The organism is Psychrobacter sp. ASPA161_9 (assembly GCF_051970275.1).
In the GTDB taxonomy this organism is placed as follows: domain Bacteria; phylum Pseudomonadota; class Gammaproteobacteria; order Pseudomonadales; family Moraxellaceae; genus Psychrobacter.
Window position 1 is genome coordinate 57672 of sequence record NZ_JBEFNI010000009.1, and the last position, 57007, is coordinate 114678.

At 42.0% G+C, this 57007-nt stretch carries 63 protein-coding genes, 2 tRNA genes and 1 pseudogene (2 of these 66 only partly in view); 49 read left to right on the top strand and 17 right to left on the bottom strand.

Features of this window, described 5'->3' with window-relative positions; genetic code table 11:
* On the top strand, positions 1–966 hold the 3' portion of the coding sequence (locus tag ACTQ9S_RS10945) for a DNA methyltransferase (RefSeq protein WP_440454955.1). 1824 nt of this gene lie to the left of the window's left edge; the window shows 966 of its 2790 coding nt (coding positions 1825–2790); its start codon lies beyond the left edge, outside the window; it ends in the stop codon at positions 964–966.
* A 247-nt stretch (positions 967–1213) separates the two neighbouring features.
* Here ACTQ9S_RS10945 and ACTQ9S_RS10950 read toward each other — a convergent pair whose 3' ends face one another.
* The 6 genes from ACTQ9S_RS10950 to ACTQ9S_RS10975 form a co-directional block, all read right to left on the bottom strand.
* On the bottom strand, positions 1214–3325 hold the full coding sequence (locus ACTQ9S_RS10950; protein WP_440454956.1) for a DUF3987 domain-containing protein: 2112 nt from the start codon (positions 3323–3325) through the stop codon (positions 1214–1216).
* Positions 3326–3700: 375 nt separating this feature from the next.
* On the bottom strand, positions 3701–3985 hold the full coding sequence (locus ACTQ9S_RS10955) for a helix-turn-helix domain-containing protein (RefSeq protein WP_440454957.1): 285 nt from the start codon (positions 3983–3985) through the stop codon (positions 3701–3703).
* Position 3986: 1 nt separating this feature from the next.
* Complete coding sequence (locus tag ACTQ9S_RS10960; protein WP_440454958.1) at positions 3987–4283, bottom strand: helix-turn-helix transcriptional regulator; 297 nt, start codon at positions 4281–4283, stop codon at positions 3987–3989.
* Positions 4284–4413: 130 nt separating this feature from the next.
* Positions 4414–5265, bottom strand: a complete 852-nt coding sequence (locus tag ACTQ9S_RS10965) for a hypothetical protein (protein WP_440454959.1) — start codon at positions 5263–5265, stop codon at positions 4414–4416.
* 186 nt (positions 5266–5451) lie between these two features.
* Positions 5452–6915, bottom strand: coding sequence for a tyrosine-type recombinase/integrase (locus ACTQ9S_RS10970; RefSeq protein ID WP_440454960.1), 1464 nt, complete (start codon positions 6913–6915; stop codon positions 5452–5454).
* A 159-nt stretch (positions 6916–7074) separates the two neighbouring features.
* Positions 7075–7151 (bottom strand) — tRNA-Arg (locus ACTQ9S_RS10975).
* 359 nt (positions 7152–7510) lie between these two features.
* On the opposite strand from ACTQ9S_RS10975, the gene ACTQ9S_RS10980 reads away from it, so the two are divergent.
* The 4 genes from ACTQ9S_RS10980 to queF all read left to right on the top strand — a co-directional run bounded on the left by ACTQ9S_RS10980 (position 7511) and on the right by queF (position 11156).
* A complete protein-coding gene (locus ACTQ9S_RS10980; RefSeq protein ID WP_440454961.1) occupies positions 7511–8197 on the top strand; it encodes a c-type cytochrome in 687 nt (228 codons plus the stop codon).
* Between the two features lie 232 nt (positions 8198–8429).
* Positions 8430–9392: an ABC transporter ATP-binding protein gene (locus tag ACTQ9S_RS10985; protein WP_068034549.1), complete on the top strand. Its 963-nt coding sequence runs from the start codon at positions 8430–8432 to the stop codon at positions 9390–9392.
* Between the two features lie 32 nt (positions 9393–9424).
* Positions 9425–10198, top strand: coding sequence for an ABC transporter permease (locus ACTQ9S_RS10990; protein WP_068038942.1), 774 nt, complete (start codon positions 9425–9427; stop codon positions 10196–10198).
* Between the two features lie 85 nt (positions 10199–10283).
* The gene (queF, locus tag ACTQ9S_RS10995; protein WP_440454962.1) at positions 10284–11156 is read left to right on the top strand and encodes an NADPH-dependent 7-cyano-7-deazaguanine reductase QueF; all 873 of its coding nucleotides are present in this window, start codon (positions 10284–10286) and stop codon (positions 11154–11156) included.
* 243 nt (positions 11157–11399) lie between these two features.
* Here the strand turns inward: queF and ACTQ9S_RS11000 are convergent, their stop codons facing one another.
* The gene (locus ACTQ9S_RS11000; protein WP_440454963.1) at positions 11400–13118 is read right to left on the bottom strand and encodes a proline--tRNA ligase; all 1719 of its coding nucleotides are present in this window, start codon (positions 13116–13118) and stop codon (positions 11400–11402) included.
* Between the two features lie 542 nt (positions 13119–13660).
* Between ACTQ9S_RS11000 and ACTQ9S_RS11005 the strand changes: the two genes are divergently transcribed.
* Positions 13661–14428 (top strand): DUF4230 domain-containing protein, encoded by a 768-nt coding sequence (locus ACTQ9S_RS11005; RefSeq protein WP_068326053.1) that lies wholly within the window; start codon positions 13661–13663, stop codon positions 14426–14428.
* A 165-nt stretch (positions 14429–14593) separates the two neighbouring features.
* Here the strand turns inward: ACTQ9S_RS11005 and ACTQ9S_RS11010 are convergent, their stop codons facing one another.
* Complete coding sequence (locus ACTQ9S_RS11010) at positions 14594–16252, bottom strand: cryptochrome/photolyase family protein (protein ID WP_440454964.1); 1659 nt, start codon at positions 16250–16252, stop codon at positions 14594–14596.
* A 194-nt stretch (positions 16253–16446) separates the two neighbouring features.
* Here ACTQ9S_RS11010 and ACTQ9S_RS11015 point away from each other — a divergent pair, with 194 nt between their 5' ends.
* From ACTQ9S_RS11015 to ACTQ9S_RS11055, 9 genes are all read left to right on the top strand, one after another.
* Positions 16447–17118 (top strand): phosphoribosylanthranilate isomerase, encoded by a 672-nt coding sequence (locus ACTQ9S_RS11015; protein WP_440454965.1) that lies wholly within the window; start codon positions 16447–16449, stop codon positions 17116–17118.
* Positions 17119–17282: 164 nt separating this feature from the next.
* Positions 17283–18557 (top strand): tryptophan synthase subunit beta, encoded by a 1275-nt coding sequence (gene trpB, locus ACTQ9S_RS11020; protein WP_440454966.1) that lies wholly within the window; start codon positions 17283–17285, stop codon positions 18555–18557.
* Positions 18558–18670: 113 nt separating this feature from the next.
* A complete protein-coding gene (trpA, locus tag ACTQ9S_RS11025) occupies positions 18671–19495 on the top strand; it encodes a tryptophan synthase subunit alpha (RefSeq protein WP_440454967.1) in 825 nt (274 codons plus the stop codon).
* Between the two features lie 391 nt (positions 19496–19886).
* The gene (gene accD, locus ACTQ9S_RS11030) at positions 19887–20825 is read left to right on the top strand and encodes an acetyl-CoA carboxylase, carboxyltransferase subunit beta (RefSeq protein ID WP_082785745.1); all 939 of its coding nucleotides are present in this window, start codon (positions 19887–19889) and stop codon (positions 20823–20825) included.
* Between the two features lie 257 nt (positions 20826–21082).
* Entirely contained in the window at positions 21083–22432 is a 1350-nt protein-coding gene (gene folC / locus ACTQ9S_RS11035; RefSeq protein ID WP_068034562.1) for a bifunctional tetrahydrofolate synthase/dihydrofolate synthase, read from the top strand.
* A gap of 202 nt (positions 22433–22634) precedes the next feature.
* A complete protein-coding gene (locus ACTQ9S_RS11040) occupies positions 22635–23819 on the top strand; it encodes a LysM peptidoglycan-binding domain-containing protein (protein WP_440454968.1) in 1185 nt (394 codons plus the stop codon).
* Positions 23820–24092: 273 nt separating this feature from the next.
* Entirely contained in the window at positions 24093–24632 is a 540-nt protein-coding gene (locus tag ACTQ9S_RS11045) for a DUF2726 domain-containing protein (RefSeq protein ID WP_350657376.1), read from the top strand.
* A 577-nt stretch (positions 24633–25209) separates the two neighbouring features.
* Positions 25210–26691, top strand: a complete 1482-nt coding sequence (locus ACTQ9S_RS11050; protein ID WP_440454969.1) for a hypothetical protein — start codon at positions 25210–25212, stop codon at positions 26689–26691.
* A 137-nt stretch (positions 26692–26828) separates the two neighbouring features.
* On the top strand, positions 26829–28136 hold the full coding sequence (locus ACTQ9S_RS11055) for a hypothetical protein (protein ID WP_440454970.1): 1308 nt from the start codon (positions 26829–26831) through the stop codon (positions 28134–28136).
* Between the two features lie 54 nt (positions 28137–28190).
* Here ACTQ9S_RS11055 and ACTQ9S_RS11060 read toward each other — a convergent pair whose 3' ends face one another.
* Positions 28191–29174, bottom strand: a complete 984-nt coding sequence (locus ACTQ9S_RS11060) for a DUF1853 family protein (RefSeq protein ID WP_440454971.1) — start codon at positions 29172–29174, stop codon at positions 28191–28193.
* A 153-nt stretch (positions 29175–29327) separates the two neighbouring features.
* Between ACTQ9S_RS11060 and ACTQ9S_RS11065 the strand changes: the two genes are divergently transcribed.
* Entirely contained in the window at positions 29328–29630 is a 303-nt protein-coding gene (locus ACTQ9S_RS11065; RefSeq protein ID WP_440454972.1) for a monooxygenase, read from the top strand.
* Positions 29631–30025: 395 nt separating this feature from the next.
* Here the strand turns inward: ACTQ9S_RS11065 and ACTQ9S_RS11070 are convergent, their stop codons facing one another.
* From ACTQ9S_RS11070 to gatC, 5 genes are all read right to left on the bottom strand, one after another.
* Positions 30026–31066 (bottom strand): hypothetical protein, encoded by a 1041-nt coding sequence (locus ACTQ9S_RS11070; protein ID WP_440454973.1) that lies wholly within the window; start codon positions 31064–31066, stop codon positions 30026–30028.
* Between the two features lie 243 nt (positions 31067–31309).
* A tRNA-Pro gene (locus tag ACTQ9S_RS11075) sits at positions 31310–31386 on the bottom strand.
* Between the two features lie 114 nt (positions 31387–31500).
* Positions 31501–33030 (bottom strand): Asp-tRNA(Asn)/Glu-tRNA(Gln) amidotransferase subunit GatB, encoded by a 1530-nt coding sequence (gene gatB / locus ACTQ9S_RS11080; RefSeq protein WP_440454974.1) that lies wholly within the window; start codon positions 33028–33030, stop codon positions 31501–31503.
* A complete protein-coding gene (gene gatA, locus ACTQ9S_RS11085; RefSeq protein WP_440454975.1) occupies positions 33030–34526 on the bottom strand; it encodes an Asp-tRNA(Asn)/Glu-tRNA(Gln) amidotransferase subunit GatA in 1497 nt (498 codons plus the stop codon). Before gatA ends, gatB begins: the two co-directional genes overlap by 1 nt.
* Before the next feature lie 70 nt (positions 34527–34596).
* Positions 34597–34911 (bottom strand): Asp-tRNA(Asn)/Glu-tRNA(Gln) amidotransferase subunit GatC, encoded by a 315-nt coding sequence (gene gatC / locus ACTQ9S_RS11090; protein WP_068034583.1) that lies wholly within the window; start codon positions 34909–34911, stop codon positions 34597–34599.
* Positions 34912–35589: 678 nt separating this feature from the next.
* Between gatC and ACTQ9S_RS11095 the strand changes: the two genes are divergently transcribed.
* The 33 genes from ACTQ9S_RS11095 to rplQ all read left to right on the top strand — a co-directional run bounded on the left by ACTQ9S_RS11095 (position 35590) and on the right by rplQ (position 55396).
* Positions 35590–36618 carry a rod shape-determining protein gene (locus ACTQ9S_RS11095; protein WP_068034585.1) on the top strand — a complete coding sequence of 343 codons (1029 nt, stop codon included), beginning with the start codon at positions 35590–35592 and terminating at the stop codon, positions 36616–36618.
* 184 nt (positions 36619–36802) lie between these two features.
* Positions 36803–37669 (top strand): rod shape-determining protein MreC, encoded by an 867-nt coding sequence (gene mreC / locus ACTQ9S_RS11100; RefSeq protein ID WP_440454976.1) that lies wholly within the window; start codon positions 36803–36805, stop codon positions 37667–37669.
* A gap of 22 nt (positions 37670–37691) precedes the next feature.
* The gene (mreD, locus tag ACTQ9S_RS11105) at positions 37692–38177 is read left to right on the top strand and encodes a rod shape-determining protein MreD (RefSeq protein ID WP_068034589.1); all 486 of its coding nucleotides are present in this window, start codon (positions 37692–37694) and stop codon (positions 38175–38177) included.
* A 104-nt stretch (positions 38178–38281) separates the two neighbouring features.
* A complete protein-coding gene (locus ACTQ9S_RS11110) occupies positions 38282–38977 on the top strand; it encodes a Maf family protein (RefSeq protein ID WP_440454977.1) in 696 nt (231 codons plus the stop codon).
* Positions 38978–39165: 188 nt separating this feature from the next.
* A complete protein-coding gene (locus tag ACTQ9S_RS11115) occupies positions 39166–40761 on the top strand; it encodes an Rne/Rng family ribonuclease (RefSeq protein ID WP_440454978.1) in 1596 nt (531 codons plus the stop codon).
* 490 nt (positions 40762–41251) lie between these two features.
* The gene (rpsJ, locus tag ACTQ9S_RS11120) at positions 41252–41563 is read left to right on the top strand and encodes a 30S ribosomal protein S10 (protein ID WP_010196670.1); all 312 of its coding nucleotides are present in this window, start codon (positions 41252–41254) and stop codon (positions 41561–41563) included.
* Positions 41564–41612: 49 nt separating this feature from the next.
* Positions 41613–42251 (top strand): 50S ribosomal protein L3, encoded by a 639-nt coding sequence (gene rplC / locus ACTQ9S_RS11125; protein WP_068034596.1) that lies wholly within the window; start codon positions 41613–41615, stop codon positions 42249–42251.
* A gap of 14 nt (positions 42252–42265) precedes the next feature.
* A complete protein-coding gene (rplD, locus tag ACTQ9S_RS11130; RefSeq protein ID WP_068034598.1) occupies positions 42266–42868 on the top strand; it encodes a 50S ribosomal protein L4 in 603 nt (200 codons plus the stop codon).
* Positions 42865–43215: a 50S ribosomal protein L23 gene (gene rplW / locus ACTQ9S_RS11135; protein WP_068034600.1), complete on the top strand. Its 351-nt coding sequence runs from the start codon at positions 42865–42867 to the stop codon at positions 43213–43215. Before rplD ends, rplW begins: the two co-directional genes overlap by 4 nt.
* A gap of 11 nt (positions 43216–43226) precedes the next feature.
* Positions 43227–44054 carry a 50S ribosomal protein L2 gene (gene rplB, locus ACTQ9S_RS11140; protein WP_350657443.1) on the top strand — a complete coding sequence of 276 codons (828 nt, stop codon included), beginning with the start codon at positions 43227–43229 and terminating at the stop codon, positions 44052–44054.
* A gap of 11 nt (positions 44055–44065) precedes the next feature.
* Entirely contained in the window at positions 44066–44341 is a 276-nt protein-coding gene (gene rpsS, locus ACTQ9S_RS11145) for a 30S ribosomal protein S19 (RefSeq protein WP_068034604.1), read from the top strand.
* A gap of 10 nt (positions 44342–44351) precedes the next feature.
* Positions 44352–44681 (top strand): 50S ribosomal protein L22, encoded by a 330-nt coding sequence (gene rplV, locus ACTQ9S_RS11150; protein ID WP_021813373.1) that lies wholly within the window; start codon positions 44352–44354, stop codon positions 44679–44681.
* A gap of 3 nt (positions 44682–44684) precedes the next feature.
* Positions 44685–45410 carry a 30S ribosomal protein S3 gene (gene rpsC / locus ACTQ9S_RS11155; protein WP_068034605.1) on the top strand — a complete coding sequence of 242 codons (726 nt, stop codon included), beginning with the start codon at positions 44685–44687 and terminating at the stop codon, positions 45408–45410.
* A 3-nt stretch (positions 45411–45413) separates the two neighbouring features.
* Positions 45414–45827 carry a 50S ribosomal protein L16 gene (rplP, locus tag ACTQ9S_RS11160; RefSeq protein WP_010196693.1) on the top strand — a complete coding sequence of 138 codons (414 nt, stop codon included), beginning with the start codon at positions 45414–45416 and terminating at the stop codon, positions 45825–45827.
* Complete coding sequence (gene rpmC / locus ACTQ9S_RS11165) at positions 45827–46024, top strand: 50S ribosomal protein L29 (protein WP_010196696.1); 198 nt, start codon at positions 45827–45829, stop codon at positions 46022–46024. Before rplP ends, rpmC begins: the two co-directional genes overlap by 1 nt.
* On the top strand, positions 46021–46296 hold the full coding sequence (rpsQ, locus tag ACTQ9S_RS11170) for a 30S ribosomal protein S17 (RefSeq protein WP_021813375.1): 276 nt from the start codon (positions 46021–46023) through the stop codon (positions 46294–46296). Before rpmC ends, rpsQ begins: the two co-directional genes overlap by 4 nt.
* 181 nt (positions 46297–46477) lie before the next feature.
* Positions 46478–46846 carry a 50S ribosomal protein L14 gene (gene rplN, locus ACTQ9S_RS11175; protein WP_010196702.1) on the top strand — a complete coding sequence of 123 codons (369 nt, stop codon included), beginning with the start codon at positions 46478–46480 and terminating at the stop codon, positions 46844–46846.
* A gap of 8 nt (positions 46847–46854) precedes the next feature.
* Positions 46855–47172 (top strand): 50S ribosomal protein L24, encoded by a 318-nt coding sequence (gene rplX / locus ACTQ9S_RS11180; RefSeq protein WP_011279796.1) that lies wholly within the window; start codon positions 46855–46857, stop codon positions 47170–47172.
* 21 nt (positions 47173–47193) lie between these two features.
* Entirely contained in the window at positions 47194–47730 is a 537-nt protein-coding gene (gene rplE / locus ACTQ9S_RS11185) for a 50S ribosomal protein L5 (protein ID WP_068034610.1), read from the top strand.
* A 12-nt stretch (positions 47731–47742) separates the two neighbouring features.
* Complete coding sequence (gene rpsN, locus ACTQ9S_RS11190; RefSeq protein WP_068034613.1) at positions 47743–48048, top strand: 30S ribosomal protein S14; 306 nt, start codon at positions 47743–47745, stop codon at positions 48046–48048.
* 11 nt (positions 48049–48059) lie between these two features.
* A complete protein-coding gene (gene rpsH, locus ACTQ9S_RS11195) occupies positions 48060–48458 on the top strand; it encodes a 30S ribosomal protein S8 (RefSeq protein ID WP_350657444.1) in 399 nt (132 codons plus the stop codon).
* 207 nt (positions 48459–48665) lie between these two features.
* On the top strand, positions 48666–49199 hold the full coding sequence (rplF, locus tag ACTQ9S_RS11200) for a 50S ribosomal protein L6 (RefSeq protein WP_068034617.1): 534 nt from the start codon (positions 48666–48668) through the stop codon (positions 49197–49199).
* A gap of 11 nt (positions 49200–49210) precedes the next feature.
* Positions 49211–49561 carry a 50S ribosomal protein L18 gene (rplR, locus tag ACTQ9S_RS11205; RefSeq protein WP_068034619.1) on the top strand — a complete coding sequence of 117 codons (351 nt, stop codon included), beginning with the start codon at positions 49211–49213 and terminating at the stop codon, positions 49559–49561.
* A gap of 2 nt (positions 49562–49563) precedes the next feature.
* Positions 49564–50079, top strand: a complete 516-nt coding sequence (rpsE, locus tag ACTQ9S_RS11210; RefSeq protein ID WP_010196711.1) for a 30S ribosomal protein S5 — start codon at positions 49564–49566, stop codon at positions 50077–50079.
* Between the two features lie 20 nt (positions 50080–50099).
* Positions 50100–50279: a 50S ribosomal protein L30 gene (gene rpmD, locus ACTQ9S_RS11215; RefSeq protein ID WP_010196714.1), complete on the top strand. Its 180-nt coding sequence runs from the start codon at positions 50100–50102 to the stop codon at positions 50277–50279.
* Complete coding sequence (gene rplO / locus ACTQ9S_RS11220; RefSeq protein WP_068034621.1) at positions 50279–50719, top strand: 50S ribosomal protein L15; 441 nt, start codon at positions 50279–50281, stop codon at positions 50717–50719. Before rpmD ends, rplO begins: the two co-directional genes overlap by 1 nt.
* Positions 50720–50738: 19 nt before the next feature.
* The gene (gene secY / locus ACTQ9S_RS11225; protein WP_440455003.1) at positions 50739–52070 is read left to right on the top strand and encodes a preprotein translocase subunit SecY; all 1332 of its coding nucleotides are present in this window, start codon (positions 50739–50741) and stop codon (positions 52068–52070) included.
* 30 nt (positions 52071–52100) lie between these two features.
* Positions 52101–52217 carry a 50S ribosomal protein L36 gene (gene rpmJ / locus ACTQ9S_RS11230; protein ID WP_010196721.1) on the top strand — a complete coding sequence of 39 codons (117 nt, stop codon included), beginning with the start codon at positions 52101–52103 and terminating at the stop codon, positions 52215–52217.
* A gap of 254 nt (positions 52218–52471) precedes the next feature.
* Positions 52472–52828, top strand: coding sequence for a 30S ribosomal protein S13 (gene rpsM, locus ACTQ9S_RS11235; protein ID WP_010196723.1), 357 nt, complete (start codon positions 52472–52474; stop codon positions 52826–52828).
* A 20-nt stretch (positions 52829–52848) separates the two neighbouring features.
* A complete protein-coding gene (rpsK, locus tag ACTQ9S_RS11240) occupies positions 52849–53238 on the top strand; it encodes a 30S ribosomal protein S11 (protein ID WP_058368279.1) in 390 nt (129 codons plus the stop codon).
* A gap of 48 nt (positions 53239–53286) precedes the next feature.
* Positions 53287–53928, top strand: a complete 642-nt coding sequence (gene rpsD / locus ACTQ9S_RS11245) for a 30S ribosomal protein S4 (RefSeq protein ID WP_010196731.1) — start codon at positions 53287–53289, stop codon at positions 53926–53928.
* Positions 53929–54009: 81 nt separating this feature from the next.
* Positions 54010–55017 carry a DNA-directed RNA polymerase subunit alpha gene (locus tag ACTQ9S_RS11250; RefSeq protein ID WP_058368281.1) on the top strand — a complete coding sequence of 336 codons (1008 nt, stop codon included), beginning with the start codon at positions 54010–54012 and terminating at the stop codon, positions 55015–55017.
* Between the two features lie 19 nt (positions 55018–55036).
* Complete coding sequence (gene rplQ / locus ACTQ9S_RS11255) at positions 55037–55396, top strand: 50S ribosomal protein L17 (protein ID WP_440454979.1); 360 nt, start codon at positions 55037–55039, stop codon at positions 55394–55396.
* Between the two features lie 80 nt (positions 55397–55476).
* On the opposite strand, the gene ACTQ9S_RS11260 is transcribed toward rplQ, so the two are convergent.
* The 3 genes and pseudogenes from ACTQ9S_RS11260 to ACTQ9S_RS11270 form a co-directional block, all read right to left on the bottom strand.
* Positions 55477–56097 carry an L-threonylcarbamoyladenylate synthase gene (locus tag ACTQ9S_RS11260; protein ID WP_068034625.1) on the bottom strand — a complete coding sequence of 207 codons (621 nt, stop codon included), beginning with the start codon at positions 56095–56097 and terminating at the stop codon, positions 55477–55479.
* 196 nt (positions 56098–56293) lie between these two features.
* Positions 56294–56641 (bottom strand): annotated as a pseudogene (locus tag ACTQ9S_RS11265) (elongation factor P hydroxylase); the annotation flags it as partial.
* Positions 56642–56819: 178 nt separating this feature from the next.
* A protein-coding gene (locus tag ACTQ9S_RS11270) for a hypothetical protein (protein WP_440454980.1) crosses the window boundary here: on the bottom strand, positions 56820–57007 show its end. It continues 1162 nt past the right edge of the window; only the last 188 of its 1350 coding nucleotides appear in the window; the start codon falls outside the window, past its right edge — the gene reads right to left on this strand; it ends in the stop codon at positions 56820–56822.

Genomic DNA, 57007 nt, shown 5'->3' on the forward strand with positions numbered 1-57007 from the left:
AATTATGCTGATATTTCAGGTGACCCTATACCGCAAAAAGCTAAAATAATTAATGGTTATTTAGTTGATGGAGCATTGGTGTTTTTTGATAGAACCAAAAAGCAGATATCTGATGAGTTGGAAATGTCTCGAGGTAATCAGCCCACTGATGGTGGAAATCTATTATTATCAAACGATGAGTATGAAGAGTTAATCATCAAAGAACCATTAGCAGAAAAATATACAAAACGTTATATGATGGGTAATGAGTTCTTAAATAATATAAAACGTTGGTGCTTATGGTTTGACGGGTGTGATGCAATCCAATTGAATAAAGATTTGGAAAAAATGTCGCTAGTTAGACAACGGATTGAACATGTTAAGAAAACAAGGCTTGCCAGCACTAAAGCCGCCACAGTTAAAAAAGCCGAAACACCTCATCTATTTGATGAAAGAAGACATACAAATGATCCCTATATCGGCTTACCAAGAGTATCTTCTGAAAATAGAAAATTTATACCTGTGGGTTTTTTAGATGAAGAGGTAGCGGGGGATAAACTATATATACTTTTGGGAGGTGGGCTTTACCATTTTGGTATTCTTTCAAGCAGTATGCACAATGCTTTTATGCGTTTGACGGCAGGAAGAATGAAAAGCGATTATAGTTATTCAAACACCATTGTTTATAATAACTTTCCTTATCCCTTCATGGCAAAAGATGACGATAGTAAAACCATTAAAGCTAAAGACAAAATTGAAGAGGCTGCGCAAAGCGTATTGGATGCTCGCCAGCATTATCAAGGTGATAGCGAAGATACGCCGACCTTGGCGCAACTCTATAACACCTACATGATCGACCCTTATCCTAAATTGACTGAGGCTCATATCGCGCTTGATAAGGCAGTGGACAAAGCATACGGCTATAAAGGTAAAGGTGATGATGCCAGTCGCGTAGAGTTTTTGCTTAAGAGAATTGCTGAGGGCTAGGGTATTTTGATCTGTTCTACAAAAGCTGCTTAAACTGCTTAAAGTAGTTGTAAGGTATGATGAGTAAAGGATTGGGTTAAGGTAGGCAGTTGCTTAACGCTGCTTAAATTGCTTAGAACAATCCAGTTTAGGACGGAATTAGGCAGTTTAAGCAAGATTAAGATTTGGCAGTCTTAAATAAAAGCCACTAGCTGTAAGGGCTAAGGGTCGTTTAAGCAGTTTAAGCAAGATTTCTTAAATGTTCATATCAATCATATAGCTTTGGATTGATTAATATCACTTTGCTACGGCCCTCCATTTCTTGCCTAATATGTTTAGCAGACTCTAATTTGTCTAACTCATTTTGCAATAGCTTGGTGTTCTTACGCATAGGATTAGGGGCATTATTAGCAATATAAGTTCTGCCTAGCTTATGCGGGTTTTTGCCTTTGGCCTTATCTACTAGCCAGATGCTCAACTTCTCACTGTAGTTCTGTTCACCTGTAGGCGCTGCATCGAGATAGCGTAAGCGTTCGGCTGTTGAGTATTCCACTAACATAAACGCCCGTGTTATATCATCAGCTGTAATGATCTTACGCTCCTCAAAAAAAGCCGTTAATGACGCTATGCGACTAGCATTTTCCGCCATACGTGATGCATAGGCTTTTAAGTACTCAAAGGTTTGCCCTTGAGCTTGGCGGTTCTCTATCGCCTGCATGTGTTTATAAAAGATCTGCTCTGCACCGTCTGTCCATTGCATTTTAATGCGATGTGGATTGCCTATACTGTCATTGGGTAGATTGGTTGGCAATGGGTCAAGTAAGGTTTGACAGCGTAACCAGTATTCTACTAAATGCGGATTATCATAAGGGCTTTCATTTCTGCGCTGTTCATCGTCCCACGTTCTTTGACCTCGTAAATCCTCAGGGCAAGCTATCAAAGCACGGGCTAAAAAACCTTGCCCGTTCATTAAAGGGTCAGTTAATGCTTGCTCTAATACTACTCGTTGACCTTGTAGTAGTAGCGTCATACGTACGCCATGGGCATCGGTTTGCGGCGTAGCATAGGCAGACTTTTGCGAGCGTAAACGAGACACTTCACCATCACTATATAGCTTAGTGATTGCAGATAAGGCACTACCAGCGGTGTCTCCTGTCATGGTATGACCATTGAAGAATTGACCTGCTTCGTCTGTTGTCCATGATGCGTTACTCATGTCACCACTGATAAACCTATCTAATATCGGCTCAATGGTGGCATCATCAAACAAGTTCTTAGGATTGTATGGCTTTGGATTTTCATCTAAGAAGCTGGCTAGCTCTTTACCCTTTAACCCTGCCTTTTCGCTTTCCCATGCTGCTATATCGTCTAAGTAGCTAGCGTACTGTTGGCGCTCATACTCTTTAATCTTGAAATGAGTTAAGCCCATTGCTTGCGTTTTTCCTGATCCGCTTTCGCCTTCTGTAATCAGTATCAAACTGGCTGGCATATGCCCATGTCCCATCGGTGCATCAATGAACCGTTGGCCCATGTGTGCCAGTGCCCCTAAAACGCATTGACCTGCCATCGCAAGCGGCACTTGTGCATAATATGCCACTGCTTCAATGACACGTCTTAATAAGCCTGTGAATGCGTTTATAGGGTAGGGTGTCGGTTTACTTGGATCATTAGATAATGACTCAGGCTCGTCCCATGCATCGGCTTGTAAGTTTACTATAGTGGTTTCACTGTCTGCTAAAATAGCATCATAGCTTAAGCCGCCAAACTCCAAGTGTTCTAATACTGTCCTGTCACTGGTAACGACTACCTTTACATTATGGCCTGCCAGCGGTTTGCTTATTTCGTTCGCTTTGTCCAATGTCGTGAATATAGTAACGGGTCTGTCTTGCGAGAAGTGTTTAACCGTGTCATTGAATAACCACTTGTTAGGGCTAATCGCAATCGTCACATCCTCGTTGATTAAGCATTTGGCTAGTGCTATGCCATCGTCAAGATTATCTACTGCGATAAGCTCGCTGTCATTATTCAATGGTCCAATAAGATAAGCAGACGGCTGGCTAGTATCGGTTATAAGTGGCTTAATGTGGTCATCAGCATATAAACATAATAGACTTACTGGCTCGTAGTCTTTGTTATGCAAAACCATTCCTATAGCGCCTACTGTGTCTAACTTGTCCCCTGCGTTTTCTCCTTTGGTTACCGTTATTTTATCATCAATAACTAGCAAGCTTTTAGGGTTCAATAATGGGTAGTTTTGGTTTAAAATAGTAAAGTCTGATAGTGCTTCGATAGCTGCTATTGGATAGTCACCTAAGATGCCAGATAAGCCCACCTTGCCGTGGGCTTTTTCTTGGCTATCTGTTTGTAGTGTGGTGGTCATCAAGTCCTCCTTGTTTGCGACTGGTTCGGCTTGCGGTGCGCTCGATACTTCTTGTAGTAGCTCTTACGCTTAGCGTACTTACGGCTTTGCTCTGGCTATCGGTAGATTCTCATTACCTATTCACCCTTATAACAAAGTTTATAGGTTCGCTTTGTTGGCAAGCCACTAATGGTATGAGTAAGCTAATAACTGCTACCCATGTCATAAAAATAACAAGTCTTAGTAGTAAGCTACGCTGGCCAGTCTGCTTGTGACTGTGCGCCTCGTGTGGGAGCTGTGGATTGATTTTGGTAGGTTTCTTACTCATGGTCTGTTACTCCCCCTGCAATGCGGACAATAGACTATCTAGCTGGTCGCTTGATACACTAATATTATTCACGGAGTCACCTCACTGTTGGATAGATCACCTTCAAGTAAGGTCTGTTCATCGACCCAATAGACTGAAAAACGCTTGTCATTGTGCGTGACAATCTCGCTTTGAATAACTAATCCTGCGCTTCGTAAGTTGTGTATGCGCTGTGCTAAGCAAGTGATTTGATACAGACGGTATGCGTCCCATGTGGTGATAGTTGAGCCTGTCATTAGGTGCGCTCTGACTATCGCTATTTGGGTCTTAGGTGTTGGCTCGTTAGTCACGGGTGCGTTTGCTGAGATCAACATATTAAACCCCCTCTTTAGCATTGACATTGACGTCCGTCAGTTGAGCATGACTGTCTACCCATCTATTAATATCAGACATGCGCCATAGACTAGCTCGCCCAATTTTTACAGGTGCTGGGAATTGGTTTTGATTGATAAGATGATAAATATGTTTAGCACTAAAGCCAGTGATACCGCGTGTGGCAGCTTTGGCTGTGACGGTACGCTGTTGGCCTGTATTTGTGGTGTAGCACTTAGCGGTACGTGCTGGTTGGTTGGCAAGGTCTGCCATTCTTAGGTATTGGTCAACTAAGGTCATAATTATTCACTCCATAGCAGGGTTGGTTATAGCCAGTAATTGGCTTCGCTATGAGGTGAATATTAAAAGCTGAGGTATGGTGATAAGGGTCACATGACGGTCACATGACCCTAAAATAATTGATATGACCCTATTTTTTGCTATCGCTTTTAGCTTGATTGGCTAATTGAATCCATTTTGATATAAAGTTTCTAGTTATGGGAGTGCCATGAATTTGTGAAGCAGTTTCTATCAATTCGTTCGCTTTACCTCTTGTGGCTGTAAGATCATATTTATGCTCTGTCAAAATCCCGTAAAGCATTCTAGCTACACTCATTTGTGAGTTATATGGCAACTCCTTATCCTCAGTTAATTTGTCTGCTTGTTCCCTTAGCTGCTCATTGAGCATGTTTATCTCTTCTTCTTGCTGTCTGATTTTAGTATCAGCGGTTGTCAATGCTTCAACAAGCTGCTCATAAGTTTTAGGTTCACCTTGCGCTGTTGTTGGCATTGTCTTGTCTAGATCTTTATTATGCTTTGATGATATATAGGTTTGTACCTGTTTGGTTGGAAACAATAAATTATCTATGGTTATTGAATTAATATCACCACTATCGTAACTATAATGACCATCATAATAGTCCTCGTCACGGTCATAACCATAATTCTCTAAAGAAACAAATGTGCCTTTATTATCTTTCCCTATTTCCTCATAAATATAGGCTGTACTTGTAGCAACCGTGTACGAAGGCTGAAGTAGGAGATTGGTCAAATCTGGCAAGGTAAGATATCCATTAAAAGATTTCGTAAGTTTTTTGAGATAGGTAGGAAGTTCACGGTCGTTACCAAGCCCCTCATTAATATATTCATCATAAGAGAAAACTGGTGTTATTTCTCCACGCTTACATAAGTCTGCAAGCTGCGGTAAGTCGAAGGGTAGAAGTATTTCAGGTAGGTTGGTTTGAAATAATTTTAGAGTTTGCTCTAAATTATAATAACTCACGTTCGCACCCTCACACCCCTAAATAAAATAGGAGCAAGGCGCTGACAGCTAAGGGTGCGGTTACTGTCGTTCGGGTAATTAGTCCTAGCCTTGCAAACGGTTATGACAGTGATTGACGCTATCAAACTCGGTCTGCCAGCCCAATGCTGACGATAATTAATAAAGCTGTGTTGTTAAATGTTGTTGTTAAAGCTGCTCGGCAAGTTTGGCCAGTACTTCCTTTGATACGCCTTGCGCCTGTAAGCTCTTTAGTAGTATATCCTTATCATGCAGCGCTATATCAGTCGCTTGCTCGTTGCGGCTATCTATTTCTTTAGCGAGTTCATCAGGGGTTAGTAAGTCAAAGCTGACCGCCTTGCCAGCCCGTAAGTCATCTAAATGGTTCGCCCAGCGGTGCATCATCATTTGGCGCTCGGCTAAATGCTCCGATAAGTCATAGCGCCTTCTAACGCTCGATTGCTCTAAGTGGGCAAGTTGTATCTCAATTAAACTTTCAGAAAATTGCATCTCATACAACCCTGTACTGGCAAGCTGCCTAAAGCCGTGACCTGTCATTTTAGGGTGGGGATCGCCTGTATAGCCCATACGCTGTAGCGCCTGATTGAACCATGCTTCACTGTAAGGCTTGTTTGACTCAAAATTATAGAACACATAGCCCGTATGTTCGGTTAAGGGTCGCATATGCTCGATGATAGCCATTGCTTGCGGTGACAGTGGGATAATATGATCTTGGCGCATCTTCATCTTAGCGGCTGGAATACGCCATACACTTTTATGATAATCAATCTCTGACCACTCAAAATATCTAAGCTCTTTGGTACGCACAAAGCATAGCGTCATCAGTTGCAAACCTGCTACGGTCTGTGCGTGGGCGTTTGGGTGGTTGCTAATGTATTGATCAATGTTGCGGAGTAGGTCAGGGAATTGGTGCTGCTCTACCGCTTTCATGCGCTCGGCTTTGTGTGGTCTGATCGCCTTATTGCGTCCAATGGCAAGGTTAATGATGTCATAGCCTAGCGTGTTGATAGAATACTCAAAGATTGAGCTAATCAGCCCCATGCACTTATGCGCGGTTTCGGAGGTATGTTTGCCTTGCTGCTCAAAGGTCGCTTGAATGGCAAGCCCTGTCTTAATAATGTCTTGCGCGGTTATAGCCCCAATAGGGTATGCACCCAAGTGCTTTAAGATATGATTGTCTAAGAACCCTTGCAGCTTTTGCACGTTCTTGGCTGTGGTCTTAGATTTTTCATCTATATAGCTTTTGGCAATGACTTTAAATAAATCTTTTTGCTCAAAGTTGTTTTTCTCTATGCTCTTATAGGCGGTAGGGTCGATACCATTAGCCAGTATCGCCTTTGCCTTGTCACGTTCGATACGTGCCTGCTTTAGCGATACTTGCGGCTTGAATGATGCGTCAATGGCTTGCTTAGATGATTTATAGATGCCAATTTGGTAGGTTTTTTGTTTAGGCTTAATATCTTTATCCGATTGATAGCGGTATGACATTTGCCAAAATAATGAGCCATTAGGATGTTGTATCAGATATAAGCTATTGCCATCAGTGTGACGAGCAACTTTATCAGGTGCTGGCTTCTTGGCGATAGACTTTACGCCATTATCAGTAAGTAGATAGTCTTTTCTTCTATTCATGGCATCACCAAAGATGTTAAATATATTTTAACAACAGATTTAACAACATTCTATAGGTGCTACTAGGTAATAACAAGTAATATTAAAAGACTTGATATGATGCTATTAAAGGAATATATAGGTTTTAGGTAATGCTGAGGAAGGGTAGAATACAATGATTGGTGCGCTCGGCGGGAATCGAACCCACGACCCTCGGCTTCGGAGACCGATACTCTATCCAACTGAGCTACGAGCGCATAAAATGAATTGACTGCTATATTGAGTAACACGATTTCTAGACAAGCGTCTTTAGCAGTGCAACGTGTCGAAAAATAAAGACCGCTTAGTCTAACAAATAAAAGGTGGAAAGCCAATGAATGAAGCCAGCTATTAAGATTTTTTGAGAAAAAATAAGATAGTCAGCAAACAGGCATGGCAATCTACCTGTCTTTTCCCTTATAATGTTAGGGAGAATTCATATTTATAATCACCGATTACAAGTACGCTTGCATACGGGATGGCTGTTTGCCATCGATAACTAGATGTTATCGAAGGAAGATAGACAGAATGTCCAAGTCGTGCCAACACTTGTATACGTAATAAGAGAACGTGACGAATGAGAAAAGTAGTTATGTTATCGGCAGCTGCCATTCTAGGAATCGCTAGTATCGCAGTGAGCCAAGCTGAAGATGTTGCAGACACTCCTGTAACCGTATCTGATGTAGCAGAAGCACAAGAGGTTGTAGAAAATGCTCCTCAAAAGCTAGGTGACGAAACACAGGCTGCCGCTGATACTACCGATGGCACGGCTCCTGTTGCTGAAGCTGGGGATGCAGACGCCGCCACTGTTGCAGATGGAGATGCTACAGCCGAAGAAACCGTACAAGCTGCTCCTGTCGCTAATGAAGAGCCAATCCCTGAAGATACGCCACAAGTACAAAAGCTAATTGCGTTGTATCCTAACCTGATTGCTCGTATTCAGCCTGTTGCTAAAGTATGCTTTGAAGACGACGAAGTTTGTGATGTGACTGCTCGTTCATCTGGTCCATCAGCAGATGGTGAGCCACGTGATGGTAAAACAGTATATAACGCAGTATGTCAAACGTGTCATGCATCAGGCTTGCTTGGCTCACCTATGTTAGGTGATGCAGGTGCTTGGGGACCACGTATAGCAAAAGGTTCAGATACTTTATATACGCATGCTATTAATGGATTTAATGCTATGCCTGCGAAAGGTGGCGCTGATATTCCTGATGAAGAAGTTCAGAATGCTGTGGATTACATGGTTGGTGAGGCAAGCTAATTTATACTAGCGTTGTTACGCTATAGGTGCTTAATCTGTAACCAATGGCTTTATCTACATCATATGTAATTGTAAAACGTCTATTTCACTTAATGATATAGACGTTTTTTTATGGTTGATGATTGATGCAATCAATTATGTACTTATAGTATGCTGCAGTTGAAATCTATCTAAAGTAACCTCACATTAAGGCATTACATCACTCATTTCACAAATCTATAAAGAGGTATTCATGTCTGAGGTACCAGCGCTTTCTATCCAAAATCTATCCAAGACCTATGACAATGGGTTTTCGGCACTAAAAGATGTCAGCTTAACGGTGCCACAAGGCGGATTCTTTGCTTTGCTTGGCCCAAACGGTGCTGGTAAGTCAACGATGATTGGCATTATTAGCTCACTGTTTAAGCCGACAACTGGTAGCGTCAATATTTTCGGTGTCGACCTTTTGGCCAATCCTTCGATTGCCAAGCAATATCTTGGGGTAGTACCGCAAGAGTTTAACTTCAACATGTTTGAAAAAGTACAGGATATCCTAATTACTCAAGCCGGTTATTTTGGTATTCCGCCTAAAGAATCAAAACCGCGTGCTGAGCGCTTGCTTAAAGCGCTAGGACTATGGGACAAACGCGATACTATGTCACGTGAGCTATCAGGTGGTATGAAGCGACGTTTGATGATTGCACGAGCGTTGATTCACAAACCTAAGCTATTGATCCTCGATGAGCCAACCGCTGGGGTAGATATTGAGTTGCGCCGCTCTATGTGGGAGTTTATGCAACAAATTAATATTGAAGAGAACACCACTATTATCCTCACCACGCATTATCTAGAAGAAGCTGAGCAACTGTGTAAGCGCATTGCTATTTTAGACCATGGTGAAATCCGTATTAATACGGATATGAAGGATTTGCTCGCTCAGCTATCGGTTGAGACTTTTGTATTTGATGTAACTACTCCGCTGACACATCAGATTGTATTGAACAATGTGACAGCAGTAGTGCAGCCCGATGATCTTACGATTGAAGTGACGTTGACTGAAGGTGAGTCGTTGAATGGTGTTTTCACTCAGCTGTCTAACCAAGGTATCACTATTGCCAGTATGCGTAACAAGTCCAATCGATTGGAAGAGTTGTTTATGCGCTTAGTTGACAAAAATATCCAGAGTGCAGACAGTATGAAGGAGGCAGGATTATGAATCAGAAGATAGTGGTAGATCCTAATGAGACCATGTCATGGGCTAAAAAATGGATTTCTTTTCGTACTATATTACTAAAAGAAGTTCGCCGAATTCTACGTATTTGGCCACAGACGCTATTACCTCCAGTCATTACCATGAGCCTGTATTTTGTTATCTTCGGTAAAATGATCGGGTCGCGTGTTGGGGAGATGGGCGGCGTTCCGTATATGCAATTTATCGTCCCCGGCCTGATTATGATGGCGATTATTACCAATAGTTATTCAAACGTCGTATCGAGCTTTTTTAGTGCGAAGTTTACTTCCAGTATTGAAGAGCTGTTAGTATCGCCAGTCTCCAAGCATGCTATCTTGATGGGTTATGTCAGTGGTGGTGTCTTCCGTGGACTGACTGTTGGTTTTATCGTCTCTATCGTAGCGCTATTCTTTACTGATCTTGGCATCGAGCATTTATTTGTGACTTTGTTTACCGTGCTTGGAACATCTATTTTGTTCTCACTGGGTGGCTTTATTAACGCTGTGTTTGCACGCTCATTTGATGATATTTCCATTATTCCAAGCTTTGTGCTTACTCCGCTTACCTATCTTGGCGGTGTGTTTTATTCGATGGAGAACTTGTCACCGTTTTGGCAAAACATTTCGCTCTTGAATCCAATTGTCTACATGGTCAACTCGTTCCGCTACGGTATTCTTGGCTATTCTGATGTAAATGTTTGGTATTCAATGGCAGCGATTTTTACATTTTGCGTAGTGTTTTATGCTATTTCTTATCGATTACTAAGTAATGGATCGCGTGTTCGTTTGTAGTGGATATTTTTGTCGCTTAATGCGAGTAATAGTTGTAGCTAGAAATAGCTGATGTTATAAGAATAGATGAGATTAGGAAGAGTAAATGAGTATTCACGGTATTTTAGGTGAGCAAACCACTGATTATCCAACCGAGTATAGCCCAGAGACACTGTATCCCATTGCTCGTAGTATGGGGCGTGATGCAATTGGCTGGCATGATGAAAAATTGCAAGTCGGTGTAGATTGGTGGCAGGCATTCGAGATGTCATGGCTTAATCATCAAGGTATCTCGCAAGTCGCTATAGCGCGCTTTAGTGTACCTGCCAGCTCGCCATTTATCGTAGAATCAAAGTCGCTTAAGTTATATTTAAACAGTATTAACTTTACCGAATTTGCCAGCTGGGAAGAAGTGCAAGCGCTGATTGCTAAAGATTTATCAACATGCGTACAAGCAGAGGTGCAGGTTGAGTTGTTCGTCTTAGAGAACGACATGTCAGGGCTGCTTATTGCACAGCCTAATGGCGTCTGTATTGATAATGCATTGGCAGATAGTACAGATAAAGTCGCTTTATGTGAGCATCCTGATGCGTCGTTGCTAAGTAGTGATAAGAATTTAGACAGTGATAATTTTTTGGAAAGTAATGCTACTCAGCCTTATACTTTTTATTCTAACTTGCTGCGTAGTAATTGTCCGGTGACCAATCAGCCCGACTGGGGTACATTGGCTGTTTCGATAACCAGTAATAAGACAATTAATCAAGCCAACATGTTGCGTTATATCTTAAGCTTTCGTCAGCACAATGGCTTCCATGAGCAGTGTGTCGAGCAGATATTTGCTGATTTGAGCGAACACTATGAGCCAAGCGCATTGATGGTTAGAGCTTGGTATACGCGTCGTGGTGGTATTGATATCAATCCATGCCGTGTGAGTGACATAGGTTTATTACCTAAACCAAGCCGTTTGATTCGTCAGTAGGTAAAAGAATTGGCTTTTCATCATTTAGCTCATACAGTCGATCTACTATAAAATAAATACAGCGATACTGAGATAAATTTTGCGCAGCCTCTGTCTGCGTAGGCACAGTAAGCAAGGAAAAATTATTTCAGTAGCGCGCTAAAATTTTTGTACTTTTTTTATTTGGGACTGACTATACATAAAAAAGCGCCTATCTCATTAAATGAGATAGGCGCTTTTTATTGCACAATTTTTATTAAAAAACTATTTACCGCTTACTTTTGCCATTACTTCTTCGCGGCTTAGCATTTGCTTTTCTGTTTCACGGCGATTGACGTACTCATATTTATCTTCAGCAAGATTGCGATCTGAGACCACAATACGATGTGGAATACCAATTAGCTCAAGATCAGCGAACTTAACGCCTGGACGTTCGTTACGATCATCAAGTAGCACATTAACACCTTGAGACTTAAGCTCTTCATACAGAGCGGTAGCTGTCTCCATGACGGTATCTTCTTTTGATTTCATCGGAATGATAGCGACTTCAAAAGGCGCAATTGAGTCATTAACCGTTGGCGTTCTTGGCCACATGATACCGTTTTCATCGTTATTCTGCTCAATGGCAGCCGCGATGATACGGCTAACACCAATGCCATAGCAACCCATCATAAGGGTAACTGGCTTACCATCTTCACCAGATACAGTAGCATTCATCGCTTGCGAGTACTTGTCACCCAATTGGAAAATATGGCCGACTTCGATACCGCGTTTGATTTTTAGCGTGCCTTTACCATCAGGAGAAGGGTCGCCCTCTTGTACGTTACGGACATCTACAATACGAGTAATACTCGCATCACGTGCCCAGTTCAGTCCAGTGGTATGCTTGTTGACTTTATTGGCACCGCTTACAAAGTCTGACAAAGTGGATGCCGAGCGATCGACAAATACAGGCATATCTAAGTCAACACCAATATAACCTTTGTGTAGACCAGCTGCTTTAAGCTCTTCATCAGATGCCATCGTCAACGGCACGTTGGCTTCTTCAATTTTCTCTGCTTTGATAGTGTTAAGCTGATGATCACCACGTAGCACGATAGCGATCAGCTGTGGTTCATCATTTTCGGTATGTCCATGTACAATCAAGGTTTTAACCGTGGTTGCTAATGGAATATCCAAGTGTTCAGCCACCATTTTACAAGTGGTCATCCCTTCCGTTAATACGTCTTCGCGCTCCATTTTGGGCGGCTGACGCTCAGCGGTACTCACAGATTCAGCAAGCTCAACGTTGGCCGCATAATCAGATGAATCTGAGAAAGCAATGTCATCTTCGCCACTATCTGCCAATACGTGGAACTCATGCGAGGCAAAACCACCGATAGATCCGGTATCTGCTTGTACCGCGCGGAAGTCTAAACCTAAGCGGGTAAAGATACGCGTATAAGCATCAAACATATCATCATAGGTTTTAGCCAAAGACGCTTGATCAACGTGGAACGAATAAGCATCTTTCATGGTAAATTCACGTGCGCGCATCACCCCAAAACGTGGGCGAATCTCATCACGGAACTTACCTTGAATTTGGAAGAAGGTAATAGGCAGCTGCTTGTAACTACGTAGCTCACCTTGGGCAAGATTGGTGATGACCTCTTCATGAGTAGGACCTAATACAAAGTCACGATCATGACGATCTTTAAAACGTAACAGCTCAGGACCATAATCGTCAAAGCGACCGGTCGTTTGCCATAATTCGGCTGGCTGGGTCATCGGCATAAGCACTTCTTGAGCGCCGATGTTTTGCATCTCTTCGCGAACGATACGCTCGACTTTTTGTAAGATGCGTAGGCCCATAGGCAGCCAAATATATAATCCAGAAGCGATTTTACGGATGAGACCGGCACGCACCATCAATTGGCTTGAGGCGATATCGGCATCACTTGGGGTTTCTTTTAGAGTAGCGAACAAAAATTGACTGGCTTTCATAAATAAAGCGGAACCTTATCAACGATAAAATAAATAATAAATAAGGCGCTGAGCACTTAGTAGTCGCTACAAGCCTGCCTTTATATATAACCTAGTGTAACTAATGATCTGATCGATGTGACAGTGTATAAATTGGCTGTTTATAGTCAAGCTTTCTGTTCACAAACTAGCTAATAGCAAACTAGTGTGAGACAGCCAATATACGTTGACATTTTATCGATGCAATCAGACTATGTTAGGTAAAGTTCGCCTAAGACGCAATGACTTTTTGTCTTTTGCAGCAGAACGATGCATAAACTTAAAAATACTATGAAAAATATAGTAATAATTTGATAATTCTAGCGCTTATTAGTCATAAAAGTCAGAGTAGCTTTAAGAGTCTAGTAGCTCTTAAAAATATGGAGTAAGCAATTGTGTAGCGGATTAGTAGTTAATACTTGAAGTCATTTTTAAAAGTGTCATTTATACTATATAGAAGTACTTATTTAGCACTCATAAATAGAGGTTTTTGAGTGCCGTTGACAATATAAAAGGTAGCGCATATGACAACTCCTGATAATCGTACACCTACTAATGCTAGCGACAATAATATTAGTAAGCGCCCTAAACCAAAACAGCCCATTGGAATGGCGACGTGGATATTGTTAATTATCAGTTTTACGGCCTTAGCTTTTGCTGTTTATACTATCCAAAACCGGATTGTAGAAGAACCGATTGAGACTATTACTCGTGAAGGGGTGGTGACGCAAATTCAGCAGTTAAATCGACTACAAACGGTGGCTTTTAGCGTGGATACGGTGATTACCAGTCAACGTCAGGGAAGCTGGATGAAACTTTGGCAAGATGAGCAAAAAGGATTGTTTATCGCTCGTGGTCGGGTAGATGCCGGTATAGATTTAAGCGCATTGACGCCTGAGATGGTACAAGTTGTACAGCCTGAACAGTCTAATGCTAATGTAGACGAAGCACAGATAGCTGATGCTAATACACTAGCCTCAATGATGCCACAGATTAATATTACCTTACCACCTTCAGAAGTTTTTTCAGTGTATCTCGATAATCTAGAGATTTATGATTGGCAAACAGGCGCTTTTGGTTTGATGCAGGTTGATCCTAAAATACTAGAACAAGCACAGACGATGGCGAAGAAAGAAGTCCTTGAACGCGCTTGCCGAGGTGATGTAATGAATATGGCGCTACAAAATGCACAAACTCAATTGCAGCAGCTGTTTGCGTTAACTGGAGCCGTAGTTACGGTTACTACGCAAGGAGCGGGCGCGTGTCAGTTGCCATCAGTAGCAAATAGCTAATATAGCTTTTGCACGATAATGGATTCAGTCTAAAAATAATACAGTGCTGCTGGGATGAATTTTTCGCAGCCTCTGTATCAGCAGCACGCAAGGAAAATTTATACCAGTAGCACGTCAGAAGCTTTGTAACTCTTTTGTTTTGAACTGACTATACCTTAGGCTTTGTTAATCCTTTTTAAATTCAGCAATAGCTAATTGACGTGCTGCTTTATGTTCAACCATCGGTAATGGGTAATTAATATCAGCAAACTTACCACCCTTTGCCAGTTCTTTACGCATTTTGTCCTCGCTATGTAAGATGCTGCCTGGAATATCTTTTAGCTCAGGTAGCCAAGTTTTTATAAACTCGCCATCGGTATCGTGGGTTTTGGCTTGGCTAAAGGGGTTCATAATACGGAAGTAGGGTGCAGAATCCGTACCTGTCGATGCGCTCCATTGCCAGCCACCGTTATTGGAAGCAAAATCACCATCTATCAGCTGCTGCACAAAGTAGCGCTCGCCTAAACGCCAGTCAATCAATAAATCCTTGGTTAAAAACATCGCTGTGACCATTCGTAAGCGGTTATGCATAAAGGCCGTCGCATTTAGACAGCGCATCGCGGCATCGACTAAGGGCACGCCAGTCTCGCCTTTACACCAAGACTTGAAATCATCCTCACTATATGACCAATTAATCTTAGTGTCTGTCTCTTCTTTATAAGCCTTATGACGAATAAGTGCTGGCTTATCTACTAAGACATGACGATAAAAATCTCGCCACGCCAACTCGCTTATCCAGCGATTAATGTCGTTGTTATCAGAGTTATCAGAGTTATCAGAGTCATTAAAGGTATCGCTATCATTACCATGTAATTTTTCTTGTGCTTTGCTCGCTTGTAGGTAACAAAGCCTTGGACTAATTGATCCAATGGTAAGGTAGGCTGAGAGCTGACTGGTTGCATGTAGACTGGGCACATCGCGACTGACATCATAATTATCAATATCATCAGCGATAAAATCCTCTAAACGCTGGCAAGCAGCAGCTTCACCAGCAGGGTAAGCTGTTCGAGCGTGGTCAAGCTGTACGTCCATATCAATATGCTTTAATGAATCAATACCTTGTGAACAGCCATCTTGTAATGTCTTTTGATAGCCATCGACAGTTTCTTTAATTAACTTTTCGATATCTTTGATAGTAGTTGCGCTAGCTTTCGAGGTTTTCAGCTTGTTCTTATTATTGCTCTTTACGGCTGTTGCTTCATGCATTTGCATATTGCTGACATCTAAGGTATGTCGCCATTTTTTATAAAACGGGGTGAAGACTTTATACATGCTATCGCTATCGTTGGTCGTGATGCTTTGCGGCGGTAAGATACATTGGTCATGCCAGCGGATAAACTCGATATCGTTTTTTGCTAGTTGCTTGGTGAGTTGTTCATCGCGGTCAATCTCATTGCCTTCGTACTCATGATTGGCCATGACAAGGCTGATAGTATTCGCCTCGCATAAAGTGTTTAGCGCATCCACGCAATCAGCAAAACTGAGGCAGACTTGCACTGTTAAGGTGATATTCAATTGCGTTTGCAAATCTTGGGCGATTATCGGTAAAGTGCGCGCAATATGATCAACTTGGGCAAGCGAGGTATCGTGCGCTTGCCACTGTTCAGGGGTGAGGAAGAATATAGCACTGACTGATGCATTGTCTGCGTTGGCTTGTTCACAAAGCGCAGCCAGTGCCGTATTGTCATGCAGCCGCAAATCACGACGAAACCACATCAAGTAATGCGGCATACTGACATTCTTATTATCATGATTTTCGTCATTTGCTGACGCTGTTTTAGACATTCAATTATTCCTATTTTAATCAATCGCAATCATAAACAAAACTATGAATAAAAGTATGCTAGGATAAGTTTTTGGATGCAATTGATTTGCCAATTGATTAACAAATCAGCATCATATTTAGGGATTAGAGTTTAGCGCGAACTTGTCAAATGACATCATACTCAATACCACATTTAACGTTTTAAGGTCATATAATGCACGTTAAGTTTTGCGGCTTTACCCAGCTTAATGATGTCAATGCCGCTGTCCAGCTAGGTGTTGATGCGGTCGGTTTGGTATTTTATCCGCCCAGTCCGCGTGCTGTCACGCTAGTACAAGCACAGACATTAAGCGCGGCCTTACCTGCATTTGTCAGTGTCGTGGCTTTGGTAGTCAATATGTCTCATGATGAGCTGATTGAGCTGGCAAACAACGTCTCTTTTGATATCATTCAATTCCATGGTGATGAAACACCTGAACAGTGTCAGCAGCTGGCAAGTGCCGTCAATAAACGCTGGATTAAAGCGTTGCGTATCAATGCTGAGCAGGACACGCTAGAAAGCGTAAGCGCACGTATTGATAGTTTTGCCGCAGTAGGCGCGAGCAGTATTTTGCTTGATGCTTATCATCAGCATAAATATGGCGGTACGGGCGCGCGCTTTGACTGGAATCTGATACCACAAGACAGTTCGCTACCGATTATCTTAGCGGGCGGACTGGATGCTGACAACGTCGCTGCCACTCTTGATTTGCCTATTTATGGCGTCGATGTCAGCGGTGGAATTGAAGTTGATAAAGGCAAAAAAGACGCTGATAAGATGCGTGCCTTTATAAAAGCAGTCAAGCGTGACCGATGGCAAAACGAGACGGTCACTGACGCTATCTAAGATAATTGCTGTATTTATGCTATTTATACTTATTTGATCGTTATTCCGATTTTTTGATTGAGCCTTATTTTTCGCTGTCTCAATAGTTGTCCCAATATTTATATTATTAATAATTACACTACCAATCCTTATATTAAAAGATACCACTTATCGTAGGAATTATCATGAGTCATGCCACGAACAAAGCACCATCTGCTACTGCACAATCTATCAATACCTTTACTAATCCAACAGACGTCCAAGACTTTAACCAGTACCCTGATGCACGTGGACATTTTGGCGTCCACGGCGGTCGTTTTGTCTCTGAAACGTTAATGGCCGCCTTAGAAGAGCTTGAAACCTTATACACCAAAGTAAAAGCTGACCCTGCATTTTGGGAAGAATATCACAATGACTTAGTCAATTATGTCGGTCGTCCAACGCCGCTTTATCATGCCAAGCGTTTAAGTGATGAGATTGGTGGCGCGCAGATTTACTTTAAGCGTGAAGACTTAAATCATACTGGTGCACATAAAGTGAATAACACCATTGGGCAGGCATTGCTTGCCAAAATGTGTGGTAAGAAGCGCATTATCGCTGAAACCGGCGCAGGTCAACATGGTGTAGCGACGGCAACGATTGCTGCGCGCCTAGGTCTAGAATGTATCGTCTATATGGGTGCAGATGATGTTGAGCGCCAAAAAATGAACGTTTATCGTATGCGTTTGCTAGGTGCGACGGTTGTGCCAGTGACTTCTGGATCACGTACTCTCAAAGACGCTATGAATGAAGCTATGCGTGACTGGGTGACCAATGTCGATACGACATATTACATCATCGGTACGGTGGCAGGCCCGCATCCTTATCCGCTACTAGTGCGTGACTTTCAAGCGATTATTGGCAAAGAAGCGCGTATTCAGCATTTAGAAAGAACAGGCAAATTACCTGATGCGTTGGTCGCCTGTGTCGGTGGCGGCTCGAACGCTATTGGTTTATTCTTTGATTTCTTAAACGATACTGAAGTCAAAATGTATGGCGTGGAAGCGACAGGTGATGGCATTGAAACCGGTCGTCATTCAGCACCATTAGCTGCTGGTCGTATCGGTGTGTTACATGGCAACCGTACCTATCTGATGGCTGACGATGAAGGCCAAATTCAAGAGACGCATTCTATCTCAGCGGGCCTTGATTATCCTGGTGTTGGTCCTGAGCACAGCTTCTTAAAAGATATGAAACGTGTTGAGTATGTGGGCTGTACCGATAAAGAATCGTTAGAAGGCTTTCATGAATCCACGCGTAAAGAAGGTATTATTCCTGCGCTCGAATCTGCCCATGCGGTTGCCTATGCGCTTAAGCTGGCTAAAACCATGACCCCTGATCAAACCATTATCGTCAATATGTCAGGTCGCGGTGATAAAGATTTGCATTCGGTAATGAAGGCGGAAGGGATTGAGTTGTAGTCGCGTATCTTATTTTGCGCTATGAATCCGCTTTTATAAAATAAATTGATGAGCTCTCTTATTAAATCGTAGAGAGCCAATATAGCCAGTTTAAATTAATTTTAGAGAACCCTATGACCCGTATTGAAAGCACCTTTGAAACTTTAAAATCACAGAACAAAAAAGCCTTGATTCCCTATGTAATGGCAGGCGATCCTAATCCTGGTAACTTCGTCGGATTACTACATGACTTAGTCAAGCATGGCGCAGATATGATTGAAGTGGGCTTACCGTTCTCTGACCCAATGGCAGATGGCCCAACCGTTGCTTTAGCGGGAGAGCGTGCCTTAGCAGCGGGCACGAGTACTCGTGATGCGCTAAACATGGTCGCAGAGTTCCGCAAACAAGACACGCAGACCCCAATTATTCTAATGGGTTACCTCAATCCAGTTGAAATCATCGGTTATGATAATTTTGTCGCTTTATGCGAGCAATCAGGCGTTGATGGGATATTGATGGTTGATTTACCGCCAGCAGAAGCGGGTAGCTTTACTCAGCATTTAACTGACCATTCGATGAATGAGATCTTCTTGTTATCGCCAACCACTTTACCTGAACGCCGTGAGCAAGTACTAACACATTGCGGTGGTTATATTTATTATGTGTCGCTTAAAGGCGTGACGGGCTCGGCAACGCTAGATACTGATGATGTTGCAAAGCAAGTGCAAGCGATTAAAGCTGAGACCGATTTGCCAGTATGCGTGGGCTTTGGTATTCGTGATGCAGTGTCAGCCAAAGCGATTGGTGCTCATGCGGACGGTATCATTGTGGGTAGTGCGCTGGTGCAGAACTTTGCCGATATAGATGCTAAAGATCCAACTGCTGTTGCTAATGCTCAGCAAAAAATTATGGCTAAGATGGACGAGCTACGCGGCGCACTCGATAGTTTAAGCGCTTAATAGTCGTTCATTGTGGTTTGCGTCAAATAAGCTGTTATTAAGATAGCGACGTTGTTTTCAGAGTTAGTGTTTTTTCTAAATATTTCTGATAACAGTTTTTTAAATAGTAGCGTTTTCAGTGGCAATATTTTAGCGATAGTTTTTTATGTACAAGGCTAAATGACTTTGCTAAATTTAGTTTACGAGTGTAAACTAACATGACGTATAATTTGTTACAATTACGCGATTCGGTTTGCCTGCTATTTATCTTATGTATAGATAGTATTAGTGTGATGGACTGTCGCGTCAGTTATAACTGCTCATGTTATGGCTGTATTTGATTCTTAGACTAGACAACAATTAAATTCTTAAGGACAAGTGAATGAGCAAACTTGCCGATAAGCCTTCAATAATGGCGAATATTATGACTGATACTATAAAAAAACCTGATACTCAAGACAATAGCAGTGCTGCTGATCCAACACGTCATTCTTGGTTTGATCGTCCAGTTCCAGGTATCAAGCAGCAATTGACACAGACGTTGACGGCAGTCGAGACCGAGCCGTCAACAGAATGTACCAGCTGTCATTCAATGATTACCAATACAGCGCTGATTTTTAACTGCTATGTCTGTCCGCATTGTGACCACCATTTACCGATGACGGCGCGTGAGCGTTTGAATTGGTTCTTAGGTCAAGTTGATGGTGAACTTGGCCAGCAGTTTACTGCGAAGGATCCTCTTGGATTTGTAGATAGTAAACCGTATCCACAGCGCATGACTGAAGCACAGACCAAGACTGGCGAGAGCGAAGCCTTAATTGTTTTGTATGGTAAATTGCGTAACCTTGAGGTGGTTGCTTGTGCTTTTGACTTCCGCTTTATGGGTGGATCAATGGGGTCGGTCGTTGGTGATCGGTTTGTAGAGGCCGCTGAAAAAGCGCTGAATGAGAAAAAGCCTTTGGTATGTTTCGCTGCCTCTGGTGGTGCACGTATGCAAGAAGGTCTGCTATCATTGATGCAGATGGCACGTACTGCGGCGGCGGTTGAGCGCTTAAGAATTGCTGGCGTACCTTATATCGTAGTACTGACCAATCCAGTTTATGGTGGCGTAACTGCCTCTCTTGCTATGCTTGGTGACATTCACTTAGCAGAGCCAAAAGCAATGATTGGATTTGCTGGTAAGCGCGTGATTGAGCAGACGGTACGTGAGACATTAGAAGAGCCGTTCCAACGTGCTGAGTTCTTGTTAGAGCATGGCGTGGTTGATGAAGTGGTGCATCGTCATCAGATGATTGATACGATTTATCGCTTGTTGGCTAAGTTGTGTCATCAGCCAAACGTCAATGCTTAGTCAATCATTGTCTGACTAAAGTATTTGGTTAAGTTATATAACTAAATATTGTCATCCGTTTTGGCATTGACCGGCATCTAGCATAACTAGACTTAGTCCAAAATACTTAGTCCAAAAGCTTTCTAATAGCATTTGTCGTTATTTAACGATAAGTGCTATTTTTGGTTTTTAGGTTTGGTTTTTGAGAGTGTTGTTATACACTGCTTTGAATTTCGATTTTAAATTCTTTTCAATTTGAGTTTTTTAATAGGTTTTTTATGTCTGCATCCTTATCTGATACGATTAATACCAATAGCCCAAATAGCCAGTCGAGTCTAACCGAATGGCTGGATTATATGCAACAGATACATGTGTCAGCGATAGATATGGGGCTATCACGTGTGCTGCCCGTCGCTGAGGCGCTAGGAGTGGTAAAGTCAGCGAAAGACGATGCTTATGTATTCACCGTGGCAGGTACTAATGGCAAAGGCTCGACGACGGCAGTTATTGCACAGATGTGTCAAGCTGGAGGCTACAAGACCGCCCTGTATCAATCTCCGCATTTAAGCGCTTTTAATGAGCGCGTGCGTATCAACGGTGAAATGGTTAGCGATCAGACTTTGATTGATGCTTTTAGCAAAGTAGAAGCAGCGCGACTCCAATGCAATTTAACATTGTCGTTTTTTGAGATGACAACACTTGCTGCATTGCTGATATTTGCCGAAGCCGATTGCGATGTTTGGGTGTTGGAAGTGGGGCTAGGTGGACGTTTAGATGTAGTTAATATTATTGACCCGGATTTGGCCGTCATCACCAATATCGGTATCGATCATGTGGATTGGTTGGGTGATAATGTCGAAGACATTGGTAGCGAGAAAGCCGGTATCCTGCGTGATGATATTACTTTGATATACGGTGCCACTGATATGCCAAACAGCGTGCAGCAACTTATTAATACGCATAATGCCAGCTGTTATCAAGTAGAGCATGATTTTAGCTACCGTGTAGTTGATGCGCAGACTTGGCAGTATAGTAATGCGGCTGTCACCCTAGAGCTGCCACGTCCCGCGTTGTCACTGACGAATACTGCTAACGCGCTGTCCGCGGTGCTAGCAAGCTCATTGACCGTAGATGCTAAGGCTATTGAACAGGCATTACGTACTGTCAAGCTAGCAGGACGTTTTGATTACCGTGAGGTAGCTGCGCGTCATTGGCTATTTGATGTGGCACATAATGAGCAAGGAGTTGAGTTTTTGTTAGCGCAACTATTACCATTATGGCAGGAGCATGTTAGCCGTCAATCAAACTCACCATCTGCGACTATTAAGATGTTATTCTCTATGTTAGGTGATAAAGATATCGCTATGGTTGCACAGCGTTTAACTGATGCTGATTTGCCGATTACGGATTGGTACATTGCAGAGATTGATCATCCTCGTGCAGCAAGTATTGACGAGCTGCAAACGGCATTAGCTGCCCACGTGGGGGATACTGCTATACATGTTTATGCTGACTTACAACAGGCTACACAAGCCGTAATCAAAAACAGTGATCCACAAGATTTAATTGTAGTATGTGGCTCTTTTCATACGATTGGTGAAGCGCTTGCCACTCTTGATGTGAAGTAATATTTACTACCCTTTAAAATTGATTGGCGCGTAAATATTTTCTAAACATCATTTTAAGAGATGTGTGATAGCAGACAGCGCGAAAAATATGTTTTATAATCAAAGCGTTTTACAAAAACGATATAACTTTTGCAATGAGATGGCGACAAAGATTAGTCATGCCTAGCAATCAACCTTATTACCAACTAAGAGACGTAAACGGATGAATTTTTCGAGACAAGCCTTATTGGGCATTGGGATGATTATAGGCGGTAGCGTAATGCTATATGCTATGGTGCAACAGATTGGTACTAGTGATAAACCAGCAACGCCTGCTGCTATCGTCGAAAAATCATCAACTGAGCAAACCTCAACGGCGCCGTTAACCACAGATATCGATACTGAAAAACGTATTTTGGCTCAAAAGCAAAAAGAACGTGCTGCTCGTGTCGCTGAACAAGAGAAACGTGCACAGCAGTTTTTGGCAGAGCAAGAGAGTGCAGAAGCACAAGCACTGGCTAAGTCTCGTGCAGAAAACCAGCAGTATGTTGCCAACTCTCTTCCAGCAGAAAGTGATAGTACAGAGGTAGCAGAGGGTACTACAGTTGCGACACCGACTGTGCAACCGAGCAATGATACGACTACAAGTACGGCCAATGATAAGGCACAAAAAGCTCAAGCGGCTGAACAAGCTGCCAAGCAAGCTGAAGCGAAAAAGTTAGCAGATAATCAAAAGCAGGCTGAGGCGAAAAAGCAAGCTGAGGCAGAGGCGAAAAAAGAAGCTCAAGCTGCCGCTAAGAAAAAAGCTGATGCCAAGAAAAAAGCTGAAGAACAAGCTGCAGCTAAGAAAGAAAGGCAAGCTGAAGAACAAGCTGAGGCTGAAGCTGCTGAAAAAGCACCACCAAAATCTCCAGCAGACTACACTGTAAAAAGAGGCGATGGCTTAATCAAATTAGCACGTCAGTATAATATGCCAGTTGAAGCTTTGGCTCAAGCTAATGACATCTCTTCATCGACTTCATTGCGAGTTGGACAAGAGTTAACGATTCCATCGCGTAAGCAAATTGAGCGTCTAGAACGTGAGGCTGCAGCAGCTAAGAAGTCTGCTGATGCCAAACGTGAAGCTCAACAAAAGCTGCGCGAAGCTCGTCAAGAAGTTAAAGAAACTGATGCCAAAGGTAGCTTTGGTGTGCAGGTAGCCTTGGCTAGTAATCAAGCTTCAGCTGACGATGTCGCCAAGAAATTTAAGTCCGCTGGTTATCAAGTTAAAACCAGTACTACTAGTCGCGGTGTACGAGTTGTAGTCGGTCCAGAACGTGGAAAGGTTGCAGCATTGGCGCTGAAAGATAAGATCAATACTGACCCTCAGGTTGATACATCAGGTGCATGGGTGTTGTATTGGCGTTAGGTCATTAGTTTGTTAGACGTTATCTTTAAGACCCACTAATATCTTAAACTTTATTCTTATATCCAATTATGTATTATTCAAAACACGACATCTATTGTCGTGTTTTGTGGTTTATAAATTGTAGATACTTACTAGCTCGGATAGTATAAGAACAATTTGTTATTTACTTATTTTTCTCTTTATTACGTGTTAGCCAATAATGGTTGCCGCGTTGTGATTGATTGTTTAGAGAGCTCTAACATCAGTCATCCCAAAATTTTATAAGGTAGAATTATGTCATTTGGCGTTGTATTTTTGGTGTTAGCCGTAGGCTTTTTGGGGCTGATTACATTACCAAAGTTGTTGTCAAAACGTCAATCTAGTAAAAACATTGAACCCGATCCACAACCTGTACGCGGTGATGATTTGGCTATTTGGCCATTTGCACCGATGCCTATCATGACTGATACTGAAGTCATATTTTTTCATAAGCTCAAAAACGCCTTGCCCGAATATCATATATTTGTGCAAGTTCAACTCTCTCGCATTATTGAAGCTAATAGTGACGAAACCTCCGAACGTAGCTTTTGGTTTAACCGTATCTGCCGTCAAAGTGTTGATTATGTCATTACCGATATAGACGCGCAGACGACCTTAGTCGCTATTGAGCTTGATGACTGGACACATAGTAGTAAATCAAGACAAAAGGCGGATGACAAAAAAGACAAAGCGCTTGCTAGTGCAGGTATTCCGATTGTACGGTTTCATGCTGAACGTTTGCCAAGTGCAGATATGCTCAGATATGAGCTAATGCAGGTCATCGAGACTTATTGATTCCTGAAACTTTCAATATCAATGCGTAATTTTACGTTCTATAAAACCATTACAGCGTCAACTTTGATGACTACATTAAGGTACAGTCACAGCCTGTAATTAGCTTCCTTATGTCAATATTATCGTGAATTGACTATCAATTACTTTTAGACTTTAGCTTACTTTTGAAACTTCAAACAAAGCCCAAAAACCTCTTAAAATTATAGAACTAAATAAAATCGTATTTATCTAAATAGCGTTCCTCTCGCTATAATATATTAGCGAGAGTCTTCAGGTTCATTCTACTTACTATTTATTTATAAATTAGCAAGTTGCAGGCATAATGATTGGTATTTTTTAATTATAAAATCCGTAAATCCTTTTTATCTTAATATTTGTGTAACAGCTAAAATATAGTTGATTACTGTATAGACTAAATCAGTAAATGAATATATTATTCGCTTATTGATTAGTGAACTTAAGTTTTGACTAAAAGTTTGATGGTGTTAGATCAGACAGATAATCATCATTTAATTATTTATTTAAGTATATCTACTACCGTAACTCGAAAGAGACCTCACAAATAAAGGATGATTTTATGAAGTTCTTCAAACTGACTGCATTAGCATTGGCCAGCACCTTAGCACTAGCAGGTTGCGGTAGTGATAATAATACAACGGCTTCTAATAATAACGGTTCAGCCATTCCACCTAAACCACCTGTAGACAACAGCCTGTCTGAACTTGAGCAAGCTAAAAGTATTATTAATACTGCCAAGCAGTTCATTTTGGATAATAAAGCCATTGAAGATGCCTATGAAGGTGCTAGTGAAATTCTTACAGAAAGACAAGAGCAAAGAATTAGCGCTACATTCGATGTGCCAACAGGTATTTTCTATTATATGGAAGAAAATAACCTAGCAAGATTAACATCAGCTGACATTATTGCCTTAGCTAATAATGCAAGTTTCAAATCAGCTTTGGGTGATACAACAATAAACCCAAGTAGTGATTTTATAGCGACACTTAGTACTGATGGTCAGTTCAAACTTTCAGGTACGACGTTACTTACGACTACAGAGTATGATTATAAATACAATTCCCAGACCATGAATTATGAAAAAACTGTTGTGAGTAAAGATGTATTTACTAATATCTATAAAGGTTATATAAATGCTTTAAGCTCGAACACTAGTACTAACAACTTCAAAGGTAGTTTTGGTTTCAATAGTATAAATATTGGTTCAGGTGCAGAAGCTGTCGTTTTTAGTTCAACGTCACAAGGTGCAATGGTCAACGCCCAGTTCAGCGATAAAGTATTGGTAAATGATGAGTTTGATCTAAATGACATCAATAGAGAAGGTATTACCCTAGAAAAAGCAGTGATAAAACTGGGTAATGTAAAGCTTAAAGCTAACGATAGTACTATCGAAGCCCGTGATCTTGAGATGGCGTTCTTGGATATGAGTCGTAAGCTTGCCGATGGCACCTTAGTGGTCAGAACTTTACCATCGACTATTAAACTAACGGGTCAACTGCTTAAAGAGAAGCCTGCAACTGATGTAACTATTTCGCTAAATGCAGTGGCTAATGAGGCCGATATCAAAAATGTCATCAAAGTAACTCAGGATGGTAATATTGAAGAGGCTACTGGTAAGTTTGTTGGTATAGAGATAGTGATGTCTCTCAAGGGTAAGGTGGCAAGAAAGAATGCCAACTCCACTTCTACCTCTACTATACCGCTGGATATTCAGGCAAACTTGAAGCGTATGTCACGTGATGTTGTAGAGCTGCAAGGTTTGAATGCAAGTGTTGATGGCAAGAAGTTGTATGTGACTGGTAAAACTATTTTAGACACTGAATATAATGTCAGCTGTAAATGTACACAGCTTAATATTACCCAAAATAATGCAGCTGTTAATTTAAAATTCGATGTTGATAATAAGTTCATTATCCAAAATGCCAAGACTGGTAAGTTTGCTGATATTACGGTCAATGGTAAAGTCTTTGGTGAATTATTACAGAACAACGGTACAGTAAGTGCTAAGTTTAAAGACAATAGCTTTATTCCTTTAGGTTAATTATGAGTGCTTATCTCATCAGCCCAAAGTACGATATTTCAAACGTGATGATACGTATTTGAGATATCGATAATGTGTAAAAAAGAGACAGCTAGCCCTGTCTCTTTTTTATGCCTTTTAATTCATGGAAGAATTTTATGCTTTCCTCGCGCTCATCCACCTATATGCCATTTATAAAAACTTTACTCTCACCTCAATCTATTGAGTCTTCTCAGGTGAGCTATCAAATGGCCTCTACCACACGTAATATATTGGTTATTATAAGTACTGGCGTTTCAATCTCTGCTATGGCGCAAGAGTCACCGATGATTTATCAAGTGACTGATGATGTGTTAGTTTCAGATAAAAATTTAACGACTCCTTTAGTATCTATGCCATCTATCGCATCTAAAAAACCAGCCACACAGATTGATTGGACGATGATGGTAACTGCTCATAGTCCAGCGCAGCCAATTGCTGCTTTCATCAAGGATTGGGACGCGCCTTTAGACTCTGGTAAGCATGCCTACGCACAGGCCCGCGCGTCACTCAATGTGCACCAAGCTGATAGTCCGATTAGCTATGGTCTAGCGTGGCGTTATGATTACATGATGACATTCGATCAAGAGACTGCAGATTTGTATTGGCAGTATCAAAACAAGCAAATACCTAATCAAAACCAAACCTATGCGTTAGAGTTAGAAGCACAGCACAATGAACGTATTGGTGCGAATGTAGGTTTTACCCAGCAGATAGCTGCTAATTGGCAGCTAACAACTTATGCCAATATTTGGAAAGGGCTACACGTACTTGAAGGTAATGCTATGGGAAATGTCACGTCACAAGCGTTTCCTGATGGTGAGATAGTTGGAAATATAGACCGTTTAAATAAAACGGAGACTTATGTAGATTACTATTATGATGAGCCAGCGCTTGGGGAGGAAGACCTAAATTGGTATCCTGAAAAACCAGCGGGTTATGGTTATTCGTTAGATGTAAATCTGACAGGGAAGTTATCGGACAGTACTCAGTTGTCGATCCGTGGTTACGATCTCCTTGGACGTATGCACTGGAAAGACACGCCCAGTACTAAATATGTACTAGATTACGATGTAAATAGACGACCTATAGATATGACCGGAGGTCAGCTGGATACTGATGACGTCACGCAGACATTGCCATGGCGAGTTGAGGGTAGCCTTATGCATCAGCTAGACAACCAATGGCAGCTCGGTATGCATGGTCAAGTCAATGATATCCAAGACTTGTATCAGCTATCAGCAGGCTATCAAACCAGAAATGATACTTATCCTGTTACTATTACTGGTTTAATAGAGCCGCAGACGCAAGCATTGGGTTTGGCCGTAGACAGTCAATATGGCGGTATTAAACTGCTCACTGATAGTCTTGATTCAGAGAAAGCCCAGCGCAGCGAGATTAGCTTATACGGACGTTATTCTTGGTAATTTGATTGATTTATCAGTTAAAGAGATAAAAGTAATATTTTAGCACGACAGCAGTTATTTCAATTCATTAGTAGCTTGATCTTGCTGCTCAGGATAAATAACTATCGGTCTATCGCCTTCAAAGTATAGTCCTGTCGCAGATAGTGTGTTTTCTGGCCAAAATATCTGGGATTGACGCGATTGACGTAAGTCATAAAATCCGCGCCTAGTAAACCATTCGATATAATGTGCGCGCCGAAGAGTAGTCATATCAATCTTAGCGAGATTATCTTTGTCATTTTTATCGCACCATTCGTGCATAGGAAAGCCGGGTGCTAGCCAAGTAGGCCAATGAAAATGGCTAAAATTAGCCACGTTCATTGGTAAAAAGAAACGCCCTTTTATGACACCATAACGCTTATCAATTTTGACTTGTCCATGATCCTCGGTATCGACCCACACCGTGCGAAACTGCTTAGTTTGCATGTGCGTCATTTTGCGCTGTAGGTTATCATTAGAATTAATCCCAACCCAATTTACAGGGGCAAAAGGGGCGGACCCCATAAAAAACTTAATAGCCAGTTCCCAATGTTCGATGAGACCTTCATCGTGATTATACAAAATCAAATCTAGCTCGCCCGTCGTCTGCTTGCCGTTATATAACTGCACGTTATTAGCGAGCGTTTCGTATGGATGTAGATTACGCGCAAACCCATCCTCTAACCAAAATGACAATAACCCTTCGAAATGAAAACCCAAGCGGTTAGGACTCGGACGCGTCAGTAAATAGCGGGTCAGATCCTGATAAGCATTGGTGGTATCCAGCTCTTCTAAACGCTGCTGATACTCCTCAAACTGCTGCTGCCAAAAGCTTGCACTATGTATCGATACGATATGTGTATTCTGATGCGGTGCAAAGTCCAACCACTCTGTTAAGACGTTAGGGCACGCCAGCACATAAGCCAAATCGCGCACATAAGGACGCTGGTAAGCTTCCCAAGGCGCATAGTTGGTATGAGTTGTGAGAGTGGCGGGGCGTAGCGTGCTAAGCTCAGACATAGGGTTAAACCAGAGTAAACGTAAAGTATTTACCCTAGCTGCTCGTTAGCTAAAAGTCTATAGTCAATCGTACTATGTTAAGATTGAAAGCATCTGGCAGCACATACTCTGTCGATTATTAAATACAAATCAAATAATAATGAGGATTAAACTATGAAATACCTTTTGCAAATCGATTTCCCATATAGCGGCCCTTTTGGCAATGAGTTCTTTGAATCTATGCAAGAGCTTGCTGAGGACATCGCAAGCGAGCAGGGTCTGGTCTATAAGCTATGGACAGAAAATGAAGAGACGCAAGAAGCAGGTGGTATCTACGTGTTTGATAATTTAGAGGATGCTAACAGGTATTTAGCTAAGCATACCGAGCGTTTAGAGTCTTTTGGATTTACAGACATCAAATCGAAAACCTTTAAAGTTAACGAAGAGTTAAGTGCAATTACTAAAGCATCTGTGTAGTAATGGGTAAAGAGTAATGAGCATAATAAAATCCAGTCATTGGTTTCAATGGCTGGATTTTTTCTGTATTTCTTAGACTTAAAATAAGATGTTAACGGTATAAAAATTAAGCTGAATATCTGGTGCATTTGATAATAGAGGTACTAAGATAATGATCAGAAATTTTAATATAGCAAACGACCATTTGGGTGGTTTGTTGAATAGTTTTTGAATTGATAGTTTTGTGCTGGTTAAGATTTTAGCTTTTTCTAAGTTTGCCATGTGTATAGCTCCATGTGAGCCATAACGGTGTGCTACGGCTTTAAACATGGTTGTATAGTATGTGGTGGGGCTAATTAAGAAAATTCCCTTAACCTAGCTTAATCTATATAAACATAGGTTGAGGTACATTCAAGTTATGATTGCGGTCTGCCTGCTTCACTAGCATAGCTAGATGCTACTTCTTTAATCCATGGTTTAATATTTTTTGCTTGGTCGGGTAGTTCATTGTAAAACCCAAGCGAGTAAAGTTTTGAATATATAGTTTCTGCCATTTCAGTAATTTTAATTTTGTTTTGTTTATCTGCTTGCCATTCTTTATCGGCTATATGTTTAGCCATATGTTTAGCTAATAATTTTTGAGGGCTGACCCCTTTCTTTTTTAAAAAATCTGTGTCTAAAGATTTAACTTCTATACTTGGCTCTTCAACATTTGAGATAAGTTCTTCAAGCTTTGTAACACCACTACTAAGTATCAGCAAATCACTTCTATCAATCTCAAAATACGGTGTTATATAGGTTTTTTGACTTTCATCCTGTTGACAGTAATAGTCCACAACCTTGGGAGTACATAACTTAATAGTTCTATCAATAGCTACAGTTACTTCCTCTTCATCGTCTAGAAAAATATCAATATTTGGATATATAGCAAGAGTAAATGCTACGCTATCCTCGAAATTACTTAACAAATAATCATCTAGATAATCCAGACTGTAGGCATCGCCATTTGGTGTGTCGAGCGGTAGAAAACCACTAAATAATGAGCTTTCATCAATACTATCTGTTGTTATCTTACTACTAAATAAAAACGCCATTATAGTGTCTAAGTTTAGTTCTAGAAATCCTCCCGTATTTTCCATAACTGCAGATAGCATACTATCTACCTTAGAATAGACTGGTTTATTAAGTACTAATATCTCTTTGAGAGTATTTCTGTATAGCTCCATATCATCGTTGATAAGACTGACTGACTTATAAGATCTCAGTACATAATCCCCAGTAAGCTGAAAGTTTTTACCATATATAAATAATGGTATTGCATATTGAACAACCTTTTTCAAAAGCTTATGAATAGTAATATTGTCAGTTTTATATTTTCTATTAAGATATTCGCTTGCCTCTTCTAAACTATAATATTCAGCTTTATCAAAACGTAACGCTATATCATTCACACTCACACCTCTACACACCTTTGAGTCAAAGTATATACAAGACAAGCCAGCCTAAAGGTGTGTGAACGGCTGATTTTAGGTAATTAACCCTAGCTTTACATATATTTTTATTTTTAATAATTACTTCAGAAACTGACTAAAGTCTAACTCATTTCTTACCTATTACACCATATGCTAGTTGACCAAGCTTAAACCAAAAAAAGCCAACCATTGAAAACAATGATTGGCTTTTCTCTTTACTACTATGTTTGGTCGGAACGGCAGGATTTGAACCTGCGACCCCTACACCCCCAGTGTAGTGCGCTACCAGACTGCGCTACGCCCCGAATGACTGACTATTTTACGCAAAATCGCACACATTGCAAGAGCTATTTATTTTGCTCGATTTTTACAACACAATTCTACGTAACATAGTCAGCATAACTACTTTGACGTTTACCTTAACCCAATATTTCTTTTAGGATTTGATTCACTTGCTGCGGGTTAGCACTACCGCGACTGGCTTTCATCACTTGTCCGACCAGACCGTTAAAGGCTTTCTCTTTACCGCCGCGATACTCTTCCACCATCGTTTGGTTTTTCGCGATGACTTCTTCAACGATAGCCTTGATAGCGCCCGTATCCGTTTCTTGCTTAAGGCCTTTTTCCTCGATGATTTTATCTGCTGCGTCATCATCGTTGCCGCCTTCGCGCTCATACAGGGCGCTAAAGACTTTCTTAGCCAATTTTCCAGACAGCGTATCATCTTTGATGCGCGCTAGCATGCCAGCCAATTGCTTGGCGCTGATAGGGGAGTCGATAATGTCTTTATCATCTTTATTCAGTGCACCCAGTAGATCGCCCATGACCCAGTTAGCTGCCATCTTCGCATCTTGCTGTCCCACTTCGGCAACAACATCTTCGAAGTAATCGGCAAGTTGACGGCTACCCGTCAAGATACGAGCATCATATTCTGATAGACCAAGCGCTTCTTCAAAACGTGCACGGCGGGCAACAGGTAGCTCAGGCATGGCTGCTTTAATCGAATCAACGGTATGCTGCTCAATACGTACAGGGAGCAGGTCGGGATCAGGGAAGTAGCGATAGTCGTTGGCGTCTTCTTTGGTACGCATGGTGCGAGTTTCATCGCGCTCTGGATCATAAAGCATCGTTGCTTGGATAACTTTACCGCCGTCTTCAATGATATCTATTTGACGCTCGATTTCACGATTGATGGCGCGTTCGATAAAGCGGAACGAGTTTAGGTTTTTGAGTTCAGTACGCGTACCCAATTCTGCGCCAGGCTTACGCACAGAGACGTTACAGTCGCAGCGGAATGACCCTTCTGCCATGACCGCATCTGAGATACCTAGCCACGTGACCAGCTGATGAATGGCTTTGATATAGGCCAGTGCTTCGTGAGCAGAACGCATATCAGGCTCAGAGACGATTTCGATCAGTGGTGTACCAGCACGGTTCAGATCCACGCCAGTCATGCCATCGACAGCATCATGTACTGACTTGCCAGCGTCTTCTTCTAAATGCGCGCGTGTGATACCCATACGTTTCGGATATTCGTTCTTTTCGCCTTCATTAACCACGACATCGATATAGCCTTCACCGACGATAGGGTTGGCCATCTGAGTGATTTGATAGCCTTTAGGCAAGTCAGGATAAAAGTAGTTTTTACGGTCAAAGGTATTAAATAGCCCCAGCTCAGCATTGACGCCGATACCGAATTTTAACGCACGATCTACCACGCCAGCATTTAGAACTGGTAGGACACCGGGCAAGCCTAAATCTACGATACTGGCTTGGCTGTTTGGCTCATGACCAAAGTCAGTCGGTGCGCTGGAGAATATTTTACTTTCTGTATTAAGCTGGCAATGAATCTCAATCCCTATGACCACTTCATAACCGTCGACGAATAGCTCTTTACGAACAGCGTGTTTGCGGACGGCATTGTTATCAGTAGTAGTTGCTGTGTTCATTATACCGTCTCCTTCGCGATGGTAGAGTGTTGCAAATGGTGATCTGTATGCTGCTGGAACAGATGCGCGGTGGCTAGCAGTTTACTTTCTTGCCAATATTGACCTATTAATTGCAAGCCAACAGGTAAGCCTTCTGATGTCAGACCAACTGGCTGGCTGAGTGCAGGCAAACCGGCTAAGTTCACTGCGATAGTATAGACGTCACCCAAGTACATCGTAGCAGGGTCAAGATCTTCGGCAAGCTTATAAGCAGCGGTTGGTGATGTTGGACTGGCAATGACATCACAGTTGGCAAAAGCGTCTTCGAAGTCTTTGACGATTAAGCGGCGTATTTTTTGTGCTTTAGTATAATAAGCGTCAAAATAACCAGCAGACAGCGCATACGTACCTGTCAAGATACGGCGCTGTACTTCAGGACCAAAGCCTTCAGAGCGTGAGCGCGTGTATAAATCAATAAGATCGGTTGGGTTTTCACAGCGATAACCAAAACGCACGCCATCGAAGCGCGACAGGTTCGAAGACGCTTCTGCAGGCGCTAACATATAGTAAGTCGCAAGCGTGATATCAGGGTCAGTGATGTTCACTTCTACGATTGTCGCGCCTAGTTCTTCATACTTCTTCAGAGCAGCACGTACCGATTGTTCTACTTCAGCATCAAGCCCTTTACTAAAATATTCTTTAGCGACACCAATACGTAAACCATCAAACGGCTTATCACCAGCAGCGGCTTCTGCATCATTAAGATCTTGCACGTAGTCCGGCATATCATGCTTGATAGAGGTTGCATCGCGCGGATCATGACCAATCATTGGTTGCAATAGATAGGCGCAATCTTTAGCGCTACGACCCATGCTACCAGCTTGGTCAAGACTTGAAGCGTAGGCAATCATACCGAAGCGCGATACGCGGCCATAAGTAGGTTTAATGCCTGTTAAGCCACAAAATGAGGCAGGCTGACGAATAGAGCCGCCCGTGTCACTACCGGTTGCGACTGGGATAAAACCTGCAGCAACAGCGGCGGCACTACCACCCGATGAGCCACCTGGAACGCGTTCTAGATCCCAAGGGTTTTGCACGGTACCGTAATAAGAGCTGCTGTTGTCTGAGCCCATCGCAAACTCATCCATATTGAGCTTACCAAGGCTAATCATGCCCGCTTTATCAATGTTAGAGACAATAGTGGCGTTATAAGGTGAGACGAAGTTATGTAGCATTTTTGAGCCACAAGTCGTTAATACGCCTTGGGTACAAAAGATATCTTTATGCGCCATAGGCACGCCCAATAAGCGTCTTTTATCACCTTGTGCACGCATCTCGTCTGCTGCTTGCGCTTGCGCTCGGGCAGTCTCCGAGGTATGAGTAATAAAGCTGTTAATCTTGCTATCTAGCGCGTCTATGCGCTTGATGTAATGTTCGGTCAGCTCAAGGCTGCTGAATTGTTTGTCTTGCAAGCCCGTAATGAGTTGCTGGGTACTTAATAGATGAAGTTCAGACATAGGGTGTCGTCCGTCAAGATGTTAATAGCGTAAAATAGGATAAAATAAGCGCAAAAATAAGTAGAACAAATTACTCAATAACTTGTGGCACTAGATACAGGCCATCTTCTACAGCAGGCGCGACCGATTGATTACGTTCGCGGTTAATGTCGTGTTTGGCAACGTCAGCACGCAATTCTTGGCAAGCTTCATGGATATTCGATAATGGTTTGATATCAGTCGTATCAACGTTGCTAAGAGTATGCATCAGCTTTAATACTTTACTAATATCATCGGCATAGCTGCTCGCCGTATTTTCATCAACACCTAAACGTGCAAGGTTGGCAACTTCTAAGATTTCTTCACGGCTGACGTTGCTGTCAGACGTTGCTGGTTGCTGTGACATAATTTCTCCAGTGAAGGACAGTTTTTGTTAGAGTAAGTATTTATTAATTGAACGATTAGCAATTAAGCGACTATTAGTCCATTAGAGGTTCACTTGTTCAGATTAAAAACACGCCCTAATATAGGTAAATAATAAAACTAAAATAGATAAGTGCTAAAGAATCTCATATAGAGTTGGCTTATTATAAAGCATCTGACCCAAGTTTACAGAGCAGGGCGCCTGATTGATGCATAATATCAACCAAGATAGAATGGTTTGTAAAACTGACCGTATAGTTAATGTTTCATTCCTAATTGCTCACCCATTGTGTTCTGAAATACGTTACAGTATGCACCTGCTATTGAGCAAAATTGTCAACTGTTGATAGAGCCTTGTTAGTTATTGAATTAAATGATGTTTCATTAAGTTGAATAGTATTTACTACTATTTCAAACTTTGTAACAACTTTTAGCGTTTCAAACTAAAATCCTGACTTTCTGATGCAAATATCTGTGTTTTTTTTGAGCTAAATCGGTATAATTTAGCTCACTTTTGGCTTTTAGTCATTATTGCTCGGATTCAACTTGTCGCAAAGATACGCTTTTGCTAATCTGAGCACCTGACTACAATCTATTCAATACCGACGAGCACCGCCTCAGTCATCTCATTCGCCTCATTTGTAAGCCGCTGGATATATTAATGAACCCGTTTGGATTTTTATCAAATAATATCGCTATCGACCTTGGTACTGCGAACACCTTAATCTTTATTCCTAATAAAGGTGTGGTGCTCGACGAGCCTACAGTGGTCGCTTTACGTAGCAACCGTACCCAAAACCCTACCGTCGCTGCTGTCGGTCTTGATGCCAAGCAAATGCTAGGGCGAACACCTGCCAATATTACGGCTATTCGTCCATTAAAAGACGGTGTCATTGCTGACTTTGAAGTGACGCAAAAGATGCTGAAGCATTTTATCGCCAAAGTAAAAGCCAAGCGTTTTATGGCACAGCCCAATGTAGTAGTTTGCGTACCTTGCAAATCTACTTTGGTTGAGCGCAAGGCTATTCGTGAAGCGGTATCATCAGCAGGCGCTAACAAGGTATTGTTATTAGAAGAGCCGATGGCAGCGGCTATTGGTGCGGGCATGCCGGTACACGAAGCCAGTGGCTCAATGGTTGTTGACATCGGCGGCGGTACTACTGAGATTGCTGTTATTGCGCTATCTGGTTGTGTGTATGCAGAGTCAATCCGAATTGGCGGTGATATGTTTGATGATGCCATTATTACCCACGTACGCCGTACACATGGTTGCGTGATTGGTGAAACCACAGCTGAGCGTATTAAACAAGAAGTAGGTTCAGCGCTTAACGAAGATAGCAATTTAGAAGTAGAGGTTCGCGGTCGTAGTATGGCAGAAGGCGTACCTAAGACGTTTACGATCAATTCAGAAGAGATTCAAAAAGCACTAAGCGATCCATTAAGTGGTATCGTGAGCGCAGTAAAAGCAGCACTTGAGCAGACTCCGCCTGAGTTATCATCGGATATTGCAGAACGTGGAATTGTCTTGACTGGTGGTGGCGCATTGCTACGTGATTTGGACAAGCTCATCTCAAAAGAGACTGGTCTACCAGTTACTGTCGCAGAAGATCCACTGACCTGTGTTAGCCGTGGCGGTGGCATCGCGCTTGATTTCATTAATAACAAAAGCTTGAATATGATTTTTGTATAAGCCTTTTTGATTATTAAAGCGCCTTTAGATACATTTTAGGTGATAAATCTAAGCCAAAGAAAATATCTGCACAGAGGCGGTCAACGAGACTGCCTTTGTCACATTAATAACTAGCATATGTCGTCATCTCTTATGTGTGATGGCTTTATACCCCGCGCTGGGTACCGATCAAATTAGATGCCCTATGATCCCAAGTATTTTTGCCCGTCAACCACTCGCACTTCGTAGGACTGTTATTGTATTAATAGTGGCGCTAATAGTCATGTGGTTTGATAGCAAAAATCCAGAGTGGTTCAAGCCTGTTCGCAGTATCAGCCATGCAGCCATGCAGCCTATCTATGAGTTTTCTTTATTGCCAAGCTATGCTGAGCATTGGGTACGTGGTAGCGTGCAATCAAAAGAAGCGTTGCGCCGCGAAAACGTACAACTAAAGTCGCAACTTATTCATGCACAAGCAAAGCTCCAGCAGCAAGATTATGTGTTGGCACAAAACGCACGCTTGCAAGGCATTTTGTCAACTACCAAGCCTGACTTGTTTGATCTAAATCTAGCACAAGTAATCGGTACAGATACCAATTTGCTTAAGCAAATCGTTGTACTTAATAAGGGCGCTCAAGATGGTGTCCAAGTTGGGCAAACAGTTATTGATGAAAACGGTATTTTGGGACAAATTATTAATGTATATCCCAATACCAGCCGCTTGTTATTGATCACTGATGAACAGCAATCAGTTGCAGTAACCATCAAGCGTACTGGTCAACGCGCAATCGTCACAGGTGCGGGTATCCCAACCTCACTAAGGCTTAACTACGTATTCAAAACCTCAGACGTACGTATTGGCGATGAGTTAGTGTCTTCTGGTCTTGGCGGACGTATTCCAGCAGGCTATCGAGTAGGCCGTATTGCTCGTATTAAAGATACCCAAGCTGATAACTTTAGAAGCATCGAGGTATCACCTGCTGCCAATTTTGTTGATAATGCTTATGTACTAATCCTGCAAGATAAAATAGTGCACATTGACACCCAATCATCAATACCTGCCAGTCGCTAAATAAACGTTAAGGCAAGCACTCATGGCGCTTTCAAACTCTGAGCATTCACCTAGTAAGATGCTGCTCGCAATCATACTAAGCTTTGTGGTTGCTTCGTCACCTAATGTCTATCCATTAAGCCCGACCATAGCAACCTTACGTCCCATGATCATGATTATGGTGCTGATATTTTGGTTATTATTTCAACCACGCTACGTTGGTATTTTTACAGCATTTACTGTTGGTATTGCTGCTGACTTACTAATGGATACTCACCTTGGTCAACAAGCATTCGCAGCGGTAGTGATGGTATTAGCACTTAGGGTATGTAGCATTCAGATAAAGCAATTAAATACGCTTAGTGCTTGGTTCTTAGCAGCGGTAGGGTTAATCGTTTTTCAACTAAGCTTATGGGTATTGCAGCTGATGACTCAAAACTTGTTTGTCGCACAATCGGGATTATCTTTATTAATGAGTATCTTAAGCTGGCCAATCATACTATTAATATTACGCGGATTTACTCGTTAAAATTTGTACGTTAGCTATGTCGAATAAAATAAGTGCTTAGTGAATTTCAGTACCTCATTGATAGTTCTAAAATTATAAAACATTATGACAATAAGAGAGTAGTGATGGATATCCTATTGGCTTCTGGTTCGCCGCGTCGTCGAGAGCTTCTTGCCAGTGCCCAGCTTGACTTGACTATTATGAGCGTTGACATTGATGAGACGCCATATGATAACGAATCTCCAAAAGACTATATTCTACGGATGATTGCTGCTAAAGCCGATGCCGCTATTGCCCAGTTAAACCTAGACTATCAATGTAATAGCTCTCAGCTATCTAAACCAATTACGCCATTTATAATTTTAACAGCCGACACTATTGGTGTGCTGCCTGATGGTAAGACCGTGCTAGTCAAGCCAGCAGATCGCGCTCATGCCTATAGTATGTGGCAGCAGATGTCTGATAACACTCATCAAGTATGGACTGCTGTACAAGCGACCTTAGTAGCATTGCTTCCTGCTAAGCCAACGACAGATGCTGATAAACAATTAAGTAATGAGCCGTTAAAAGTGGTATGGCAAAAGCAAATCATTGAGTCTACTGATGTCACTTTTATCCCGTTAACGCAAGATATGATGAGTGATTACTGGGATAGCGATGAGCCTGCTGATAAAGCTGGTGGTTACGCTATTCAGGGTCTAGCCGCTGCTTGGGTAACGAGTATTAATGGTAGTTACACTAACGTCGTAGGATTACCATTAGCACAAACGCTAGCATTAATTGATGAAGCAACTAAAAGCCATAATATCTACGGTTTATAAGCGTAAATGGTATTGAAGAGGCGCATGCAAAAGTAATTAGTCACATAATGACACGGCAGGATGGTGGGCAGTACCCTAAGACGTTTGTTACACTACAAATTCAGAAAGCTATATTTTTATTAAAGAGCTATTCATCACTATTTATAAGAACTGTTTATAAGAACTATAAGCAATAAGAGAAAAACAATATGTCTGAAGAGCTGCTGATTAATGTCAGTCCCATGGAATGCCGCGTGGCTGTCTTGGATAATGGTGTGCTCGGCGAGATTTACATAGAGCGCCATCATAAGTTAGGATTAGTAGGCAATATTTATCTGGGTACGGTGGTACGTGTATTACCAGGAATGCAGGCTGCCTTTGTAGATATTGGTCAGTCACGTACGGCTTTTTTACATGTCAATGATATGCAGCGTGAACCACGGCCCACTTCAAAGAATAAAAACCAATCTGTACCAGAGACCGTGGATTCGACGGACACTGGAGCAACATTAGCCGACAGTCTGGAGATAACGCCACCTGTTGTCAGCGCAAAGACCACTGAGATCGTAGCTGCACCTAGTAAGACACTTATCCAACATCGCCTGCATGAAAGTCAGCGTATTTTAGTACAAGTGACTAAAGATCAATTAGGTAGTAAAGGCGCACGTCTGACTACCAACGTCTCATTACCATCACGTTATCTAGTATATTTGCCATCAAGCGATCATGTTGGTATCTCCCAGCGTATTGATAGTGATGATGAACGCACGCGTCTCAAAACTGAGCTGACCAGTCTGATGCAGACAGTCAATTTAAAAGGTGGTTTGATTGCGCGTACGGCGGCTGAGCGCGTCCCTGTCGATAAGCTTGAAGAAGACATTTACTATCTTGTGCAGCTCTGGCGAACTATTTGTGCACGTCGACAAGAGATGAACCACCATCAAAGCTCAGAGCTTATTTATCAAGAACTGTCTTTACCGCTACGCTCTATTCGTGATTTGGTACATGCAGACACCGAAAAAGTCATCGTTGACAATACGCAAATCTACGAGCAAGTACGGCATTTTGCTAAAGAGTTTGTGCCCTTTGTCTATGATCGCATTGTTCACTACACTGCTGAGCAATCACTGTTTGATGTGCATCGAGTTGAAGAAGACTTGCGCGATGCTTTAAAACGTCGTGTTGATTTAAAATCTGGTGGTTATCTGATTATTGATCAAACCGAAGCGATGACGACTATTGATGTCAATACGGGCTCATTCGTCGGCGGACGTTCATTAGAAGATACTGTCTATAAGACCAATCTTGAAGCCACACATGCAATCGCCCGTCAAATACGTCTGCGTAATTTGGGTGGCATCATTATTCTAGATTTCATCGATATGCTAGAGCAAGAACATAAAGATGATGTACTGACAAGCTTACAAGAACAGCTTACTCAAGATTATGCCAAGACTAATATCACCCAAGTCAGTGAGCTTGGTCTGGTAGAGATGACACGTAAACGGACACGTGAGTCGTTAGGGCAGCAACTATGCGAGCCTTGCTCGACATGCCAGGGTCGCGGCTTTGTCAAAACAGCCGAAACAGTCTGCTTTGAGATATTTCGTGAAATGATGCGCTGCGCTCGTACTTATAACTCTCCAAAGAAGTTTACAGTCGTGGCTCATGCTGCCGTTATTGACTTATTACTAACCTCAGAAGCGGATACAGTTGCAGATCTTGAATACTTATTAGGACGAGTTATTACTTTTGAAGTAGAAAACCTATATACCCAAGAGCAGTATGATATTGTATTAGACTAGACGGTAACTAGTCTTTGACCTTAGCGTTTTGAATGAAGCAATTAAAACATTAAGTAGTCAATAGAGTTGTAATAGTTCATTTTAGAAATTAGTCAAATATATATAACTAATAATAGATAGTGATTAACTTTGAAGTGAACTAATTTTAATAATGCTGTTGAGTGTTCTAGATATTGGTCTTGCAATCAGATAAATACTATGTATAATATACACCACTGAATTATATATGCGCGGCCAATAAAAAAGCTGGCGCTATGACAGCTAGAGCATCGTTTCTAGCACTATTTCATTATGCCTTTGCTGACATCCTATAATGGAAGGGTCGGCGGGGCTTTAAACTATTTTGCTTTTAGTACGCTATAAGTTCCGTTAACGAACTCATTCTGGTTAAGAACAGAAGGCCGCTTTAAGTGAATATTTAACCAAACGGCTTTTACTCATTTACTTGCAAAGCAAGAATGATAAAAGCACATATTAGGAGCTTGCTGGCATGGCTAACCAGAGAATCCGTATCCGTCTTAAGTCTTTTGATCATCGTCTGATTGATCAATCTGCACAAGAGATTGTTGATACTGCAAAGCGCACCGGTGCGCAAGTTTGTGGTCCTGTACCGTTGCCGACTCGCATTGAGCGCTTCAACGTTCTAACCTCGCCACACGTCAATAAAGACGCTCGTGATCAGTACGAAATCCGTACTCATAAGCGTATGGTTGATATCGTTCAACCTACTGACAAAACTGTGGACGCGTTAATGAAGTTAGATTTAGCGGCGGGCGTTGACGTTCAAATTGCTTTGGGTTAATGCACATTAAATGCCCAACCCATTAATATAAGATATAAAGAGGTCTAAAATGGCGATCGGTTTAGTCGGTAAAAAATGCGGCATGACCCGTGTCTTCACTGAGACAGGTGCCTCTATCCCTGTAACAGTGATTGAGGTCGATGCAAACCGCATTACTCAAGTAAAAAATACTGATGTAGATGGCTATCAAGCCATTCAAATCACCACAGGTACTCGTCGTGACAGCCGCGTAACAGCCGCACAGAAAGGTCACTTCGCAAAAGCTGGCGTTAAAGCTGGTCGTGGTGTTTGGGAATTTCGTGCCAATGAAAGCGATCTTGAAGGTCGTGAGATTGGTGGTGAGATTCTAGCTGACTTGTTCGAACAAGGTCAGATGGTTGATGTTACAGGAAATAGTAAAGGTAAAGGTTTCCAAGGTCCTGTAAAACGTCACAACTTTAGTATGCAAGATGCTACGCACGGTAACTCAGTATCTCATCGTGCACATGGTTCAACTGGTCAGAACCAGTCGCCAGGTAAAGTATTCAAAGGCAAAAAGATGGCGGGCCAAATGGGTAACAAACGTGTTACCGTTCAAGGCCTAGAAGTGGTCTCGGTTGATGCCGAAAAAGGGTTACTTGTCATCAAGGGTGCTATCCCAGGTGCCACCGGTGGCGACGTTATCGTACGTCCGTCAATCAAAGCCTAAGCAAGGGGATTAACGTGGATTTAAAAACAGTTACAGGTGCGGCGGTTGAGCTTTCTGATACGGCTTTCGGTCGTGAATTCAACGAAGCATTAGTGCATCAAGTCGTCACTGCATATCTTGCAGGTGCTCGTCAAGGTACACGTGCACAAAAAACCCGTGCCGAAGTTTCTGGCGGTGGCATTAAGCCATGGCGCCAAAAGGGTACTGGTCGCGCTCGTGCAGGCTCTATTCGTAGCCCAATCTGGCGTGGGGGCGGACGTGCATTCGCGGCCAAACCACAAGACTGGTCACAAAAAGTTAACCGCAAAATGTATCGCGGCGCTATGCAGTGCATCTTAGCCGAGTTAATACGTCAAGAACGTCTAATCTTGGTTGAAGAATTAACAATCTCTGCACCTAAGACCAAAGAGTTGATTGCAAAGTTAAGTGAATTAAATGCACCTCGTGCACTTATCGTCACAAAAGATGTTGACGAAAACTTATACTTAGCCGCCCGCAATATTCCACACGTCAATGTACTTGGTACAAACGAAGTGGATCCAGTGAGCTTGATCGCCTTTGATAAAGTGATCATGTCAGTTGAAGCTGCGAAACAATTTGAGGAAGCACTAGCATGAATAACGCAAGACTTTATCAGGTCTTAAGAGGACCTGTCTTCTCAGAGAAATCTCAAATGCTTGGTGACTCACTTGGCGTGCAAGTATTTAAAATTGATGCTAACGCTACTAAGTTAGAAGTCAAAAAAGCAGTTGAGCTAATGTTTGAAGGTGTTGAAGTTACTAAAGTGAACACTTTGAATGTTAAAGGTAAGACAAAGCGTTTTGGTAAGAGCATCGGCCGTCGTAATGACTATAAAAAAGCCTATGTTACCCTAAAAGCTGGTCACGATGTACAAATGGCTGATGCTGGTGAGGACGTAGTTGATACTACTACCTCTACTAGTGAAACAGCGAACAACGAATAAGGATAACACTCATGCCTATCGTAAAAGCAAAGCCAACATCACCAGGCCGTCGTTTTGTTGAAAAAGTGGTGCATCCACACCTTTACAAAGGTCGTCCTTATGCAGCGCTTCTCGAATCAAAAAGTAAGTCAGGTGGTCGTAATAATAATGGCCGTATAACTACTCGTCATATTGGCGGTGGTCATAAGCAACATTACCGTATTATTGATTTTAAACGCACCAAAGACAATATTCCAGCAACGGTAGAGCGTATTGAATACGATCCTAACCGTACTGCACATATTGCTTTACTTAAGTATGCTGATGGCGAACGTCGCTATATCATTGCTGCTAAAAAACAAGCAGTTGGCGATACAGTAATGTCAGGCGAAAATTCTCCAATTCGTCCAGGTAACTGTTTACCGCTTAAAAACATCCCATTGGGTACTGTGATCCATAATATCGAACTTAAAATCGGTAAAGGCGCACAGATGGCTCGTGCAGCGGGTGCAAGCGTTCAGTTATTAGGTCGTGACGGAATTTATGCGATTCTTCGTATGCGTTCAGGTGAAACTCGCCGTGTACATATCAACTGCCGTGCAGTTATTGGTGAAGTTTCTAATACTGAAAACAACTTGAAATCACTTGGTAAAGCCGGTGCTTCACGTTGGCGTGGTATTCGTCCTACCGTTCGCGGTGTAGCGATGAACCCAGTTGATCACCCACATGGTGGTGGTGAAGGTCGTAACAAAGGTCGCCATCCAACTAGCCCTTGGGGTCAGAAGTCTAAAGGACTTAAAACGCGTCATAATAAGCGTACTGACAATATGATCATCCGTCGCGCCAAGAAGAAGAAATAAGGAAGAATTTCATGCCTCGTTCATTGAAAAAAGGTCCATTCATAGACGCGCACTTGTTTGCTAAAGTTGAGAATGCATTAGAAACCAACTCACGCAAACCGATTAAAACTTGGTCGCGCCGCTCGATGATTTTGCCACAAATGGTTGGCCTAACTTTATCTGTTCACAACGGCCGTACTCATGTACCGGTTATCGTGAGCGAGCAGATGGTTGGTCATAAACTAGGTGAATTTGCCCCGACTCGTACGTATCGTGGTCATGGCATTGACAGAAAAGCTAAGAAATAAGGTGCTTACCATGGAAGTAACTGCAAAATTACGCGGTGCCGCCATCTCGGCACAAAAAGTTAGACTCGTTGCTGATGAAGTTCGTGGCAAATCTATCGAACGTGCTTTGGATATCCTAACGTATAGCAATAAAAAAGGCGCTGTGTTTGTTAAGAAATGTCTTAACTCAGCCATCGCCAATGCCGAACATAATCATGGATTAGATATCGACGACCTAAAAGTCGCTACTATCTATGTCGATGAAGGCATCACGCTAAAGCGTATCCTACCACGTGCTAAGGGTCGTGCTGATCGTATCAGTAAACGTACCTGTCACATCACTATAAAGGTAGGAGAATAAGTTATGGGTCAAAAAGTACATCCAATCGGAATTCGTCTTGGTGTTGTAAAAAAGCATAACGCAAACTGGTATGCTAACCCTAAACAATACTCAGAATACCTAATCAACGATATTCAAGTTCGTGAATATTTACGCAAAAAACTAGATAACGCTATGATCAGCAACATAATGATCGAGCGTCCTACTGGTGCTGCTAAGATTACCATCGCCACTGCGCGTCCTGGTATTGTTATCGGTAAAAAAGGCGAAGATATCGAAAGACTTCAAAAAGAATTGACCAAAATTATGGGCGTACCTGCTCAGGTCAACATTGAAGAAATCACGTCACCTGACCTTGACGCTCGTTTGGTAGCAGACGGTATTGCTAGTCAGCTTGAGCGTCGCGTTATGTTCCGTCGTGCGATGAAACGCGCTGTACAGAACAGTATGCGTTCTGGTGCTAAAGGTATTAAAGTTGAGTTGTCTGGCCGTCTTGGCGGTGCTGAGATTGCTCGTTCTGAATGGTACCGTGAAGGTCGTGTGCCATTGCATACACTACGCGCTGATATTGACTATGCGTCAGTACGTGCGGAAACAACTTACGGCACCATTGGTGTAAAAGTTTGGATTTTCCGTGGCGAAATCCTTGACGGAATGAATAGTGTATACAATCCCGTCAAAGAAGAGCAGACTCGTGCGCCAAAACGCCGTGGTCGTGGTGGAAACCGTCGAAACTCAGACAGAGGTTAAACTATGTTACAGCCAAAACGTACCAAGTTTCGTAAAATGCATAAAGGTCGTAACACTGGGCTAGCTCATCGTGGAAGCACCGTTGCATTCGGACAAATTGGTCTAAAATCTTTGACGCGTGGTCGTATGACAGCTCGTCAAATTGAAGCGGCACGTCGTACCATTACTCGTAAAATTAAGCGTGGTGGTAAGATTTGGATTCGTGTATTCCCAGATAAGCCTATTACTAATAAACCATTAGAAGTACGTATGGGTAAAGGTAAAGGTCCTGTAGAGTATTGGGTATGCGAAATCAAACCTGGTAAAGTGCTATATGAAATTGAAGGGGTACCAGAAGAACTTGCACGTGAAGCTTTCACGCTTGCTGCAGCAAAACTGCCCTTTAAAACTACCATTGTTAAGCGGACGATAATGTAATGAAGATCAGTGAATTACGTGATAAATCATTAGAAGAACTGACTCAGTTACTTGATGAAAAGCAACTTGATGCTTTCCGTATTCGTATGGCTAAAGCAACTGGTCAGTTGGGTAATACCCATGAAGTCAGAGGCAATCGTCGCACGATTGCTCAGATTCAGACTTTGATTAACGAGAAACAACGAGGCGACTCATGAGCGATAACAATCAAACAGCTACCAATGCTAGCGTATTGACAGGACGAGTTGTCAGCGACAAGATGGACAAGTCCATCACGGTTTTGATTGAGCGTCTGGTTCGTCATCCTTTGTATGGCAAACAGCTTCGTCGTTCTACAAAAATTAAGGCCCATGATGAGAATAACGTTTGCCAACAAGGCGACCTTGTCCGCATCAAAGAAACGCGTCCAATCTCAAAAACTAAGTCTTGGACTTTAGTTGATGTGGTTGAAAAAGTAGAAAAAATCTAAGTAAATTGCATTAAAAGCCAGAAGCTGTTAAAATAGCCGCCTTTTTAAGGATGCTGATTGCGCCGAGCGTATATCACTCACATTAAGAGTAAGGTGCGGTTATTTACATTAAAATGCCGTCTACTCATACTGTGCTAGCGGCAGCAACTGGTTTTTTTGCTCATACGTGTGGAGTAACGCTATGATTCAGGTTGAGTCAATGCTGGAAGTTGCAGATAATAGCGGTGCAAGGCGAGTTCAGTGCATTAAAGTACTGGGTGGTTCTCATCGTCGTTATGCATCAGTTGGCGACATTATTAAAGTAACGGTTAAAGAAGCCATTCCTCGCGGTCGTGTTAAAAAAGGCGATGTGATGAATGCGGTAGTTGTACGTACCAAAAAAGGCGTTCGTCGTCCTGATGGTTCTGTTCTGCGTTTTGACGACAATGCTGCGGTATTGTTGAACCAAAATAAAGCACCGATTGCAACTCGTATTTTTGGACCGGTAACTCGTGAACTACGTGGTGATCAGTTTATGAAAATTGTATCACTAGCACCAGAAGTATTGTGAGGTAATCCATGTCAAAATTACGTAAAGGCGATACAGTTATCGTGATTGCTGGTAAAGATAAAGGCAAACAAGGTACTGTACAAGCTGTAAAAAATGATCGTATTAAAGTAGAAGGCATTAATATTGTTACTAAACATCAGAAGCCAAATCAGGCAACTGGCGTTGAAGGTGGCATTCTTAAGCAAGAAGCTTTTCTGCATATCTCAAATGTCGCAATCTTAAATGCGCAAACCCAAAAAGCAGACCGTATTACTTATCAATTCGGCGAAGACGGCAAGAAACAACGCGTCTATCGTTCGAACGGTGAAGTAGTGGCGACTGCGTAAGACACTAAGGGTGTAATGGTAATGGCAAGATTAAAATCTTTATATAACGATAAACTAAAGCAGCAAATCAAAGAAGAGCTTGGTTTAGACAATGTGATGCAAGTGCCTAAAATCACTAAAGTCACAATTAACATGGGTGTAGGCGGTGCGTCTCAAGACAAGAAATTGCTTGAAGGTGCAGTAGCTGACATGACAGCGATTGCTGGTCAAAAGCCTGTCGTCACCAAAGCGCGTAAATCAGTTGCTGGCTTTAAAATTCGTGAAGAATGGCCAATTGGCTGTAAAGTAACGCTACGCGGTGAGCAAATGTACGAATTTTTAGATCGTCTGATTGCCATTGCAATTCCTCGTATTCGCGATTTCCGTGGTTTTTCACCTAAAGCCTTTGACGGACGTGGTAACTATTCACTGGGTATCAAAGAACAAATCGTATTCCCAGAAGTAGATTTTGACAAGATTGATCGTATCCGTGGTATGGATGTGACGATCACCACGTCAGCTCAATCTGATGAAGAAGGTCGTGCGTTACTTAAAGCATTCGGCTTCCCATTTAAATAAGGTAAAGACGTTATGGCAAAAAAGAGCATGATTAACCGCGAATTAAAGCGCGAAAAAATGGTTGCTAAATATGCTGAAAAGCGTATTAAGCTAAAAGAAACCATCAGTGATATGACTGCAAGTGACGAAGAGCGTATGGACGCGATGTTAGAGCTACAAGCTTTACCACGTAATTCATCGCCAGTACGTCTGCGCAATCGTTGTGCTATCACCGGTCGTCCTCATGGCTACTTCCGTAAGTTTGGCTTATCACGCAATATGCTGCGTGAGCGAGTCATGCAAGGCGATGTGCCTGGTGTTCGTAAAGCAAGCTGGTAAGGGGTAATTACATGAGTATGCAAGATACCGTTGGGGATATGCTAACCCGTATTCGTAACGCACAAATGGCTAATAAAGTATCCGTAGCGATGCCAAGCTCAAAACTACGTAAATCAATTGCTGACTTATTAGTTAGTGAAGGCTATGTAGCTAGTGCTGTTGTTACTGAAGAAGATAACAACAAAGCAACACTTACTATTGAACTAAAATACTTCGAAGGCAAAGCTGTCATCGAAACTATCCAACGTTTTAGCCGTCCTGGTTTACGCCAGCATCGCGGTAAAGACGCTATCCCTACTGTTAAGCAAGGTATGGGTGTTGCTATCGTATCAACTAGCCAAGGCATTATGAGTGATCGTGCTGCTCGCGCTGCTGGTATCGGTGGTGAAATCGTTGCATTTGTTGCTTAAGGCAGCACAACGATAAAGTCTATTTGAATCCTTTTAAGTTAGCTTCAATCTGATAAAGATTGCTCTAAACTTAAAGTAAATTAGACGTCTAGCGATTTCATAAAAATTCGTTAGTGTTTAATAGGATCAATTATGATAAACTAGCAGGCTTTTTAGCCTGTTAGTTTTTTCGCTAATATAAGTTTTAATTTTTCAAGGAATATTCCTATGTCTCGTGTGGCTAAAGCCCCAGTGACGCTACCCAATGGCGTGAGCGTTACTTTGAACGATCGGCAGGTCGAAGTTAAAGGCAAGAACGGCAATATGTCTTTACGCCTGCATGAATTGGTCGAGCTGAAACAGGAAGATGATGCAATCATTTTCTCACCTACAGTCGATTCAAAAGAAGCTATGATGCATACTGGCACCATGCGCGCCCTGCTTAACAATTATGTTACAGGCGTCAATGAAGGCTTTGAAAAACGTCTTCAACTAATTGGTGTTGGTTACCGTGCGCAAGCTACTGGCAATAAAGTAATCCTTAACGTTGGTTACTCGCATCCAGTAGAATATACGCTACCTGAAGGTGTGTCAGCTGAAACTCCAACGCAAACTGAAATTGTTTTAAAATCAAACAATAAACAGCAGCTTGGTCAAGCAGCGGCTAATATCCGTGGTTTCCGCCCACCAGAGCCTTATAAAGGCAAAGGTATTCGTTATAGCGACGAACATGTGGTTCGCAAAGAAGCTAAGAAAAAATAAGGTGAGTTGAAATGTTTGATAAAAAAGCAGCTCGTCTGCGTCGAGCTAAGAAAACCCGCGCGCATATCCGTTTTTTAGGCGTTCATCGTCTGACGGTTAACCGCACGCCGAAGCACATTTATGCCCAGATTATCTCTCCGAACGGTGGTGAAGTGATTGCTCAGGCATCTACCTTAGACGGCAGCTTGCGCTCAGGCGCGACTGGCAACGCTGATGCAGCGACGTCTGTAGGCCAAATGATCGCAGAACGCGCAAAAGCAGCTGGCATTACTAAAGTTGCCTTTGACCGTAGTGGTTTTAAATATCATGGTCGAGTTAAAGCTTTAGCTGAAGCAGCTCGCGAAAACGGATTGGAGTTTTAATCATGGCTAGAAATGATAAAAATGATAAAAATGAACAAACAGACGGTCTAGTAGAACGCCTTGTTACCGTTGATCGCGTTGCAAAAGTGGTCAAGGGCGGTCGTATCTTCTCTTTTACTGCGTTAACCGTAGTAGGTGATGGTAATGGTCGTGTCGGTTTTGGTCGTGGTAAAGCACGTGAAGTGCCAGCTGCTATTCAAAAAGCACTAGAAGCTGCAAAACGTAATATGATTACTGTTGAGCTTAATGATGCAACTTTGTATCATCCGATCAAAGCACGTCATGGCGCTAGTAAAGTCTATATGCAACCTGCATCTGAAGGTACTGGCGTAATCGCTGGTGGCGCAATGCGTGCTGTATTAGAAGTTGCTGGTGTCAAAGATGTTTTGACTAAATGTTATGGTTCTACCAATACTGCTAACGTTGTTCGTGCAACGTTTAACGGTTTACGTGATATGTCAACTCCAGAGAAGATGGCAGCAAAACGTGGTAAATCTGTAGACGAAATCTTGGGTTAACTTAGACTAGGTGAGTTACGATGAAAAAAATGAAAGTCACTCAATTTAAATCGGGTGCCCATCGCCTAAAGAGCCACAAAGCGAGCTTGAAAGGATTGGGTTTACGCCGTATTAATCATACTGTTGAAGTAGAAGATACTCCTTCAACACGTGGTATGGTTAATCGCGTCAACTACATGGTAAAAGTGGAGGAAGCGTAATGGGTCTTAGATTAAATGAATTATCACCAGGTGTTGGCGCAAAGAAAACTGCCCAACGTCGTGGTCGTGGTATCGGTTCAGGTCTTGGTAAGACTGGTGGTCGTGGTGTAAAAGGTCAGAAATCTCGTTCAGGTTCTAGCATTCGCTCAGGATTTGAAGGTGGTCAAATGCCTTTATATCGTCGTCTACCAAAATTTGGTTTTACCAGTAAAATGGCAATGACAACTGCTGAAGTTCGTCTGTCTGAACTGAATAAAATTGAAGGCGATGTGGTTAGCATTGAAACACTTAAAGCTGCTAACCTTATCCGTCATGACATGAAGCGTGCCCGTATTATGCTGTCAGGCGAAGTCACCAAAGCTTATACTTTTAAAGGTATTAAAGTGACTAAAGGTGCCAAGCAAGCAATCGAAGCTGCTGGTGGTAGCATCGAGGAGTAGTAACGTGTCCAAGCAATCAATGTCATCGGCTGGTATACCGCTAAATCCATTTGCATTCATACGTAAGTATGATGAACTATGGACGCGTTTATTATTCTTAATCGGCGCATTGATTGTTTATCGTTTAGGGTCACATATTCCAGTTCCGGGTATTAACCCGGTCAATTTGGCTGATCTGTTTTCGCGCAACGAAAACACCATTCTGAGTATGTTTAACATGTTCTCAGGTGGTGCACTAGAACGTATGTCCATTATGGCACTTGGTATTATGCCATATATTTCAGCATCTATTATTGTACAAATGATGTCTGCAGTATTACCATCGCTTGAAGCTCTCAAAAAAGAGGGTGAAGCGGGACGACGTAAGCTAAACAAGTATACCCGTCAGGGAACACTTGCTTTAGCACTAGTACAGTCATTAGGAATGTGTGCTGGCTTAATCAGTCAAAACTTGACATTGTCTACTGGTCTTACCTTTTACATTCCTGCTGTCACTTCATTGGTAGCAGGCGCTATGTTCTTAATGTGGCTCGGTGAGCAGATTACAGAGCGTGGCGTAGGTAATGGTATTTCAATGCTTATTTTTGCCAGTATTGTTGCTGGTACGCCTGGAATGATTTCGCAGTCTATTGAACAGGTCAATCAAGGTCAGATGAACTTGATTGTGCTATTTATTTTTATATTATTAGGTGTCGCGGTTACTGCTGGTATCGTTTATATTGAGCGTGCCCAGCGCCGTGTTCCTGTGAACTATGCACAGAAACAACAGCAAGGCCGCAAAATTTATGCTCAACAGCAGTCACATTTGCCGTTGAAAATAAACATGGCAGGAGTTATCCCTGCCATTTTTGCTAGCTCGTTACTTTTGTTCCCAGCAAGTTTAGGGCAGTGGGTTGGTCATTCAACTGATCCTACTTTTACCCAAAAAATATTACAAAATATGGCATTAGTGTTGTCTCCAGGACAGCCATTATATTTAGTCCTGTTTGGTGCGATGATTATCTTCTTTTGCTATTTCTATACAGCATTGGTTTTTAGTCCACGTGAAGTTGCCGAAAACCTTAAACGTAGCGGTGCTTATATTCCAGGTATTCGCCCCGGACAACAAACTCAGCGTTACCTCGATCATGTATTAAACCGATTAACCTTTATTGGCGCGATATACATGACGGTTATTTGTTTAATGCCGATGGTCATCCAGTCATCATTTGGTGTGCCGTTCAATCTTGGTGGTACATCGTTACTGATTATGGTGGTTGTGGTAATGGACTTCATATCGCAAATTCAGGCGCATTTGATGACCCATCAATACCATGATCAGACGTTAATTCAGTCACCTACTCAACCCTAACGAGTAGTGTGATATCTCAAGGAGCATGCTATGAAAGTTCAAGCATCAGTTAAGAAGATTTGTGGTAGCTGTAAGGTTGTGCGCCGTAAAGGTCGTGTACATATCATTTGCACAGCAGAACCACGCCACAAGCAACGTCAAGGTTAATTGGTAGATAGAAGTTGGCCTTAAGCCAAATCTATATATTTAAATAATACTTGAATAATAACGGCGGATGCGATATCATCCGCCACTTGCCGTAGTTTATGCAAAAACTTTTATAATACCGTCAATGAATAGGCTTGTAACCAAGTTAAAGCAGCGATAATAATTATAAAAGCTTTAGTATTGACAGCAACAAATCTGAAAAATAAAGCCTTATTTATAAATAACGCTTATTTTTCTTTAATGGAGAGAAATCAATGGCTCGTATTGCCGGCGTAAACATTCCGGATAATAAGCATGCTGTTATTTCACTAACTTACATCTTTGGTGTAGGTCGTACCACTGCTCAGAAAATCTTAGAAGCAGTTGGCATTGCCCCTACTACTAAAGTCAGTCAGTTAGATGATACACAGTTAGATGCTATCCGTGCACAAATTGCAAATTACATGACTGAAGGTGACCTTCGTCGTGAAGTTTCAATGAATATTAAGCGTTTAGTTGATCTTGGTTGTTACCGTGGCATTCGCCATCGTCGTAACCTACCAGTTAGAGGTCAGAACACCAAGAACAACGCTCGTACTCGTAAGGGTCCGACACGTCCTCTCAAAAGATAATTAACTTAGGAAGCTAAAAGATGGCAAAAGACACTCGCAGTCGCAAAAAGGTGACTCGTCGTTCAGTATCGGAGGGCGTAGCCCATATCCATGCGTCTTTTAATAACACCATTGTTACGATTACCGATCGTCAAGGTAATGCATTGGCTTGGGCCACTTCAGGTGGACAAGGCTTCCGTGGTTCACGTAAATCTACACCATTTGCAGCTCAGGTTGCAGCTGAAGTCGCTGGTAAAGCGGCCCAAGAATATGGTGTTAAGAATATCGATGTTTTGGTCAAAGGACCAGGACCGGGTCGTGAGTCTGCGGTAAGAGCACTAGGTGCATTGGGTTATAAAGTTAACAGCATCTCTGATGTAACCCCAATCCCACACAATGGTTGCCGTGCGCCGAAAAAGCGCCGCGTCTAATATTAAAGACGAAGCTTTTTATCCCAAAAGCTTATAGGAGACATAAAGATGGCCCGCTATATTGGACCAAAACTTAAATTATCACGTCGTGAAGGTACAGACTTAGGCCTTAAGTCTGGTGTTAAACCATATGACGTAAAAACGAAAAAAGCTGGGCGTCCGCCTGGTCAACATGGCGTAAGCCGTAACAAGACTTCAGAGTATGCATTACAGCTGCGTGAAAAGCAGAAAGTTAAGCGTATTTATGGTGTTCTTGAGCGTCAGTTTGCTAATTACTATAAAGAAGCTGCTCGCAAGCGTGGTGCTACTGGTGAGAACTTGTTAGCTATGCTAGAGAGCCGTCTAGACAACGTGGTATATCGCATGGGCTTTGGCTCAACTCGCGCTGAAGCACGTCAACTAGTTAGCCATCGTACTGTTATGGTAAAAAAAGCTGGCCGTGATGAGTTTGTTCGTGTGAACATTCCTTCAATCCAGTTGCAAGATGGTGATGTCATCGCTATCCAAGAGAAGTCTCGCGAACAGCTACGTATTAAAAATGCTATCGAATTAGCAACACAACGTGGTATTCCAGAATGGCTTGATGTTGATCACAGCAAACTACAAGGCACGTTTAAACAAGCGCCTGATCGTATTGATCTACCTGCTGAAATCAACGAAAGCTTGATCGTTGAGCTATACTCTAAATAACTGACGTACTGCTCAATGTTATAAGAATAACATTGAGCAATTAACGTTAATTAAACCAGTTAAATAAATCGAGGTGACATCATGATGCTAAATGCAACTGAGTTTCTAACGCCGAACGCCATTAATGTGGATACGGTTAACGAAACGATTGCGAAAGTCACGCTCGAACCGTTAGAACGCGGCTTTGGGCATACCTTAGGGAATGCCTTACGTCGTATCTTGTTATCTTCGTTACCTGGTGCTGCAGTCATTGAAGCTGAGATTGATGGTGTTGACCATGAATACTCGACGCTTGAAGGACTACAGGAAGATGTGCTTGACTTGCTTTTGAACTTAAAAGGCTTGGCCATCACACTTCATGACCAAAATGAAGTATTTTTGACCTTGGATAAACAAGGTCCAGGCACTATTACTGCTGCAGACATCGCACTACCGCATAATGTCGACATTATCAATCCAGAGTTGGTTTTAGGTACATTAAGCGAGCGTGGTCATCTTAAGATGCGTTTGCGTGTAGTAATGGGTCGTGGATATGAGCCAGCAAATCAGCGCCGTGAAGATGGTGACACGAAAGCAATTGGACGCTTAAAGCTTGATGCAAGTTTTAGCCCAGTACTTCGTGTTGCTTATCAAGTTGAGAACGCACGTGTAGAACAGCGTACTGATCTTGATCGTCTTATCGTTGAGCTTGAAACTAATGGCACTATAGATCCAGAAGAAGCAATTCGTAAAGCAGCAACTATTTTGCAACAACAGATTTCTATCTTTGTTGACCTAGAAGCTGAAGAAGCGCCTGAGCCTGTGAAAGAAAAAGAAGAGGTCGATCCGGTGCTTTTACGCCCTGTGGATGATCTTGAACTAACGGTTCGCTCAGCCAACTGCTTGAAAGCTGAAAACATTTACTATATCGGTGATTTGGTACAACGTTCAGAGACTGAACTATTAAAAACCCCAAATCTTGGTAAGAAATCATTAACAGAAATCAAGGACGTACTAGCGTCTAAAGATTTAGAGCTTGGTATGCGCTTAGATAACTGGCCACCAGCTGATTTACGTGTTGATGATCGCTTTTCTTATCGTAGCCGTTAAACTTTAAGGATATTTGACTATGCGCCATCGTAAGAGTGGAGTCAAGCTGGGTCGTACCGGCAGTCATCGTAAGGCAATGTTTCAGAACATGACTAACTCATTATTTGAGCATGAACTGATCAAAACAACATTACCAAAAGCTAAAGAACTACGTCGCGTTGCCGAGCCGTTGATTACAATGGCTAAAGAAGACAGCGTTGCTAATCGTCGTTTAGCATTTAGCCGTATGCGTAGCAAAACTATGGTAGGCAAATTATTTGGCACGTTAGGTCCTCGTTACCAAACGCGTCCAGGTGGTTATTTGCGTATCGTAAAATGCGGTCATCGTGACGGTGATAATGCGCCAATGGCATATGTAGAACTAGTTGATCGTGACTAATTTTATATTGACGATATAATTCATAAAAAAAGGCTCCAATTCACTTGGAGCCTTTTTTTGCGTGTCGAATTCTCAGTTAATTACAACAACAATGAATCGACATCGGCAGCACCTTGTCTGATAATTTCAGGCTGACCACTAGTCATATCTACAATGGTAGTCAGTTTGGTGGTTTTAATACCGGCATTGATTAGGCCATCAATTTGATTGCCCAGTAAGTCTTCGATCTCAAAAGGATCATCTAATATGTCATCTCGGTTTGGTAATATTAACGAGCTAGTCAGAATAGGCTCGTCCATCGCTTCCAAAAGTGCTTGAGCAATAGGATTGCTTGGCACGCGAATACCAATAGTTTTTTTCTTAGCGTGCGCCAGTTTTTTAGGCACATCTTTAGTAGCATTTAAAATAAAAGTGATAGGTGCAGGGGTATGTGCTTTTAGCTGTTTAAACTGCACATTGTCTACTGTGGCATAATTAGCAATTTCACTTAAATCACGGCATAACAGGGTAAATTGATGCTTATCATCAAGTTCACGAATTTGCTTAAGCTTTTCAAGTGCATCTTTTGCACCGAGACGACAACCAAAAGCATAACTGGTATCAGTAGGATAGATAAGTAGTTTATCAGCGCGTAGCAAGTCAGCAGCTTGTTCTATAAGGCGAGGTTGTGGATTGTCTGGATGAATGTAAAAAGTTTGCATAAAATTTCCTTATTTATATGGTTATAGGTAGTTTTACTGATTTTATAATATTTGAAGTATCACACTACAGATTCAGTATAGCGGCAAAGAAGTTGAGAGATATAGAGAGATGCCGTTAATAATCGTAGGAAAACGTTAAACATAGTTGATTAAACATCATACAGATATGCAAAGTAGCTATATAATTTTAAAGTACCTATATAATTTTAGTGGTATTGATTATTAATAACGTACGCAATAACGTCTTAGCATCACGCGGTAGACTTTGTGGTACAGCAATATACTGAACGACTTGTTGATAAACATCGTGAGAGAATGTACTAGCGCTGGTATCAAAGCTGGCGAATAAATTATCTTGCGAGACTTGAAACGGACGTCCGCAAGCAAGTGTGAATAAACACTCTAATGCCTGTGGCTTAACCTCTGCGCCTTCAAAAGCCTGCTGCTGCGCTGCTGTTCGTCCATCTGGTGCATACCAGTATCCAAAGTCGTTTAAGAGTCTACGTTCGCTACCAGCGATGCACCAATGGCTTTGTTCTAGTAACCTCATAGTATCTAATGTACATCTTTAAGTATTTGATATGTATGCGAATACATTAAAAATGAGATTTTCTGGAATTGTATTATAATATGTACATCTACTCATGAAAAACTACCTGATGTACATTTTTAGCCCATTTAAATATGTATCGTTCGAATTGAGGACACACCATAATAGCGTTCTATTTGCTACCAAGTTTGCCGTAGATGGAATGTTTTTGATGATTGAGAATATTAATATTGCCGATGTTTAAGTTATTCACTGCAGTGTTAGCACTAGAAGCTGATAATGCTATATCACTATCTATAGAATTATAGTTAATATTAGCTACACAATTTTTTAATAAAAATTTTAATGGAAGCTTAAAGC

Excerpts from the sequence above, each read along its gene's own strand:
- ACTQ9S_RS10950 (WP_440454956.1), bottom strand. The coding sequence starts at position 3,325 with ATGACCACCACACTACAAACAGATAGCCAAGAAAAAGCCCACGGCAAG.
- ACTQ9S_RS10955 (WP_440454957.1), bottom strand. The coding sequence starts at position 3,985 with ATGTTGATCTCAGCAAACGCACCCGTGACTAACGAGCCAACACCTAAG.
- ACTQ9S_RS10960 (WP_440454958.1), bottom strand. The coding sequence starts at position 4,283 with ATGACCTTAGTTGACCAATACCTAAGAATGGCAGACCTTGCCAACCAA.
- ACTQ9S_RS10970 (WP_440454960.1), bottom strand. The coding sequence starts at position 6,915 with ATGAATAGAAGAAAAGACTATCTACTTACTGATAATGGCGTAAAGTCT.
- ACTQ9S_RS10980 (WP_440454961.1), top strand. The coding sequence starts at position 7,511 with ATGAGAAAAGTAGTTATGTTATCGGCAGCTGCCATTCTAGGAATCGCT.
- ACTQ9S_RS10985 (WP_068034549.1), top strand. The coding sequence starts at position 8,430 with ATGTCTGAGGTACCAGCGCTTTCTATCCAAAATCTATCCAAGACCTAT.
- ACTQ9S_RS10990 (WP_068038942.1), top strand. The coding sequence starts at position 9,425 with ATGTCATGGGCTAAAAAATGGATTTCTTTTCGTACTATATTACTAAAA.
- queF (WP_440454962.1), top strand. The coding sequence starts at position 10,284 with ATGAGTATTCACGGTATTTTAGGTGAGCAAACCACTGATTATCCAACC.
- ACTQ9S_RS11000 (WP_440454963.1), bottom strand. The coding sequence starts at position 13,118 with ATGAAAGCCAGTCAATTTTTGTTCGCTACTCTAAAAGAAACCCCAAGT.
- ACTQ9S_RS11005 (WP_068326053.1), top strand. The coding sequence starts at position 13,661 with ATGACAACTCCTGATAATCGTACACCTACTAATGCTAGCGACAATAAT.
- ACTQ9S_RS11010 (WP_440454964.1), bottom strand. The coding sequence starts at position 16,252 with ATGTCTAAAACAGCGTCAGCAAATGACGAAAATCATGATAATAAGAAT.
- ACTQ9S_RS11015 (WP_440454965.1), top strand. The coding sequence starts at position 16,447 with ATGCACGTTAAGTTTTGCGGCTTTACCCAGCTTAATGATGTCAATGCC.
- trpB (WP_440454966.1), top strand. The coding sequence starts at position 17,283 with ATGAGTCATGCCACGAACAAAGCACCATCTGCTACTGCACAATCTATC.
- trpA (WP_440454967.1), top strand. The coding sequence starts at position 18,671 with ATGACCCGTATTGAAAGCACCTTTGAAACTTTAAAATCACAGAACAAA.
- accD (WP_082785745.1), top strand. The coding sequence starts at position 19,887 with ATGGCGAATATTATGACTGATACTATAAAAAAACCTGATACTCAAGAC.
- folC (WP_068034562.1), top strand. The coding sequence starts at position 21,083 with ATGTCTGCATCCTTATCTGATACGATTAATACCAATAGCCCAAATAGC.
- ACTQ9S_RS11040 (WP_440454968.1), top strand. The coding sequence starts at position 22,635 with ATGAATTTTTCGAGACAAGCCTTATTGGGCATTGGGATGATTATAGGC.
- ACTQ9S_RS11045 (WP_350657376.1), top strand. The coding sequence starts at position 24,093 with ATGTCATTTGGCGTTGTATTTTTGGTGTTAGCCGTAGGCTTTTTGGGG.
- ACTQ9S_RS11050 (WP_440454969.1), top strand. The coding sequence starts at position 25,210 with ATGAAGTTCTTCAAACTGACTGCATTAGCATTGGCCAGCACCTTAGCA.
- ACTQ9S_RS11055 (WP_440454970.1), top strand. The coding sequence starts at position 26,829 with ATGCTTTCCTCGCGCTCATCCACCTATATGCCATTTATAAAAACTTTA.
- ACTQ9S_RS11060 (WP_440454971.1), bottom strand. The coding sequence starts at position 29,174 with ATGTCTGAGCTTAGCACGCTACGCCCCGCCACTCTCACAACTCATACC.
- ACTQ9S_RS11065 (WP_440454972.1), top strand. The coding sequence starts at position 29,328 with ATGAAATACCTTTTGCAAATCGATTTCCCATATAGCGGCCCTTTTGGC.
- gatB (WP_440454974.1), bottom strand. The coding sequence starts at position 33,030 with ATGAACACAGCAACTACTACTGATAACAATGCCGTCCGCAAACACGCT.
- gatA (WP_440454975.1), bottom strand. The coding sequence starts at position 34,526 with ATGTCTGAACTTCATCTATTAAGTACCCAGCAACTCATTACGGGCTTG.
- gatC (WP_068034583.1), bottom strand. The coding sequence starts at position 34,911 with ATGTCACAGCAACCAGCAACGTCTGACAGCAACGTCAGCCGTGAAGAA.
- ACTQ9S_RS11095 (WP_068034585.1), top strand. The coding sequence starts at position 35,590 with ATGAACCCGTTTGGATTTTTATCAAATAATATCGCTATCGACCTTGGT.
- mreC (WP_440454976.1), top strand. The coding sequence starts at position 36,803 with ATGATCCCAAGTATTTTTGCCCGTCAACCACTCGCACTTCGTAGGACT.
- mreD (WP_068034589.1), top strand. The coding sequence starts at position 37,692 with ATGGCGCTTTCAAACTCTGAGCATTCACCTAGTAAGATGCTGCTCGCA.
- ACTQ9S_RS11110 (WP_440454977.1), top strand. The coding sequence starts at position 38,282 with ATGGATATCCTATTGGCTTCTGGTTCGCCGCGTCGTCGAGAGCTTCTT.
- ACTQ9S_RS11115 (WP_440454978.1), top strand. The coding sequence starts at position 39,166 with ATGTCTGAAGAGCTGCTGATTAATGTCAGTCCCATGGAATGCCGCGTG.
- rpsJ (WP_010196670.1), top strand. The coding sequence starts at position 41,252 with ATGGCTAACCAGAGAATCCGTATCCGTCTTAAGTCTTTTGATCATCGT.
- rplC (WP_068034596.1), top strand. The coding sequence starts at position 41,613 with ATGGCGATCGGTTTAGTCGGTAAAAAATGCGGCATGACCCGTGTCTTC.
- rplW (WP_068034600.1), top strand. The coding sequence starts at position 42,865 with ATGAATAACGCAAGACTTTATCAGGTCTTAAGAGGACCTGTCTTCTCA.
- rplB (WP_350657443.1), top strand. The coding sequence starts at position 43,227 with ATGCCTATCGTAAAAGCAAAGCCAACATCACCAGGCCGTCGTTTTGTT.
- rpsS (WP_068034604.1), top strand. The coding sequence starts at position 44,066 with ATGCCTCGTTCATTGAAAAAAGGTCCATTCATAGACGCGCACTTGTTT.
- rplV (WP_021813373.1), top strand. The coding sequence starts at position 44,352 with ATGGAAGTAACTGCAAAATTACGCGGTGCCGCCATCTCGGCACAAAAA.
- rpsC (WP_068034605.1), top strand. The coding sequence starts at position 44,685 with ATGGGTCAAAAAGTACATCCAATCGGAATTCGTCTTGGTGTTGTAAAA.
- rplP (WP_010196693.1), top strand. The coding sequence starts at position 45,414 with ATGTTACAGCCAAAACGTACCAAGTTTCGTAAAATGCATAAAGGTCGT.
- rpmC (WP_010196696.1), top strand. The coding sequence starts at position 45,827 with ATGAAGATCAGTGAATTACGTGATAAATCATTAGAAGAACTGACTCAG.
- rpsQ (WP_021813375.1), top strand. The coding sequence starts at position 46,021 with ATGAGCGATAACAATCAAACAGCTACCAATGCTAGCGTATTGACAGGA.
- rplN (WP_010196702.1), top strand. The coding sequence starts at position 46,478 with ATGATTCAGGTTGAGTCAATGCTGGAAGTTGCAGATAATAGCGGTGCA.
- rplX (WP_011279796.1), top strand. The coding sequence starts at position 46,855 with ATGTCAAAATTACGTAAAGGCGATACAGTTATCGTGATTGCTGGTAAA.
- rplE (WP_068034610.1), top strand. The coding sequence starts at position 47,194 with ATGGCAAGATTAAAATCTTTATATAACGATAAACTAAAGCAGCAAATC.
- rpsN (WP_068034613.1), top strand. The coding sequence starts at position 47,743 with ATGGCAAAAAAGAGCATGATTAACCGCGAATTAAAGCGCGAAAAAATG.
- rpsH (WP_350657444.1), top strand. The coding sequence starts at position 48,060 with ATGAGTATGCAAGATACCGTTGGGGATATGCTAACCCGTATTCGTAAC.
- rplF (WP_068034617.1), top strand. The coding sequence starts at position 48,666 with ATGTCTCGTGTGGCTAAAGCCCCAGTGACGCTACCCAATGGCGTGAGC.
- rplR (WP_068034619.1), top strand. The coding sequence starts at position 49,211 with ATGTTTGATAAAAAAGCAGCTCGTCTGCGTCGAGCTAAGAAAACCCGC.
- rpsE (WP_010196711.1), top strand. The coding sequence starts at position 49,564 with ATGGCTAGAAATGATAAAAATGATAAAAATGAACAAACAGACGGTCTA.
- rpmD (WP_010196714.1), top strand. The coding sequence starts at position 50,100 with ATGAAAAAAATGAAAGTCACTCAATTTAAATCGGGTGCCCATCGCCTA.
- rplO (WP_068034621.1), top strand. The coding sequence starts at position 50,279 with ATGGGTCTTAGATTAAATGAATTATCACCAGGTGTTGGCGCAAAGAAA.
- secY (WP_440455003.1), top strand. The coding sequence starts at position 50,739 with ATGTCATCGGCTGGTATACCGCTAAATCCATTTGCATTCATACGTAAG.
- rpmJ (WP_010196721.1), top strand. The coding sequence starts at position 52,101 with ATGAAAGTTCAAGCATCAGTTAAGAAGATTTGTGGTAGCTGTAAGGTT.
- rpsM (WP_010196723.1), top strand. The coding sequence starts at position 52,472 with ATGGCTCGTATTGCCGGCGTAAACATTCCGGATAATAAGCATGCTGTT.
- rpsK (WP_058368279.1), top strand. The coding sequence starts at position 52,849 with ATGGCAAAAGACACTCGCAGTCGCAAAAAGGTGACTCGTCGTTCAGTA.
- rpsD (WP_010196731.1), top strand. The coding sequence starts at position 53,287 with ATGGCCCGCTATATTGGACCAAAACTTAAATTATCACGTCGTGAAGGT.
- ACTQ9S_RS11250 (WP_058368281.1), top strand. The coding sequence starts at position 54,010 with ATGATGCTAAATGCAACTGAGTTTCTAACGCCGAACGCCATTAATGTG.
- rplQ (WP_440454979.1), top strand. The coding sequence starts at position 55,037 with ATGCGCCATCGTAAGAGTGGAGTCAAGCTGGGTCGTACCGGCAGTCAT.
- ACTQ9S_RS11260 (WP_068034625.1), bottom strand. The coding sequence starts at position 56,097 with ATGCAAACTTTTTACATTCATCCAGACAATCCACAACCTCGCCTTATA.